Raw genomic sequence first — 46950 nt, forward strand, 5'->3', positions numbered from 1 at the left:
CGATGCCATCTGGATCATCTCGGCCGGCGTCGTCGCCACCGACATCGAGGACGGGCTACTGGCGACGCTGCCGATCGACACCAGCGAAACCAAGGGGCCGGTCGGCCTCACCATGCGCACCGACACGATTCCCTCGCTGCCGCTCTCGATCCTGATGCAGACGATCCGCGAGGCGGCGGGGGCGGTTGCGGCACAAGCATGATCGGCGGGGCGGGTTTACCTGCCCGTGGGGTCAAAACGGCAGCCCTACATAGTTCTCCGCTAGTGCCGTCGCCGCAGCTCGGGAATGGGTGAGATAGTCGAGCTCCGCCTCCTGGATCTTCTGGTCGAAATCGCTCGTGTCCGGGAAGCGGTGCATCGTCTTCGTCATCCACCAGGAGAAGCGCACCGCCTTCCAGACGCGGGCGAGGGCCCGGGCGGAATAGGCGTCGATGCCGGCATTGGAGCGATCCTGGTAGTGCTCAAGCAGGCCTTCGAAGAGATAGTGCACGTCGCTCGCGGCAAGGTTCAGGCCCTTGGCGCCGGTTGGCGGTACGATGTGAGCCGCATCGCCGACGAGGAACAGCCGGTCGAACCGCATCGGTTCGGCGACGAAGGAGCGGAGCGGCGCGATCGATTTCTCGAATGAAGGCCCGGTCACCACGCGTTCGGCATGGTGGGCCGGCAGGCGGCGGCGCAGCTCATCCCAGAAGCGCTGATCGCCCCACTCCTCGATCTTTTCGCCGAGCGAGCACTGGATGTAGTAGCGGCTGCGCTTGTGCGACCGCATGGAGCAGAGCGCGAAGCCGCGCGGGTGGTTGGCGTAGATCAATTCGTGATCGACCGGCGGCACGTCGGCGAGGATACCGAGCCAGCCGAAGGGGTAGACCTTCTCGAAGCTGCGGATAGCCCTTTCCGGAACGGATCGGCGGCTCACTCCGTGGAACCCGTCGCAGCCGGCGATGAAATCGCCGTCGATGCGGTGCGTGGCACCGTCCTTTTCATAGGTGACGTAAGGCGCGTTACCGTCGAAATCATGCGGCGTTACGTTCGCCGCCTCGTAGATCGACAGCACGCCCGCCTCTTCACGATGGTCCATCAGATCATGCGTGAGTTCCGTCTGGCCGTAGATCGTCACCCGCTTGCCGCCGGTCAGTCCGAAGAGGTCGATGCGGTGATCGCGGCCGTCGAAGGCCAACGAGATCCCTTCGTGCGATAATCCTTCGGCATGCATGCGCGCGCCGCATCGCGCCTCGTCCATCAGCCGAACGGTGCCCTCCTCGAGCACGCCGGCGCGCACCCGGCCGAGGATGTGGTCCTTGCTCGCTCGGTCGAGGATGACATTGTCGATCCCCGCCCCCGCGAGCAATTGTCCGAGCAAAAGGCCGGACGGCCCTGAGCCGATGATGACGACCTGGGTACGCATTATGGTCCTCCCTCGACGCGCTGGCCTGATCGGCGCGAGCATGCCTCGTCCGGAGCGGCGTGCGGCCCCCACGTCCTCATCCGCTCCGGGCGGAAAACCGCCGAGCTTTTTCCGCTCTGACAGTGTCCCATGGGGCCTGCCTTAACGGAGCGTCCTAATACCCCGTCGCCGCGCCGGCGCCGATGCGGCTATCGACGGCGCCGTTATAGCGGGCGCCGCTGCCTTCCTCGATCTCGCTCAAGCTTTCGCCGCCAACGAGTATTCCCGTCGCCTGACCCCAAATCGTCCAGTTCTCGTCGATCTGGACATCATGGCCCATTGCCGAGAGCAGCTTCCGCGTGTCGGGCGAGAGCGCATAGGGCTCCATGAACACCTTGTCCGGCAGCCATTGGTGGTGGATGCGCGGAGCGTCGACCGCCTCCTGGATATTCATGCCATGATCGATCACGTTGATGATCGCCTCCAACGTGATGGTGATGATGCGCGCGCCGCCGGGACTGCCGATCACCATGAAGGGCTTGCCGTCCTTGGAGATGATCGTCGGGCTCATAGACGAAAGCGGCGTCTTGCCGGGCGCGATCGCATTCGCCTCGCCCTGCACGAGGCCGTAGAGATTGGGCGCGCCGGGCTTGGCGGTGAAGTCGTCCATCTCGTTGTTGAGCAGGATGCCGGTTCCGGGCGCGACAACGCCGGCGCCGAAGGAGCCGTTTAGCGTATAGGTGACGGCGACGGCGTTGCCCTCGTCGTCGATGATCGAATAGTGAGTCGTCTCCTTACTCTCGCCGAAACCCTTGGGCATCAGCGCCTCCGAGACGCCGGCTTTGAACGGGTCGATTTTTTCGCGGATCTCCTTGGCATAGGCCTTGTCGACGAGCTTGGCGACCGGGTTCTCGACGAAATCGGGGTCGCCGAGCGCCGTGTTGCGATCGACATAGGCGTGGCGCATCGCCTCGATCATCGCATGCACCGTCTCGGCCGAACCGTAGCCGAGATAGGAGATCGGGTAGCCCTCGAGGACATTGAGGATCTCGCAGATGATGACGCCGCCCGAAGACGGAGGCGGCGATGAGACGATGTCATAGCCGCGGTAATTGCACTTGACCGGCTCGAGCTCGCGCACCTGGTACTGCTCAAAATCCTTCTTGGCGAGGATGCCGCCCTTTTCCGCGCTCGCCTTAACGATCGCGTCGGCGATCGCGCCCTTATAGAAGGCGTCCGCCCCCTTCTCGGCGATCATTGCAAGCGAGTTGGCGAGATCGGTCTGGACCAGCCTGTCGCCGGCAGCGAAGGGTTTGCCGTCCGGTTTCAGGAAGATCGCGGCGGCGGCCGGGTCTTTCGCCAGCCGCTCGGTCTCGCCGTCGAAGGAATCGATGTCGCCCTGCTCGAGCACGAAGCCTTCACGCGCAAGCTTGATCGCCGGTTCGATCAGTTCCTTCAGCGGCCGCGTGCCATAGCGGCTGCGGGCGAACTCGAAGCCCATGACCGGCCCGGGCACGCCGACGGCGAGATAGCCTTCAGTGCTCAGGCCTTTGACGAGGTTGCCCTGATCGTCGAGGTACATGCTCTTGGTGGCGGCGAGCGGAGCGCGTTCGCGAAAGTCGAGAAAGGTCGTCTTGCCGTCCTTGAAGCGGATGGTCATGAAGCCGCCACCGCCTATATTGCCCGCCGTCGGATAGACGACCGCAAGCGCATAACCGACCGCGACTGCGGCATCGACCGCGTTGCCGCCCTTCTTCAGGACCTCGACGCCGATATCGGAGGCGAGATGCTGGGCAGTGACGACCATGCCGTGCTCGGCCTTGACCGGCTCCGGCGAGGCCGCCCTTCCCAATTGCGGCGAAACCGCACCGAACGCGAACAACAGGGCAAAGGACAGGCTTTTCAAGGCGAGATGGCGCATGCTCTCCTCCCGGGCTTGCGCAGAGCAGGGCGCTGCCGCGCTTCATTGAACAAGGTCTTCAACCGTGGACTGTAGCATCAAGGAAAGAGGATCACAGTCAACGTGTGAGTTCTCAATCACCGGAATAGCGCTCTTCGCTCCAGGGATCGCCGCGCATGTGATAGCCGTTCCGCTCCCAGAAGCCTGCGACGTCGGCGGCGCGCAGATCGATGCGCCTCAGCCATTTGGCACTCTTCCAAAAATAGAGATGCGGCACGATGAGGCGCATCGGCCCGCCATGGGCTCGCGTGATCGGCTCACCCTCCCAGGTGGTGGCGAGAATCGCATCCTCGGCGGCAAAGTCGGCAAGCGGCAGGTTGGTGGTATAGCCGTCATAGCTTGTCAGCAGGACATATTCCGCCTCCGGCATCGGCATCGCTTGATCAAGGAGATCGCGGGTGGCGACGCCGCGCCACCGGTTGTCGTAGCGCGACCACGTCGTCACGCAATGGATGTCCGAGAGGCTGTCGCTCTGCGGCAGCGCCTGGAAGGCGCTCCAATCCAGCGAGAGAGAGTTTTCGACGAGGCCCGTCACGTCGAGCCGCCAGCTCTCCAGAGTGAGGTGCGGCTGTTGCCCCAGATCCAGGACCGGCCAGTCCTTGACGAGATGCTGCCCGGGCGGAAGCCGGTCCGTTTCGGGACGCGCAATGCGGCCGGTCAGGAACTTGCCCGCCGCCGCCCAGCGCCGCTTGGTGGAGGTCAACTTGGTTTCCGGCGCCTGTTCGTCCTCGGCCATGATGCACCCGTCGCTCTGTTTTAAATTGCTGAACGTGACCTTGGACGGCCGCCGCGTCAAGCAAGCGGTTGGGTCACGTAGGGCTAAGAGGCCGTTTGAAAACGGGGTGGCCGTTCGAGGCGTTCCATGATTCAAGCTTCTGATGTGGACAGCAGCGAATTGCGCCCCCGGATGGCCGCCGGCGTTTAAGGCACCTCAAGCGTCCGTTGTTAGACTAGGTGACGCGTTCTAGATTGGAACGACACTTTGGAGATTGAAACATGGCGCTCAAGCGGATGGACAACGTAGGAATCGTCGTCGAAGACCTCGGAGGGGCGATTGATTTCTTTCGCGAACTCGGCCTCGAGCTCGAAGGGCGGGCCACGATCGAAGGAGAATGGGCCGGACGTGTCACTGGACTGGGCGATCAGCGTGTCGAGATCGCCATGATGCGCACACCGGACGGCCACAGCCGGCTCGAGCTCTCCCGCTTCCTCACGCCGCCTGTCGTCGCAGATCACCGGAGCGCCCCGGTCAACGCCCTGGGCTACCTGCGCGTCATGTTCGCCGTGGACGACGTCGACGAGACGCTTGAAAGGCTCCGCACGCGCGGCGCGCAGCTCGTAGGCGAAGTAGTCCAGTATAAAGACGCGTATCGGCTCTGCTACATCCGTGGGCCTGAAGGGCTTCTCATCGGACTCGCCCAAGAACTCAGCTGAGCGCAATACGAAGACAAATGGCAGAGTGACCAACGTCAGCGAGCGCGTCCGAGGCCGACCCGCCTGTTCGAGGGCCATCCCTCCACGGTCGGCCGCGTTCTCTGCCCGCATCGACGTGTCAGCAGCCATGATCCATGTCGCCATGGGCGGTCTTCTGCTCCAACGTATCAGCCACTGACGTTCTCAAACGGACTCTAAGCCTTTTCAATCAGCTCGGCCGGTGAAGCCCGGTTGACGGTGCCGTCGTGCCGTGACACTATGCTGCAGTGCAGCAATGCTGCGCGCCTCGCTCGTACTATTTCCCTGCTCGATGGAGGATGACCTCTTGCGGCTGGATGGACGCAAACACCCACTCGGGCTCGTATGTCCTCGCCAAGACGCCGTCGGGTATCGCAGGTTGCGCGCCCGATACTGGCCGACCCAACAATTGCCGTCATTCTGGAGTTGATGCGCTTCGCCTTACCCATTTGGGAGGGCGGAAGCGGTCACGGCGAAAACGTCTCTATGAAGGAGAACAGCGGTATGAAGGTTCTGTTTGCCGGCGGGAATGGATACTATCCGGAATTCAGCGGCGGCGTTCAATCGAGCACCCACCACCTCGTCCAGCAATTGCGCGACCGCGGCCACGAAGCAGGCGTTCTGGCCTCCCTTTTCGGCGATGGCTTCTTCGGATTCAAGGCGCGCGTAAAGCTGAAATTGTCCGGGGGCCGCGGCGTCCTCGACAACTTTCCCGGATACCCCGTCGTGCGCGCCTGGCATCCCTGGGAAGCGGCTGCTTTCGCCGTACAGAAGCTCCAGCCCGATGTCGCCGTTGTGCAGTGCCACAAATCCGTGCCGATCGGAAAGGCCCTCCAGGTGCACAACGTGCCGCTGGTCGTCTATCTCAGAAACGTCGAGTTTCACGAGCTCGCCGGGGACCTCAGGGAATTGAACTCCGCCTATTACATCGCGAATTCGGAATTTACCGCCAGAGCCTACAAGCAGAAGTTCGGCATCGACACGGTCGTCATCCCGCCGACGATCAATCCCGAAGCTTACAGGACCCCGACGACACGGGAATATGTAACTTTCATTAACCCCTACAAGGAAAAGGGGTTCGAACTGGCGGTTCAGATCGCCGAACAGTGCCCCGACATTCCTTTCCTGTTCCTCGAAAGCTGGAAGCTCGCCGACGACCACCGGGCGGAGATCGAGAAGATCATCGCGCCACTGAAGAACGTTCGGCTGGAAAGCCGTACGAGCGACATGAAAACGGTGTACGGCCGGACGAAAATCCTGCTTGCGCCGAGCAAATGGGAGGAGGCCTGGGGTCGGGTCGCTTCCGAGGCCCATTGCAGCGGCATTCCGGTGGTCGGTTCAAGCCGCGGCGGATTGCCGGAAGCCATCGGCGAGGGCGGCATCGTTCTCGATTACGATGCGCCGCTCGAAGAATGGACCGGCGCCGTCCGCAGGCTTTGGAGCGATGACGTCGAATATCAGCGGCTGTCCACGGCCGCATCGAAATTTGCCGAGCGCCCGCTGATGCAGCCCGCGCGACAGTTCGCCGCCTTCCTCGAGGTTCTGGAGCGCGCCGCGCAGAGCCGCCCCGCAGCACTCAAGGCATCCTGAGACGGCATGCGCGTCGGTTTTGTCGTCGGTCAGTTTCCGCAGCTCTCGGAAACTTTCGTCATCGGCCAGATGGCCGGCCTGCTGCGCCGTGGTTTCGAGGTCGATGTCGTGTGCAACGGGATCACGGATTATGACTTTCCGGACCGCAAGCAGGAGCCGCTCGCAACCCTTCTTGCGCGAACGCGCGACTGGTGGGGCGCGGCGGCGCACTTCCGGGCGTCCATAGAGCGACTGCCAGCGAAACTGCGCGACAAAGTCTCCACCGTGCTCGACATCTCGTCAGCCGCAAGCCTCAATCGATGCGACGTCATCGTCGCGCATTTCGGGCACAACGGCGCCCGCGCGGCGCGGCTCAAGAAATGGAAGCGGCTAAAGCCGCCGATCGTCACGATCTTCCACGGCTACGACGTCGGCGTCCCCCTGCATGAACGGGGCCTCGGACGCTATAACGATCTGTTCCAGCACGGTGCGCTGAGCCTCACCGTGAACGACCATTTTCGCGACGTTCTGGTGAAGGCCGGGGCACCTGCCGAGAAGGTCGCCGTCCACCATATGGGAATCGACCTCAACAAGATCCCCTACGAGTGGAAATCCTGGCGCGACACGCCGCTGCAATTGATCTCCGTCTGCCGGCTGGCCGAAAAGAAGGGCGTGGAGTTCGCGCTGCGCGCGCTCGGGAAACTGCGTGCCGACGCCCCGGGACTCGCCTGGCACTACACGATCATCGGCGACGGCCCCTTGCGGCAAAGGCTCCAGGCGCTTGCATCCGAACTCGACATTGCCGAGCAGGTCTCCTTTCTGGGTGGTCTTCCTCACCAGGAGGTCAAGCAATGGCTGCACCGCTCGCATGCCTTCGTCCTACCGAGTGTCACCGCCGAGAACGGCGATGTCGAAGGCATACCTGTGGCGCTGATGGAGGCGATGGCGGCCGGATTGACAGTGGTCAGTTCCTACCATTCCGGAATTCCGGAGCTGATCGAAGACGGCAAGACGGGCTTCCTTGCAACCGAACGGGACGTCGACACGCTCGCGGCCCGGCTGCGCTTCATCGCCGAACATCCGAACGAATGCGAGAGCATAGCCCTCGCAGCAAGAAGGAAAGTCGAGGCCGAATTCAACATGGAGCGGCTCGACGACGATTTCGCCGCCATCCTCAGCCGGTTCGCAGAATCGAGGCAGGTCGCTTGAGCGCAGAGAAAATCCAACTCGGCCGCACCGCCCTGCGCGGCGGTCTGGTGACAGGCGGCGCGCAGGCCGTGCGCATGCTGATCCAGTTCATCTCGGTTATCGTCCTTGCCCGCCTGCTGGTGCCGGAGGATTTCGGCCTCGTCGCCTCTGTCAGTCCGATCGTCGCCTTCGTCGGGCTTTTCCAGAATCTTGGGCTGCAGCAGGCCGTAATCCAGCGCAAGGAAATTGCCGAGACGCAGCTCAATCAGGTTTTCTGGATCAGCACGCTCGTCGGGCTCATCTGCACCCTCGTCGTCGTCGCGCTTTCTCCCGCCGCCGCCGTTTTCTACAACGATCCGCGCATGACGGCGATCACGATTGCTGCGGCCGCCCCCTTGCTGCTCGGAAGCCTCGCGGCACTGCCACTCGCCCTTTTGAACCGGCACCTGAAGTTCGGCCAATTGGCTTTGAACGATGTCTATGCGGCTGTCGTGGGGCTCCTTGTCACCGCCGCAGCCGCCTATCTCGGCATGGGCTATTGGTCGCTGGTCATCGGCCCCGCGGCCTCTGCCGCCGTCGCGCTTCTGGCGGCCTGGTGGGCCACACGGTGGATGCCCGGCCGCCCTGATGTCCGGATCGATCGCGACATCATCTCCTTTGGCGCCAATCTCACCGGCTTCAATCTTGTCAATTTCTTCTCGCGCAACCTCGACAATATCCTGATCGGCAAGTTCTCCGGACCGGTCGAGCTCGGCTATTACGACCGCGCCTATAAGCTCCTGCTTTTCCCGTTGCAGAACATAACCCAACCCCTGTCGCGCGTGATGATTCCGCTGATGAGCCGCATCCAGGAGGATAAGGCACGCTTCCGCGACATATACCTGCGGACCAACTGGCTGCTGGCGATGGTCACGATGCCTGGTATCGCGGCGCTGACCTTGGCCGCCCAGCCGACCGTCAGCATCCTCTTCGGCGAGCAATGGCTGCCGGTCGCACCGATTTTCGCTTGGCTCGGGATCGCGAGCCTGATGCAGCCGGTCTCGAGCACAACGGGTTGGCTTTTCATCTGCCAGGGCGATACCAGGACGATGTTTCGCTGGGGCATCTATTCGTCGCTGACGACGGTGCTTTCCTTCTTCGTCGGTCTGCAATGGGGCGCCGTCGGAGTCGCGGCCGCCTATGCAATCAGCGGCTACGTCCTGCGCCTTCCGGTGCTTGCCTGGCTGCTCGGGCGGCTCGGCCCCGTCTCGTCGGTCGATTTCATGCTCGTCCAGGGCCTCTTTCTTCTGTCGGCCCTGGCGGCCTGGGTCAGCTATCGCCTGCTTCCGGACACGCTGACCGGGAACTCGCCCTTCATCGCCCTCGCTTCGGCGATCTGCCTCAACTACGGACTTGCTTTGCTGCTCGCGCTGCTGTTACGCCAGCCGCGCCAGGTCTTGCTCGAGGTCCTGTCGAAGGGAATGGGAGCGATCCGCCGCTGAGCTTGGCAGCAGGGGGCGGATGAGATCCGCCGCCGACATCGCCGAGGCGTGTTCTTCGAGCACGGCCTTGAGGCTCACGGCACGATAGTGGTCGAGATCGCCAACGAAACGGTCGAGCTTGCCAAGCGCCTCGTCGGGTGTGACCGTGTCGATATCGAGCAGGACATCGTCGACGCCGATGCGCTTGGCGACTTCCTTCGTCTTGAATTCGTAGGCGATCGGCAGCACGGGCGTGCCCACGCAGAGTGACATGATCATCATGTGCATCCGCGTCGACACGACAAAATCGAAATCCTTGACGACCGCCATCAACTGTTCCGGCGTGTGGAATGATGCGTCGACGCTCACGTGGCTTGCGATTTCGGGCTCCAGGCCGGAGACGATCGCATTCGCCGTTTTCGAGTCGTCATGCGCATATTCCGGCACGCCCTGGCAGGTGGAAATGAAGGTGATCTTCTTGCCGTAGTCGCGCACGAGCTTCGTCGATATGGCGCGCACCGAGTCGATGTAGCGGTCCATGCCTCCCTGGCCGCCCTGGACGTAGTGCCAGTGCCGCACGGAAATGCCGACGCGGCCGGTCGGCGCCGGCGGGCGGCCGATCGTCAGCAGCGCCTTGATCCGCTCCACGTCAGCAAGCGCAAAGACCGAATCCGCAACGACGTGGCACTTTGAGGGATCGTCGACGAGATCGAGAATATGGTCGCGCGAACGAACGTCGCGCAAGAGGATCAGCGGGCTGCGGGCAAAGACAGGCGGCAAGTTCCGGCGGTTGTACGGCTTTGCGAAGGGTCCGAGCGACTGCGTGAAGAAGATCGTCTTCTTGCCCAGCATCTCCGCAAGCTTGAACTGGTTGATGCGCCGCTCCAGGGAATAGTTTTCGACGAGATAAGTGCCGCCGGTGGTGATCACCATATCCGCGTCCTTGTACATCGCAAGGCTTTTGCGGTCCTCGTCGGTGAAGAAGCGCCTGTCGAGATAGTTGCCGCTGCCGAGATGACGCAAAGCCTGAAACACGGCCTGATTGTACACCTGCTTCAGCGCATTCTTAACGGTGTTGTCGTCGTATTTGTACTTGAAGATCGATTCCGACGGGAGCTTTCGCAGCTCGATGTCGGGATATTGCTCTTTCGGATAGAGCCGCGCGGCGACCTCCGGCTGGCTGTCGAATACCAGGAATTCCAGCTTGTCCTTGAACACCGATTTCAAGATGTGCCGGATCGCGAGCAGAATTGCCGCATCGCCGGTGTTCAAGCAGACGGTATTTTCGACCACAACTTTCATGTTTCGTCGTCCCCGCGTGAAAGTCATTAACACATGGAAGGAATGCCGCCCGGCTTGCCTCTCTCTGAGGTCCGTTCGCGTCCAATGGGCAACCTGCAACAGGGTTCTGTCGCGAAGTTTTGGTGAATTCATGGCCGATGGATCGATTTTGCCGCAACGCAGCATCAGGGCTATCGCTGCTTCGTGCCAAGCGGCCGTCCGTTCGGACGAAACAGCTCTTAATCCTTCACCCCTTGGAGCGCAGCGATCAGTTCCGAGGTGACGCGGGACGGCGGCTTGTTCGGGGGGGAGTGATCAGCAACGTCTTGAACTCGATCCGAGGATCGAAAGGTTTCACGACCAAGCCATTGCCGTCGTAGATACCAGTCGTTTTCGCTTCAGCCTCAACCGTGCGCGCCCAAGCCGTCGGCTGAGGGGCATTTGCTTCGTTCGTCCGGATTTGGGGGAAGGGAGACGTTTTAGGACACGTTTCGTCGCTCGGCGGTGAAATCTGCGCGATTTGTGATGTTACTGTTCCGGCCATCGCTGATGGGTGCATGTCACGGCATAAGACGCAGGGAGGCACATGTCGCAGGAGGGTGGAGGCCGGGTTTTGGTCGCGGAGCGCAACCCCTTGGTGATCGCAGCTCTCCGCGGACTTTTTTCCGAAAATGCCAGGTTTTCCATCGTCGATACGGCGCGGACCTCTGCCGAACTCTGCGAGAAGCTTGCCTCCGTCGAGACGGACTGCGTGCTGCTCAGCTGGCAGCTCGACGATGCCGAGGCACCCGAGGTACTCGCCGACCTCGGCAGGTTCGGGCTCGAGCCTCGGGTCGTTCTCTTTGCCGACACCGACATTCCTTCGGTCGTCAACGAGGCGATCCGGTTCGGTGTCAACGGTCTCTGCTATCAGTTCGAAGATCCTGAAATCCTGTTCGCGACGCTTACCGCCGTGATGAAGGGCCGGATCTGCATTCCCTACACAGTACTCTCGAAAGTCTCGAACACGCCGTTCCAACAGCTCACCTCTCGTGAAAGCGAGCTGCTCGGCATGCTGGCCAATGGTTGGACCAACATTCAAATCGCCGCCAGAACAGGCATTTCCGAGAATACCGTGAAATACCACCTCAAAAATCTGTACGACAAGCTCGAGGTGCGCAACCGCGCCATGGCGGTCGCCCTTTACACCAAGGAGCGGCGGCGCAACCCGGATTGACTACCTGCGGGTAGTCTTTTCCTACCCATTCTTCCCAAGCGACCACCCATCAGGGCCACTCCTGCGCTGCCCGTCGGGCATTCTTTTCTGCCTGAGCGAGTGTTGTGCGGAGATCACCCGAAAGGCAGCTTTGGACCCGAGGAAACGCTGTCCGCGGACGCAGCCATTGGAGGAACGATGTCAGGCTACAATCATCTCTTCATTCCGGGCCCCACCAACATTCCCGAACAGGTTCGCCAGGCGATGAACCTGCCAATGGAAGACATGCGCTCCCCGCGGTTTCCGGAGCTGACATTGCCGCTCTTTGCCGACGTGAGGAAGGTCTTCAAGAACCAGAACGGCCGCGTATTCATCTATCCCTCGTCCGGCACCGGCGCGTGGGAAGCGGCGATGACCAATGTACTCTCCCCCGGCGATCGCGTGCTGATGAGCCGCTTCGGCCAGTTCTCGCATCTCTGGGTCGACATGGCCGAACGCCTCGGGTTTGAGGTCGATTGCCTCGATATGGAATGGGGCACGGGCGTACCGGTCGAGCTCTACGCCGAGCGTCTCGCCGCCGACAAGGCGCACGAGATCCAAGCAGTGTTCGTGACGCACAATGAAACCGCGACGGGCGTCACTTCGGACGTTGCTGCGGTGCGCGCGGCGCTCGACGCCTGCGGCCATCCGGCGCTGCTCTTCGTCGATGGCGTCTCCTCGATCGGATCGATCGATTTCCGCCAGGACGAATGGCGCGTCGATTGCGCCGTATCCGGTTCGCAGAAGGGCTTCATGCTGCCCGCTGGCCTCGGCTTCCTCTCGGTCAGCGAGAGGGCGCTCGAAGCCGCCAAGACCGCGCGCCACATGCGCTGCTACTTCTCCTTCGACGATATGATCAAGGCCAACGACACGGGCTATTTCCCCTACACCCCGCCGACGCAGTTGCTGCGGGGCCTCCGTGCAGCGCTGGATTTGATGTTCGAGGAAGGCCTCGAGAACATCTTCGCCCGCCACCACCACCTTGCCAACGGCGTCCGCGCCGCCGTCTCCGCCTGGGGCCTCAAGCTTTGCGCGACCGAGCCGAAATGGCATTCGGACACCGTCTCGGCGATCCGTCTGCCCGAAGGCGTCGACGGCGCCGAGGTCATCCGCCACGCCTACCGCACCTACAATACCTCGCTCGGCAGCGGCCTCTCCAAAGTTGCCGGCAAGGTGTTCCGCATCGGCCATCTCGGCTCGCTCAATGAAGTGATGGTGCTCGGTGCACTCGGTGCCGCCGAGCTCACGCTGCTCGATTGCGGCGTGAAGATCGAGCCGGGCTCGGGCGTGGGCTCGGCGATCAAGCAGTTCCGCTCCGCCGCCACGGCGTCAACCGCCAAGGCAGCCTGAAAACGAAGGAGAGGAATCTATGAGCCATACGATAAACCATCTCCGCCGGCTGCGCCTGCAGCGCAGCGAACTCGCCGTCCCGGGCTCTAACCCCGAGATGATCGAGAAGGCCGCCAATTCCGACGCCGACTACATCTTCCTCGATATCGAGGACGCCGTTGCCCCGCCGGACAAGGAACGCGCCCGCGCAAATATCGTCGCCGCGCTGAACCAGATCGACTGGCGCGGCAGGGGCAAGACGATCTCGGTTCGCATCAACGGGCTCGACACCCACTACATGTATCGCGACATCGTCGACCTCATGGAGCAGGCGGGCGATCGCATCGATACGCTGCTCGTGCCGAAGGTAGGCGTGCCGGCCGACCTCTACATGGTCGAGGCGATGGTCAATCAGATCGAGATCGCCAAGGGCTACAAGACGCGCGTCGGTCTCGAGGCGCTGATCGAGACGGCGCTCGGCATGGCCAATGTCGAAGCCATCGCCTCCTTCGGCGGACGGCTTGAAGCGCTGCATTTCGGCGTTGCCGACTACGCCGCGAGCCTCAAGGCCCGCACCGTCAATATCGGCGGCCTCAACCCCGACTATCCGGGCGACCAGTGGCATTTCGGCCTGTCGCGGATGACGGTCGCCTGCCGCGCCTACGGTCTGCGCGCCATCGATGGCCCCTTCGGCGATTTCTCCGATCCCGAGGGCTACAAGGCGGCTGCACGCCGTGCTGCGGCCCTCGGCATCGAAGGCAAGTGGGCGATCCATCCGAGCCAGATTGCGCTCGCCAACGAGATCTTCTCTCCGCCGGAGAAAGAGATCGACCGCGCCCGTCGCATCATCGATGCGCTGAAGCTCGCCGAGAGCCAGGGCAAGGGTGCGGCCTCGCTTGACGGCAAGATGATCGACGCCGCCTCGGAACGCATGGCGCGCAACGTGCTCGCCACCCATGAAGCAATCACCGCCGGCCGCCGCTGAAGGGGAGAACCACCATGGACATTCACGAATATCAGGCCAAGGAACTTCTCTCCCGGTATGAGATCGATATCCCGCGCGGCGGCCTCGCCTATAGTCCCGAGCAGGCGGCCTATCGTGCCCGGGAGATCGGCGGCGACCGATGGGTGGTCAAGGCGCAGATCCATTCCGGCGCACGCGGCAAGGCGGGCGGCATCAAGCTCTGCTCGTCCGACCACGAGATCGTCGAGGCCGCCGACTCCATGCTCGGCCGCACGCTCGTCACGCACCAGACCGGGCCGCAGGGCAAACTGGTCAGCCGCCTCTATATCGAAGAGGCGATGGATATCGCACGCGAAATCTATCTCGGCTTCGTGCTCGACCGCAAATCCGAGCGCATCATGATCGTCGCCTCATCTTCGGGTGGCATGGAGATCGAGGAGATCGCCGAGGCGGAGCCCGATTCCATCATCCGCGCGACCGTCGATCCGGGCGTCGGCATGCAGGACTTCCAGGCGCGAGAGATCGCATTCGGGCTCGGCATCGACAATGCCCTGATCGGCCGCGCCACGCAGACGCTGCTCGGCTGCTACCGCGCCTTCGTCGACTATGACGCCTCGATGCTGGAGATCAATCCGCTGGTCGTGACCCGCCGGGGTGACCTCGTGGCGCTCGACGCCAAAATGAGCTTCGACGAGAACGCACTCTTTCGTCGCCCGCATATCTCCGAGATGCGTGACAAGAGCCAGGAGGATCCGCGCGAGACCTACGCGTCCGACCGTGGGCTCTCCTATGTCGGCCTCGACGGTAACATCGGCTGCATCATCAACGGTGCCGGCCTCGCCATGGCGACCATGGACATGATCAAGATCGCCGGCGGCGAGCCCGCGAACTTTCTCGACATCGGCGGCGGCGCCTCGCCCGATCGCGTGGCGAAATCCTTCCGCGCCGTGCTGCACGACAGACAAGTCGAGACGATCCTCGTCAACATCTTCGCTGGCATCAACCGCTGCGACTGGGTGGCGGAAGGCGTGATCAAGGCGTTGCGCGAAGTCGGCGTGCCGGTTCCGCTCGTCGTCCGCCTCTCCGGCACCAACATGGAAGAGGGCCGGCGCATCCTCGCCGAATCCGGCGAAAACATCATCGTCGCGGAAACGCTGGCCGAAGCTGCCGACAAGGCAGTCGCCGCATGGCGGTCGTTCACCGCCGGCAAGGCTGCTTGAGGAGGCCTAAGACATGTCCATTCTGCTCGACAAGAACACCCGCGTCATCGTCCAGGGCTTCACCGGCAAGATCGGCAGCTTCCACGCCGAGGACATGAAGCGCTACGGCACAAACGTGGTTGGCGGCGTCACCCCCGGCAAGGGCGGCCAGACCCATCTCGGCATGCCGGTCTTCAACACGGTGAAAGGCGCCGTGCAGGAAACCGGCGCCGATGCCTCTATCATCTTCGTGCCGCCGCCCTTTGCGGCCGACTCGATCATGGAGGCGGCGGATGCCGGCATCCGGCTCTGCGTCTGCATCACCGACGGCATCCCCTCCCAGGATATGATCAGGGTCAAGCGATACATGCGGCGCTACCGCTTCGAGGACCGCATGACCCTGATCGGCCCGAACTGCGCGGGGATGATCACGCCCGCAGAGGCGATGATGGGCATCATGCCGGGGTCGATCTATCTCCCCGGCCGCATCGGCATTGTCGGCCGGTCCGGCACGCTCGGCTATGAGGCGGCGAGCCAGATGAAGGCGCTTGGCATCGGCGTGTCGACCTCGGTCGGTATCGGCGGCGACCCGGTCAACGGCTCGTCGTTCAAGGACATGCTGGAGCTGTTCGAGCAAGATCCGGACACGGACGCGGTGCTGATGATCGGCGAGATCGGCGGCCCGCAGGAGGCGGAGGCCGCTCTCTGGGCGCGCGACAACATGAAGAAGCCGCTGATCGCCTATATCGCCGGCCTTTCTGCGCCGAAGGGGCGACGCATGGGGCATGCCGGCGCAATCATCTCCGCCTTCGGGGAATCGGCGCAGGAAAAGGTCGAGATCCTAAAGAGCGCCGGGGTCACCATCGTGCCGACTCCCTCGTCCTTCGGCGAGACGGTGGCGGAAGTGCTATCGGCCATGACCAAGGCGGCCTGAATGGAAAAGCCCCGCGTGCTCGTGACCCGGCGCTGGCCTGCAGAAGTGGAGCGCGTGCTCGCCGCGCGCTTCAACACCACATTGAACGAGGAAGACAATCCCCTGACCGAAGCGGAGCTTGCGGCGGCGCTCATCAACTTCGACGCCGTCCTGCCGACGGTCAGCGACCGCCTGCCGTCGGCGATCTTCGACCAGCCAGCGATGCGCACGAAGATCCTCGGCAATTTCGGCGTCGGCTTCAATCATATCGACGTCAGGGCCGCGCAAGCGGCCGGCATCGCAGTCACCAACACGCCGGGCGTGCTGACCGATTGCACGGCCGACATCGCGCTCACGCTGATGCTGATGGCCGCCCGCCGTGCGGGCGAGGGCGAGCGGCAGCTCAGGGCGGGTAAATGGAAGGGCTGGTGCCCGACCCACATGCTGGGCAGCCAGCTGGCCGGAAAGACGCTTGGCATCATCGGCATGGGGCGGATCGGCAAGGCCACCGCCCGCCGTGCCCATTTCGGCTTCGGCATGAAGATCGTCTTTTTCAATCGCTCAGCGGTCGACGACGATGAGACGCGCGCGATGAAAGCTTTGCAGATGAAGACGATCAACGAGGTGCTGGCAGCGAGCGACTTCGTGTCGCTTCACTGCCCCGGCAGCGCCGAGAACCGGCATCTCGTGGATGCACGACGGCTCGCAGTGATGAAGCCGGGCGCCTTCCTGATCAATACGGCCCGGGGTGATGTCGTCGATACGACAGCCCTCGTCGAGGAGCTGAGATCAGGGTCCATCGCCGGCGCCGGTCTCGATGTCTACGAGGGTGAGCCGTCGGTGCCCGCCGGCCTCACGGCTCTGGAAAACGTCGTGCTCCTGCCGCATCTCGGCAGCGCGACGGCCGAGACACGCACGGCAATGGGGATGAAGGTGGTCGAGAATATCACTGCCTTTTTCGACGGCCGCGATCCGCCGGACAGGGTCGCATGAGTGGCTTGGCTGCCCGGTAGCAGCGGCGGCCAAGAGGGTAATTGGGAGGAAGAAAAAATGGAGCCATCACGAGCTAGTCAGATCGATCCGGCCGTATTCTGGCCGGCCATTTTCATCATCTTGGGGTTTGTCGGCTGGGGGACGGTGTTCCCTGAAGACCTGTCCTCGATCTCCAAGGTGGTTCTCGACGCCATCATCTCCGGCTTCGGCTGGGGCTTCGTCGTCTCCTCGGCCGGCTTTCTGGTCTTCGCACTTTTCCTGGCGGTCAGCCGCTTCGGCAAGATTCGGCTTGGACAGGACGACGAGCGACCGGAATTCCGCACCGCCTCGTGGATCTGCATGATGTTCAGCGTCGGCATGGGCATCGGCCTGATGTTCTGGGGCGTCGCCGAGCCTATCTACCATTTCGCCAGCCCTCCGCATGGGCAGGCGGCGCCGAAGAGCCTCGAAGCGGCTCTCCTCGCGATGAAGTACTCCTACTTCCACTGGGCACTTCACCCCTGGGCGATCTATGCGGTGGTTGGCTTGGTCATCGCCTATTTCACCTTTCGCAAAGGAAAGTCGAACCTGATTTCGGCTGCCTTCACGCCGATCCTCGGCGAGGCCGCAAGCGGGCCGATCGGCAAGGCGATCGACGTGCTTGCGCTCATCGCCACGCTGTTCGGAACCGCAACGTCGCTCGGCCTTGGTGCCCAGCAGATCAACAGCGGCATGAACTTCCTCTGGGGAACGGGCGTTTCCAACGTCATCGCGCTGACGATCATCGGCGTCATGACGGTGCTGTTCATTCTCTCGGCGGTGTCCGGCGTGGGCAAGGGGATCCAGTTCCTCTCCAACATGAACATGATCATCGCAATGCTGCTGCTGGCATTCCTGGTGTGCATCGGACCGACGATCTTCATCTTCAACACCTTCACGGAATCGCTGGGCTTCTATCTGAGCGACCTCGTGTCCATGTCGTTGCGCACAGCCGCCTTCAGCGACGGCAACTGGCTCGGAAGCTGGACGATCTTCTACTGGGCCTGGTGGATCTCCTGGGCGCCCTTTGTCGGTGTCTTCATCGCCCGCATCTCGCGCGGCCGCACGATCAGGGAGTTCGTGATCGGCGTGCTCCTCATCCCGAGCGGCGTAACCTTCATCTGGTTCACGATCATGGGCGGCACTGCGCTCCATTCCGAACTCTTCGGTGCCGGCGGGATCGTCGATGCCGTCAACAATCAGGGCGCGGCAGTCTCGCTCTTTGCCCTTCTGGCGCAGTATCCCTTCGCCTGGCTGACGTCGTTGATCGCGATTTTCCTGGTCGCCATCTTCTTCATCTCGGGCGCAGATGCAGGCGCGGTCGTGATGGGAATGCTGTCGTCACGCGGGGCACTGGAGCCAAGGTCTGGCGTTGTCGTTCTTTGGGGCGTGCTTGCCGGCGCCTCCGCGGCGGTGCTTCTCGTCATGGGCGGACTGCAGGGCCTCCAGACCGCGTCGATCATCGCGGCTGCACCGTTCCTGGTGGTGATGGTCGGGCTTTGCATTTCGCTGTGGCATTCCCTCCTCGACGAGCTTGAAGAGGGAAAGGCGCGGCGGCCTCTCCCGACATCAGCCATGCCGGGTACGGTCGACGTTGCCCCGCTTGCGCCTGAGGCAGTGCCGTAAGCTGAAATCACTTGGAGCTATTCCAGGAAAGGTGTGTACGGTTTCCCGTCCGGAATTGCGTAGTTTCAAACAGTTGGATCATTTCACTGTTTGAGGTGATCCAGCTGCACGGCCGGCCCACGGGGGCCGGCCATGCAGCAGGCAAGGAGCCGAGCCACTTACCCGAACCACTGGAAAGCGCGGTAACGATCCATCTTGGGATGCGGCAAAATGTGAATGGTTTGCTTGGCCAGGCGGTTGCACATCAGGACGGGCGAATCGATAAAGGAGCGAAAGCGGAGACCGTTGGGGGGAAAAGTGCCCTATTTGAGCTCTGTTATATGGCGTACGCGCCGCATGCTTGAAGCTTCCCGGTTGAGTGCCACGGCGCGGTCGGTGCGGCGAGAGCGCCTTACCTACCTCTCGCTTCGGAAGCTGAGACGTCTCGAGACAGCGCTGAAGGAAGTTCTGAAAGAGAATGTGCCTGGCGACATAGCCGAATTCGGCATTGCCCTGGGCGGAAGCGCCATCATCCTGTCCAAGAAAGCAACCCGCCATGGACGCCGCTTTCACGGCTTCGATGTTTTTGGAATGATTCCCCCACCTCAATCGGCGAAGGATGGCCAGAAAGCAAGGGACCGTTACAAGACGATCGCGAGCGGAGAATCAAAAGGACTCGGCGGCGAGCTTTACTATGGCTATCGCGACAATCTTTACGATGAAGTCTGCCGCTCCTTCACGAAGTATGGCCTCGCCGTCGATGGGCCGATGGTCAATCTTCATAAGGGACTATTCGAGAAAACCCTCCCGGCGGCAGGCATAGAGAAGATCGCCTTCGCTCACATCGACTGCGACTGGTATGATCCGGTCAGCTATTGCTTGAATGGGCTGGCAGACCGGATAAGTTCGCGCGGGGTCATCGTGATCGATGACTACCACGACTACGAGGGATGCCGAACGGCGACAGACGAGTTCCTGCGGGCGCGTCCCGACTTCGCATTCGAAGATGGAGAAAACGTCGTGCTACGCCGGACCAGACTCAATGGATGAATGCCCGCATCTGGTCTGGAAAGCGGCAGCCCTGGCGAATCAGCCTGACTGTGAACCGCCTGCGAGTGCGCCGGAAATCTTGAACTAGCTCAAAAGCGAAAGGGACAAGCAATGGCCATCGCCAAGAACACGATCTGCCTATGGTACGACAAGGATGCCGAGGCTGCAGCCCGCTTCTACGCCGAGACTTTTCCGAACAGCTCGATCGGTGCCATCTTCCGAGCTCCCAACGATTACCCGTCCGGCAAGGAGGGCGACGTGCTGACGGTCGAATTCACCGTCGCCGGCATCCCGTGTATCGGCCTCAATGGCGGGCCCATGTTCAAACATAGCGAAGCCTTCTCATTCCAGATCGCCACCGACGATCAAGAAGAGACCGACCGCTATTGGAACGCCATCGTCAGCAATGGCGGTCAGGAAAGTGCGTGCGGTTGGTGCAAGGACAAATGGGGCGTCTCGTGGCAAATCACGCCGCGCGTGCTGACGGAGGCGCTGGCTGCCGGCGGCGATGAAGCAAAACGCGCGTTTGTCGCGATGATGGATATGGGGAAGATCGACGTCGCCGCGATCGAGGCGGCTCGGCGCGGCTGACGGCCACGCAAACGTTCGCTCTCTCCACCGAAAGCGAAGCCGAGTCTCAGGTGCCGAATGCGGATTTTTCGGAACAGAGACTCGGCTACTGTACCAGCGGCCGCAGTGCCGCCTGCGTCTCTTTAAGCAACAGCAGGTAGCGCTCCGCCAGTTCAGCGGCCGCGACGTGGGCCGCGGGAGCGCCGATATTGAGCGCGGCAATGACCTGGTTGCGCGCGTTCATCAGCGGCACCGCGATCGAGCATAGCCCGAGCTCGAGTTCCTGATCGATAATCGCATAGCCTTGCGCGCGAACCCGGCTGAGCTCCGTCATCAGTTCCTCCGGATCGGTCTTCGTTTTCGGCGTATTGGCCCTCAGCTCCGAGCGGGCGAGGATGGCGCGCGCTTCCGGCTCGGGAAGCGCGGCCAGCAGGACGCGGCCCATCGAGGCGCAATAGGCGGGAAGGCGCGAGCCCGGCGTCAGGTTGATGGACATCACCCGGCGCTGCGAGGCGCGTGCCACATAGACGATCTCTGTGCCGTCCAGCACAGAGGCGGAGGCGCTCTGGCCGGCCTTTTCCGAAAGCTGGTCGAGATAGGGCTGGACGATCGTCGGCAGCGGCGTCGCCGAAAGATAGGCGTGGCCGAGCCTCAGGATCCTCGGAGTGAGCGTGAAGAACTTGCCGTCGTAGTCGGCATAGCCGAGTTCGGAAAGTGTCAGCAGCGACCGCCGGACCGTCGCCCGGTCGAGTCCGGTGATCTTCGCGGCGTCCGCGATCGAAAGACGCGGCTGCGCCTCGCCGAAGGCTTCGATCACCCGCAAGCCGCGGGCAAAGCCGCTGACGAAATCCGTTTCCCGCATGACATCTCCTGCCGTTTCACCTCCATCGTGTGCGATATACGAACAAAAGTCAAATATCGCACAAAATGTTTGACGGCCCTCGAAACTGCGCGCTTATTACCAGCAGCCGCCGCTGCCGAATGCCGCCGTAAAAGGCCATCGGCAGGCCGGCAATAAAACGAAGGGAGGGCTTTAATGGCTCGTATCGTGTCGCTCGCCCAAGCGGTGGCGGAGAACGTCAGGGATGGCGATACCGTCGCCATGGAAGGATTCACGCATCTGATCCCCTATGCCGCCGGCCATGAGGTGATCCGCCAGGGCAGGAAAGACCTGTTCCTCGTGCGCATGACGCCGGATATCCTCTATGACCAGCTGATCGGCGTTGGTGCGGCGCGCGGCATGAAATTCTCCTGGGGCGGCAATCCCGGCGTCGGCTCGCTGCACCGCTTCCGCGACGCGGTCGAAAATCAATGGCCGCGACCGCTCGAAATCGAGGAGCATTCACATGCGGCGATGGCGAACGCCTACGAGGCGGGCGCTGCGAACCTGCCCTTCGCAACGTTGCGCGGCTATATCGGCGCCGACCTGCCGAAGGTGAACGCCAACATCAGAAGCGTCACCTGCCCCTTCACCGGCGAGGTGCTCGCCGCCGTGCCGGCGATCCGGCCTGACGTGACAATCATCCACGCGCAGCGCGCCGACCGCAAAGGCAATGTGCTGATCGAAGGCATCGTCGGCGTGCAGAAAGAGGCGGTGCTGGCCGCCAAGCGGTCGATCGTAACGGTCGAGGAGATCGTCGACGAACTCGCGCCGCCCTCACCCAATTCCGTCGTGCTGCCGAGCTGGGCGGTGACCGCGGTCGCCCATGTGCCGGGCGGCGCCTTCCCCTCCTATGCGCATGGCCATTATCCGCGCAACAACGCCTTCTACATCCGCTGGGATGAGATTTCCCGTGACCGGGAAACCTTCGCCGCCTGGATCAGGGAGAACGTGCTTGATGCGACGCCGGAAGACTTCGCCCGCCATGCCGCAATAATCGCCGCCAAGGTTGCCTGAGGAGTCGACGATGACGGATTTCACCGCAAACGAAATGATGACGATCGCCGCGGCCCGCGAACTTTCCAACGACGACGTCTGCTTCGTCGGCATCGGCGCGCCCTCTGCCGCCTGCAACGTCGCGCGGCTGACGCATGCGCCGGACATCACGCTGATTTATGAGAGCGGCACCGTCGGCACCAAGCCGGACGTCCTGCCGCTCTCGATCGGCGACGGAGAGCTCTGCGACACGGCGCTCTTCACCGTCTCGGTGCCGGAAATGTTCCGCTACTGGCTGCAGGGCGGCCGCATCACAACGGGCTTCCTCGGCGGCGCGCAGATCGACAAATTCGCGAACCTGAACACGACCGTCGTCGGCCCTTACGAGCATCCCAAGGTCCGCCTGCCGGGCGGCGGCGGCGCGCCGGAGATCGCTTCCAATTGCGGCCGCATCTTCATCACCATGGCGCTGACGAAGCGCGGCTTCGTCGAGAAGCTCCCCTTCGTCACCTCGATGGGGCATGGCGAAGGCGGCAACCACCGCGAGAGGCTCGGCCTGAAGACAAACGGGCCGACCCGCGTCATCACCGATCTCTGCGTTCTCGAGCCGGACCCGGAGACAAAGGAACTGACCGTCGTCTCCACCCACCCCGGCGTCAGCCGCGAGCAAATCATCGAGAATTGCGGCTGGCCGATCAAATTCGCCGAGATCGTCATCGAGACGCCGGCACCGACGGAAACGGAGCTTTCTGTGCTGCGCGACATCAATGCCCGCACCAGGAAGGCCCATGCGAGCACCGGTACGGCAAAGGAGGCCGCCTGATGCGCGAAGCTTACATTTGCGACTATATTCGCACGCCGATCGGCCGCTTCGGCGGCTCGCTTGCCGCCGTGCGCGCCGATGATCTCGGCGCCATCCCGCTGAAGGCGCTGATGGAGCGCAATGGCTCCGTCGACTGGGGTGCGGTCGACGACGTGATCTTCGGCTGTGCCAACCAGGCGGGCGAGGACAACCGCAATGTCGCCCGCATGTCGCTGTTGCTCGCGGGCCTGCCCGTCTCCGTCCCCGGTACGACGATCAACCGGCTCTGCGGCTCCGGCATGGATGCCGTGATCACCGCGGCCCGCGCGATCAGATCCGGCGAGGCGGAGCTGATGATCGGCGGCGGCGTCGAATCTATGTCGCGGGCGCCCTTCGTCCTGCCCAAGGCCGAGAGCGCCTTCTCGCGCCATGCCGAAATCCACGACACGACGATCGGCTGGCGCTTCATTAATCCGCTGATGAAGGCGCAATACGGCGTCGATTCGATGCCGGAGACCGGCGAGAACGTCGCCGAGGCGTATGACGTCTCGCGTGGGGATCAGGACGCCTTTGCCTTACGCAGCCAAGCGAAGGCCGCGGCCGCCCAGGCGAACGGCCGTCTCGCCAAGGAGATAGTTGCGGTCACCATTCCGCAGAAGAGGGGCGAGCCGGTCACAGTTGACCGCGACGAACATCCGCGCGCTACGACCATCGAGGCGCTCGCCAAGCTGAAGGCGCCGTTCCGCGAAGGCGGTACCGTCACCGCCGGCAATGCCTCCGGCGTCAACGACGGTGCGGCGGCGCTGATTATCGCCTCCGAAGAGGCGGCGAAGAAACACGGGCTCAGACCCATTGCCCGCATCCTTGGCGGCGCGACCGCCGGCGTGCCGCCGCGCATCATGGGAATCGGCCCTCTCCCCGCCTCGCAAAAGCTGATGGCGCGGCTCGGCATGACGCAGGACCAGTTCGAAGTCATCGAGCTCAACGAGGCTTTCGCCAGCCAGGGCCTGGCGGTGCTGCGTGAACTCGGGATCGCCGACGACGATCCCCGGGTCAACCGCAATGGCGGCGCGATCGCGCTCGGCCACCCGCTCGGCATGTCCGGCGCCCGCATCACCGGGACTGCGGCGCTGGAACTCGTCGAAACGGGCGGACGCTACTCGCTCTCCACCATGTGCATCGGCGTCGGCCAGGGCATTGCGGTCGCGCTGGAGCGGGTGTAGTTCGGCGAGCCGCGGAGCCAGCAGTGAACGAGAGGTTCTTGCGCCTGGGAAATCAGGCACAGAATGGGTGAGACTTCGATCGCTTTCCACACCTGCGACTGGGGCTTGGGTCAGGCCCCACCCTAGACTAGTGGGGCTGCTCGTCGCCATTCAGGGGGGTTACGGACGCGCCGCCTCGCCCGCCCCCTTGCATTTCAAATAACTCACCACTGCATCCGCAATCATCGTCCGATGCCGCTCGATCGTTTGCGGCTCAGACAGGTCGCGGCGGAATATCGTGCCGAAAGTGTAGCGGTTCGAGACGCGGAAGAAGCAGAAGGCGCTGATCAGCATATGGATGTCGATCGGGTCGGCCTTGCGGCGGAAGGTGCCGTCGGCAAGGCCACGCTCGATGATCGCCTCGATCATCTGGATCACGGAGACGTTCAGGTCGCGGATAGCCTCGGAACGCATCATGTGCGCCGCATGATGGATGTTCTCGATGCTGACCAGGCGGACGAAGTCGGGATTTGCCTCGTCGTGGTCGAAAGTGGTGGCGATCAGCGTTCTGAGCGCTTGTTCGGGCGGGAGATTGGCGAGCTCCAGATCGGCCTCCAGCGTGCGGATCTTGCGATAGGAACGCTCCAGCACGGCGAGGTAGAGCGCCTCCTTGCTACCGAAGTAGTAATAGATCATCCGCTTCGAAGTGCGGGTACGTTCGGCGATCTGATCGACGCGTGCGCCTGCCAGGCCATGCGTCGAAAATTCCTCCGTCGCCACGTCCAGAATGTCTTCCTGGGTTCGCTGCGGATCGTTCTTCCTGCCGTTTGTCTGCCGCTCCGCCATTGCTCGGCGCTGCCCCGCTCTTCCTCAAGCCCTTGCTTCGTCGACCTTATTGCCAGAACGCGCAGCGTCGAACCACGGACCTCCCAGGCGATACATCAAGACATATTCACCTTGCCTTTTCCTTTCAACCTCGGCGGACTTGATTTTCCGAACTAGTTAGTACATTTTGATCTCAGACATGCCGAACGCTGCGGAGGAGCGCGGTTGACGGCGGCCGGGCCGCTTGCCCGGCCGTGAGAAAGCTTGCGAGAGGGGCGCCTGCCGCCCTCACGCTCGCCTGCCGCTGGGAGGAGCGAATGGCCCGCATCATCGATTTCTATTTCTTCGTGCTGAAGGTGACGATCGCCCTTTTGCTTGCCGGCATGGTCGTGCTCGTCTTCGGCAATGTCGTCCTGCGCTACGCCTTCAACCAGGGCATCACGGTTTCCGAGGAGCTGTCGCGGATGTTCTTCGTGTGGCTCACCTTTCTCGGCGCCGTTGTCGCCATGCGCGAACACGGCCATCTCGGCGTCGACTCGCTCATCAAGCGCCTGCCCCCCGCCGGGGCCAAGGCTGCCGTCCTTTGCGGTCATGCGCTGATGCTCTATGCGACCTGGCTCATAATCAGCGGGAGCTGGACGCAGACGCTGATCAACCTGCACGTTGGCGCCCCGGCGACCGGCATCTCCATGGCCTTCTTCTACGGCGCCGGTCTCGCCTTCGGCATTCCGGCTTTCCTGATCCTGCTCGCCGACGCCTTCGCCATTGCAAGTGGCCGCATCGACGTGACGACGGCCGAGCTCGTGCGCGATAGTGAGGATGAGGCGGCGCTCGACGATCTGCCTTCGCCCGCGCCCGGGCAGCTCTCGCCGAAGCATTGAGGAGGCGACGATGACGGTCACCATCTTCTTGGGCGCCCTTCTCGGACCCATGGCTCTCGGCGTGCCGATCGCTTTCGCCCTCATCCTGAGCGGCGTCGCGCTGATGCTCTATCTCGGCCTCTTCGATGCGCAGATCGTGGCGCAGAATGTTCTGAACGGCGCCGACAGCTTTCCGCTGATGGCCGTTCCCTTCTTCCTGCTCGCCGGCGAGGTGATGAACACCGGCGGCCTTTCCCGCCGCATCGTCGCACTCGCCATGGCGATGGTCGGCCATATCCGCGGCGGCCTCGGATTCGTCGCGATCTTCGCGGCCTGCATTCTTTCGAGCCTCTCCGGCTCTGCCGTCGCCGACGCCGCCGCACTCGGCGCACTTCTCTTGCCGATGATGTTGAAGAGCGGCCACGATCCGGCGCGCGCCGGCGGGCTCATCGCCTCCGCATCGATCATCGGTCCGATCATTCCACCGTCGATCGGCTTCATCCTCTATGGCGTGGTCGGCGGCGTCTCGATCACCAAGCTGTTCCTCGCCGGCATCTTTCCCGGCCTGATGATCGCCGCGGCGCTGTCGATCACCTGGCTCATCGTCGCCCGCAAGGAGCAGTTCGAACTGCCGGCGCGGCAGAGCGGCGCGGTGCGGCTCAAGGCCCTCCTCGACAGCCTCTGGGCGCTCCTGCTGCCGGTGATCATCATCGTCGGGTTGAAGTTCGGCGTCTTCACGCCGACCGAGGCCGGCGTGGTCGCGGCCGTCTACTCGCTCTTCGTCTCGATGGTGATCTATCGCGAACTGCCGCCGTCGCAGCTTTTCCACGTCTTCGTCTCGGCCGCGAAGATCACCGCCATCGTGATGTTCCTCGTCGCCTGTGCGGCGGTCTCGGCCTGGCTGATCACCGTCGCCGACGTGCCCGGCGCGCTCGCCGCGCTCGTCGACCCGTTGATGGAGAACCAGACGGCTCTGCTCATCGCGATCATGGTGCTGATCGTCATCGTTGGCACCGCCATGGACATGACGCCGACCATCCTGATCATGACGCCGGTGCTGATGCCCGTCATCAAAGAGGCGGGCATAGACCCGGTCTATTTCGGCGTGCTCTTCATCATCAACAACTCGATCGGCCTCATCACGCCGCCCGTCGGCACGGTTTTGAACGTCATTTGCGGCGTCTCGAAACTCTCGATGGAGGAGCTGATGAAGGGCGTGATGCCCTTCCTTATCGCCGAGCTGATCGTGCTTTTCCTGCTCGTCCTGTTCCCTGAGCTGGTGACCGTTCCGGTCTCCTGGTTCGGACGATGACGGCAAATTCTGACTGCAACACGGCCGGCCCGACACCGGCCCAACCTGGGAGGAAAACAATGTCGAACAGATTGACGAAACTGGCGCTCGGCCTCGCCCTGCCCTTGGCGCTGCTGGTAGCGGGGCCGACATTTGCGGAGGTCCGCGATCAGACGATCAAATTCGCCTCGGCCAACAACAAAGGCCACCCGCAGGTGACCGGCATGGAGAAATTCGCCGAGCTCGTGAAGGAGAAGAGCGGCGGCAAGATCGAGGTGAAGCTCTTCCCGGGCGGTACGCTCGGAGGCGACGTCCAGACCGTTTCGGCGCTGCAGGGCGGCGTCATCGAGATGACGGTTCTGAACGCCGGCATTCTCGCCAGCAACGTCAAGGAATTCGGCGCCGTCGACCTTCCCTTCCTCTTCAACAGCGGCGAGGAGGCCGACAAGGTGATGGACGGCCCCTTCGGCACGAGCTTGATGGAGCGCCTGCCCGACACCGGGCTCGTCGGACTTGCCTATTGGGAGCTCGGCTTCCGCAATTTGACCAACAACCGCCATCCGGTGACGAAGCTCGACGACATCAAGGGCTTGAAGATCCGCACGATCCAGTCGCCGATCCCGGTCGAGCTCTTCAACTCGCTCGGGGCCAATGCGGTGCCCCTCCCCTATACCGAGCTCTACACCGCGCTCGAGACGGGAACGGTCGACGGGCAGGAGAATCCGGCCGCCAATATTTTGAACGCGAAGTTCTACGAGGTGCAGAAATACATGACGCTGACCCGTCACCAGTACAACCCGCAGATCGTGCTGATCTCGAAAAAATTCTGGGACGGACTCAATGACGAGGAAAAGGCGGTCCTGCAGCAGGCAGCGGTCGAAGCCCGCGACTTCCAGCGCAAAGTCTCGCGCGAACAGGATGCCGCAGCGCTCGAGGAAATCCGCAAGACCGGCATGGAAGTAAGCGAGCTCAGCCCCGAAGAGACGCAGAAGCTGCGCGAAGCCGTCAAACCGATGATCGAGAAGTTCAGCGGCGATATCGGCGAGGAGACGGTGCAGGCGCTCTTCAAGGAAATCAGCGCCGTGCGCGGCCAATAACGATCGGCTGCATCTGGCCCGCCTCAGGAAGGCGGGCCAGATGGCCTGAATGAGCGAGCCGGATGGAAGAAGAAACCATGACTGAAACGCTTGTCCGATCCTTGAAAGCCGGCCTGATCGGCGCCGGCATACAGGCTTCGCTGACCCCGGCGATGCATATGGCCGAGGGCGCCGCTCAGGGGCTCACCTACAGCTACGAGCTGATCGATCTCAACCTGCTCGGCGCGAGCGAAAAGGACCTGCCGCGCCTCATTGCCGATGCCGAGCGGCGCGGGCTGGCCGGCCTCAACATCACGCATCCATGCAAGCAAGCAGTCATTCCCTTTCTCGACGAACTTGCGCCCGACGCGCGGCGGCTCGGCGCCGTCAATACCGTCGTGCTCAAGGGCGGGCGGAGATACGGCCACAATACGGATTGTTGGGGATTTGCCGAAGGCTTCCGACGCGGCCTGCCGGACGCCGACCTTTCCTCCGCCGTGCAGCTCGGCGCCGGCGGCGCCGGCGTGGCGACCGCCTACGCAGCACTTTCGCTTGGCTTGCGGCGGCTCGCCGTTTTCGACCGCGAGCCGGAACGGGCGCAGTCGCTCGCAAGCATGCTGTCGCCGCTTTTCCTTGAGGCTGACATCGTGGCCGGCACCGATCTCGCGGCGGAAATGCAGAGAGCGGCAGGCCTCATCCACGCGACGCCCACTGGCATGGCTAAATACCCCGGATTGCCGCTCGGCGCCGAGGTTCTCTTGCCGCGTCACTGGGTGGCTGAGATCGTCTATTTCCCGCTCGAAACGGCGCTCCTCAAGGAAGCCAGGCGGCGCGGCTGCCGCACGCTCGATGGTGGCGGCATGGCCGTGTTCCAGGCGGTCGGCGCCTTTCGGCTGTTCACCGGGCTCGAGCCCGATGCGATGCGGATGCTCAACCATTTCAGGGCGCTCACCGGCTGACGATCTCCGATCGCCGCCAAGAACCGAAGGCAGGACAATGAAAACCTCGATTGCGACAGTCTCCTTGAGCGGCGATCTCGAAACCGGCTAGAACTTGGACCGATCGCACCAATTCGAGCCGGCAATTGCTGCGCCTCCGCCCTAAAGTCGTTCGAGCCGCAGCACCGAGGTGTTGCCGACCCAAGCATCGCGCCATTGATGTGTTGTTTTTTCCACCAAAACTTCGTCGCCGCGTGCACGGTAGACCTCGCCCAGGCCGAACAGTGCCCAGCCATTGTTCGGAGCAAGATCGAGGCTCTCAAGAAAGGCCTTCTCCGCGCCATCAATGTCGCCAACGCGGAGCAGCGCCGCCCCAAGTGATTGCCCAACCGGGTAATACCAGTGGCGCGGTTCCATATATGACAGTTGATCTTCAACTTTCTTGGCATCTGCGAAGGCGCGAGCTGCAGCCGGCCAATCTTCGCGGGCCTGGGCAATACGAGCCGTGAGGACGTGCCTGGCGATAGCCAGTACGTCAGCAGCAGGCATTCCGCCTGCCTCGAGCGCGCTTAAGTCGGAAGATCGTGCGATCTCTTCGATCGCAGCCCTTTCGACCCGAGCAGCGTCGACATCACCGCGGGCAGCCTGGGCCACACCGCGCATATAGTGCCAGGCCGCATCTACAAACGGGAAGGCGCCGGTGGGACGCGCGACCCCCAGTATCGTTTCAGGATCGCTGAACTGGGCATGCGCAAACAGGGGGGCAGCCTTGATCGGCTGAACGAAGGCAGGCGCGGCGCGCGCGAGCTCGTCCGAAACTACCCCAGAGAGCTTCTGCGCCGCTTCGATTGCAGTGGGTCCGTCGCCGGCCATTTGCGCCGAAACCAGCAGGAAGTGGATGTTGTGCGGATAGTAACCCCCTGCATAGAGCCCCTCAGGCGCCACGGCTTCAAAGAACGACTCGTCGGTTGCGACCGCCCGGCGGTTGACCGCAAGCGAATCCGCATAGCGTCCGACGCGGTAGTAGATGTGAGAGGGCATGTGAACGAGATGACCGGCATCGATCTCCATCTTCGCCAGGCGATCGGCGTGCGGCTCCGCCCGCTCGGGCGTGGTTGAAGCCTCGACAGCATGGATGTAGAGATGGATCGCACCAACATGCGCCGGGTTGCGCGCCAGCACCCGCTCAAGCGTCGAGATGATCTCCGCAGTGTTTCCCTTCGGTTTTGCGCCGGCGTCGGTCCAGTAGTCCCAGGGGCTGAGATCCATCAACGCCTCTGCGTAAAGAACGGCAATATCATCGTCATCCGGAAAATTACCGGCGACTTCGGCCATGGCATCTGCATAGGCTTGGTCAAGAACTGCACGTTCGGTGTCTGGGGCATAGCGACGGACCAGGGCGGCGATCAACGCTTGCTCACGCGGAGATGCATTGGGCGCAAGCGTCATGGCTTTCGCCACCGCCGCCAATGCCGCAGCATTCGCATCGGGATCCATCGGTGCGTTGATGTTCGGACCGAGCACGAGCGCCTCGCCCCAGAAACAGATCGCGCAAGACGGATCAAGCTTCTGTGCTTGCTTGAAGCTGCGTACAGCCTCGGCATGGTTGAACCCGAAACTCAGCATCATCCCCTGATCGATATAGGCCTGCGCTTCTTCGCTCGCCGTCGAAGCGGCGGAGCGAGAACCGGTTAGGCTTGGCCAAAGAGGAACTTGCTCACCGCCGGCAAATCGCGCCGGAACTTGGTTGCCACCGAACTGTTTCAGTTCAGTGTTCTTCGCCACGTGGTACTTCGCATCGTGACCAAGTGCCGGAGCAGCGGCGATCAGGATCGCTGCCGACAGGGCACTGGAGAGAAGGTGCGTTTTCATGGTCATCCTCATCTGTTTCTCGATCGGAGGAAACAATGGCATCCGACCGCATCACGCGCCCTTGCGCCGGTTGCGGCCTCTTTCGAAGGAAAGGTGGTCGATTTCGAAACGCGTGACGCCGATGTCCTTGAGGATATGATCCGGCATCTCATGGAGGGCGCAGCCGCGTGCACGGCTGATCCGCCTCCGTTGGCGGATTCTCTCGGCAAGCTGTGCCGCGTAGATCAAGAATGCTGCGCTTCGCGCCGCCGGCAGAAAGGCTGATGGATCAACATTGAACGAGGTCTTAGACATGGTGCTTCCCTTCCCGGTCTAAGTGTCCAGCTGTCGGTACTACACACGCCAGGTTCGTTGGCGACGAATTCAAACGGTTGTTGTCATCGTGTGGTGGCGAAGGTTCGTTGAGCCCGCACGCGCCAACGGTCTCTTGCTGAATACACGGGATGTGCCACTGCGGCAGTTCCGGAGGTAACACGTGGCCCCCTATGCGAACGCGAACGTCTTCCGCATTGGCGCTCGCGTAGAGACGACTCCTCTCGACACGTTGCGTGCTCTCAGGGAAGCCAAAGATCGAACCCTATGTGTCATCGGCATCCGGCGCGATGAACGGCGCGGTTTCGCCCTTCGCGGACTTAACGCTTCTTCCGCGCTCGGGCCCTGAGCACATTCGCGACGCCGCGTTACAGACGCCGGCTTTGCACCAATCTTCCGCGCCCGCGCAGCGGAGGATTGCTCATTTGGTACTTGGTGAGGTCTTGAAGTCAGCCGTCTTGGGCCGGAAAATATCTGGAACGTTCAGGAGGACGCATGACGAAGCATCGCATCTATTCAGTCAGCGTGGCGAGCGTCTATCCCCACTATGTCGCCAAGGCGGAGAAGAAGGGGCGCACGAAGGCAGAGGTCGATGAAATCATCTGTTGGCTGACGGGGTATAGCCAACAGACCCTGGACGATCAGTTGGCGAAGAACACGACGTTCGAGAATTTCTTTGCGCAAGCGCCTCAGATGAATCCCTCCCGATCGTTGATTACAGGAGTGATCTGCGGCGTCCGTGTGGAAGAAATCCAAGAAACTACTATGCGGGAAATCCGCTACCTGGACAAACTGATCGACGAACTCGCAAAAGGGAAAGCGATGGAGAAGATCCTGCGAAAATAATCAGTCGGGTTTGCTCGAGCTCGCGCGAGGCTTGGTGCACGAGCTTGAGCGTATCGCCGAATGTCCGCTCATGCGGCGCGAACCAGACGTGAGCCAAGCGGCGGCCGAACTTGGGCTTGCCAAATCGAGACGATCGACCGCGGCTTTTGGGAGTGGACGAGGTATCCGTCGCCTTGATAGGAAATCGAACCGCAGGTCCGCAGCCTCACGCCCACGCCAATGCGGAAGGGACTGTGACGCTGCACAAATCGGCCGCCAGCCCGTGACGGACGCGCCCTCTAACCAATCACCTCAACAAGTGGTCACCAATCATTGAACATCATTGAACAACTATGGTCTATCAAGGCCGGACTGTTGTTCCTATGACTCTCCCATGTATCGGTGAGGGAGTCTCACCGATACACCATTCTTCGTGGCGCAGCCCGCCGGGGCTCCCCGGGTGAACTGATGGGGTCTTGCGATGTCATTCAAACCGCTGCTTGGCGATGGACGTATCCGGACCCGTGAAGAAGTATCAGCACCGCTGCAAACTGCGTCCTGGCTTGACTCTTCAGTCATATTCGACAGTCGGCGCTGGGCATGCCAAGAGGCAGAACTCGTTTGGACGGCACCTCATCATCTGATCGTGCTGACAGATGGGGGAAGTACGTCCCGGACATCGATCCGGACCGAGGGCAAGACCCTTTATGACGGGCAGGACCGGCCCGGAGTCCTCACTTTCGTTCCCGCCGGCGCAGAACGCGTTGGCTGTTACCGCGACGTCGACCTCTCCTATTCTGCCTTGTGGATTGATCCCGCGCTCGTGCTTCCGGGATTGGAGCGGCTGCGCGACACGCCGGTTCTGGTGAACAGGAGCGACGCGGTCATCGGCACGCTTCTGCGATCGCTTTGTACCGAGATGTCGCTCGACCACGTGCCGGACACCGTCTATGTCGAGCATCTGGTTGCCCTCGTCGCGTTGCGCATGGCCGGCCTGGAAGGCAACCTGCTTCCGGTCGCGAGCCGGGGCCGCCTTGGCCGCCGGACGTTCGAGCGTGTCCGCGATTATATCGACGCCCATATCTCCTCCGATATCTCGCTGAGCGAGGTGGCGGACATTGCCGGCATGCCGCTCGACACCTTCGCACGGCGGTTCAAGGAGACGACCGGACGCCCGCCCTACGCCTATATCCTGGAGGAGCGTGTAAGGCGGGCGGAACTGCTTCTCAGAGATACCAGCATTGCCATAGGCGCTATTGCATTCCGCCTCGGCTTCTCCAGCCAGAGCCATTTCACCACGACGTTCCGTCGCCTCAAGGGCATCACCCCGCGCACCTACCGGCTGCACTTTTCTCCGGAATCCTGACAGCGCCTCCGCTTTTTTGAAAGAAAGCGTCCCCCCGCGCACCCAAATTCCGCACGTCGAAGACAGAAAATTCGGCGGCTCGCGGCAGGATGGAAAACCCCTCCCGGCCCGTGCCGTTGCGACCGGGAGATCATTCATGGCTGAAACGGACTACAGGATCACGCGCCGAGCGGTTCTGGAAGGCGGAGCAGCGACCTGCCTCTTCCTGGCATCCGGCTTACCCGTCGGTGCTGAGAATGCTGGCGCTGCGATGACGGCCGGGCCTGCTACTGCACCGATACCGCGAATACCGATGACCTTCAGGATCAACGCAGTCGAACATGCACTGGAGCTTGACCCGCGCACGACTCTGCTTGATGCCTTGCGAAACCACCTCGGCCTCACCGGTTCGAAAAAAGGCTGCGACCACGGTCAGTGCGGCGCCTGCACAGTTCTCGTGAACGGCCGACGGATCAATTCCTGCCTCTCGCTCGCAGCCCAGCATGAAGGCGACGAGATCACGACGGTCGAAGGGCTTGCCGACCGTGACCGACTGCACCCTGTTCAGGCCGCCTTTGTCGCCCATGATGGCTTCCAGTGCGGCTATTGCACGCCTGGGCAGATCTGTTCGGCGGTGGGAATGCTCGAGGAAGTCAGGGCCGGCTGGCCGAGCCATGCAAGTACCGACCTGGCATTCGGCCCGGCGGCGCTCAGCGACGCGGAAATCCGCGAACGCATGAGCGGCAACATCTGCCGCTGTGCCGCCTATCCCAACATCGTCGCCGCGATCCGCGACGCAGCCGAAGAGGTGTGAGCCCATGCAACCCTTTACCTACGTGCGCGCCAATAGCGTAAACGAGGCGGCCGCCGCGGTGGCGGCCCGGCCGCAAGCGAAGTTCATTAGCGGCGGCACTAATCTTCTCGACCTGATGAAGCTGGAGGTCGAGCGGCCGACACACCTCGTCGATATCAGCCGGTTGCCGCTCGACCGGATCGAGGAGACGCCGGAGGGCGGCCTTCGAATCGGCGCACAGGTCCGCAACAGCGATCTCGCCGCCGAGCCGCGGGTGCGATCGCGCTATCCGATGCTCAGCCAAGCGCTTCTCGCCGGCGCGTCCGGTCAGATCCGCAACAAGGCTTCGACCGCCGGCAATCTCCTCCAGCGCACGCGCTGCTCCTATTTCTATGACCGCAACATGCCTTGCAACAAGCGCGCGCCCGGATCGGGCTGCGCGGCCCTCGGGGGCTTCAACCGGATGCACGCCGTGCTCGGCGCCAGCGACGCCTGCATCGCCGTGCATCCCTCGGATATGGCCGTGGCCATGGCCGCACTCGACGCCGCGGTCGAGACCACCCTGCCCGACGGCACGCAACGTACCATTCCCGTCGGCGATCTCTCCCGGTTGCCGGGCTCGACGCCGCATGTCGAGACGGCTCTCGGCCACGGCGAGATGATCACCGCCGTGATCCTACCGCCCCCGCCTCCTGGCCGGCAGCTCTACCGCAAGGTGCGAGATCGCGCTTCCTACGCCTTTGCGCTCGTCTCGGTCGCGACCATTGTCGAAAAGAGCGGCGACCGCATACAGAGTGCCCGCATCGCGTTGGGCGGCGTCGCACCGAAGCCCTGGCGCCCGATGGAGGCGGAGTACGTGCTTGCGGGGGCGGCCGCCGCCGACGCAGCCTTTACCGAGGCCGCCGAGAGCGCGCTTGCCGGAGCTGTCGGCCGCGGCAGCAATGATTTCAAGATCCCGCTGGCAAAGCGCACGATACGGCAGACGCTCGCCGCGGCTGTCGAAGGTGTATGAGGTGCGATGATGACAGAGACTACAATCCCCGAGAACCGTTCCTCCGAGACCGAGACTGGCCTTGTCGGTCAGCCGATCGCGCGCGTCGACGGGTCCCTGAAAGTCACCGGCCACGCGACCTACGCCTATGAGCACGCCGTGAATGGGGCCGCGTACGGCTACATCCTCGGCGCGGCCATCGCCAAGGGTCGTATCGTCGAGATCGACAGTTCGGAGGCCGAGAAGATGCCGGGCGTGCTGCACATCATGACCCATCGGAACGCACCGGCTCAGCCAGAATTCGGTCCGGCCGTTACCCCCACAGTGCCGGAGGTCTTCACCCGAGCCCGACCCATGCTCAACAGCGACCGCGTTCGCTTCTACGATGAGCCGATTGCGCTCGTCGTCGCCGAAACCTTCGAGACAGCGCGCGCTGCCGCGGGGCTCATCAGGGTGCGCTACGAAGAGGAGCGCGGCGCCTTCGACCTGTCGGCGCGTATCGCCGACGCCTACACGCCCCGGCGCACCAATGCCGGCTTTGAGACGGACAGCGAGATCGGCGACTTCGGAGGCGCTTTCGCGGCCGCTCCGGTCAAGGTCGACGCGACCTACCGGACGCCTTACGAGCATCACAACCCGATGGAGCCGCATGCGACGCTTGCCGTCTGGTCGGGCGACGAGGTGACGATCTACACGTCCGCACAGACGCTTGCCAACTTTCAGGCCGGCCTCGCCAGCACGCTCGGCATTCCGCGAGAGCGTGTTCGCATCGTCAGCCCGTTTATCGGCGGTGGTTTCGGCTCCAAGTTGATCGTCCATGCCGACGGCGTGCTCGCCGCGCTCGCCGCAAGGGTCCTGCGCCGCCCGGTCAAGGTCGCGCTGACGCGGCAGCAGATGTTTGCCAATGCCGGTTATCGGGCGGAGATGGTCCAGCAGGTGCGCCTCGGCGCGGATCGCGACGGGCGACTGACGTCGATCGGTCATGATGTCTGGTCGGCGACCTCCGGCTTCGAGGAGTTCTGTGAGCAGACCGCGGTCTTCACCCGCTCGCTTTATGCCGCGCCGAACCGGTTGACCCGCCACCGCCTCGTCCCCGTCGACCTCAATCGCGGCGAATGGATGCGCTCGCCCGGCGAGGCGCCGGGCATGCTCGCCTTCGAATGTGCAATGGATGAACTCGCCGAACGGCTCGGCCTCGATCCGATAGAGTTGAGGATCCGCAACGAGCCGACTGAGGACCCGGAGCGCGGCGTTCCATTCTCGAGCCGCAATCTGGTCGCCTGCATGCGGGAAGGCGCGCGCCGCTTCGGCTGGGAACGCCGCAAGCCGACGCCGGGCAGCATCCGCGAAGGCCGCAAGCTTATCGGTTACGGCATGGCGGCCGCCATTCGGCCGAATTATATCGGCGCGGGGACGGCCAGAGTGGCGATCGATGCGACCGGCCGCGTCACGGCTCGTCTCGACATGACCGATATCGGAACCGGCACCTACACCATCCTCACCCAGATCGCGGCGGAAAGCTTCGGGGTTCCGACCGCCGCGGTCAAGGTCGAACTCGGCGACAGCCGCTTCCCGCGCACGGCCGGCTCCGGGGGTTCCTGGGGAGCGGCGAGCGCGGGTTCGGCACTGCATCACGCCTGCAACGCGCTTAAGGAGAGAATCATGGAAGCGGCCCGATCCAGCGACCGCTCTCCGCTTCGGGGTGCGAACGACGTCGCACCGATCTTCGTCGGCGGAGAGATCCGGGTCGGCGACCGTTCTGTAGGTTTGGCCGATTTCATCGGCAGAATTGCTCCCGACGGCATGGAGGCCATCGGTACGGTCGCCGCCGCGCGCGACACGGAAAGCTACAGAGCCTACTCCCAGCACTCCTATGGAGCGCACTTCGCGGAAGTCGCGGTCGACAGCGACACGGGCGAGATCCGCACGCGCCGCATGCTGTCGGTGATCGGTGCGGGTCGCATCCTCAACCCTAAGACCGCCCGCTCGCAGATCCTCGGCGGCATGACCTGGGGCATTGGGGCTGCACTGATGGAGGAAACCGTGCTCGATCCCCGCTACGGCCATTTCGTCAATCACGACCTCGCCGAGTATCATGTCCCCGTCAACGGTGACGTTGCAGACATGGAGGTCGTCTTCCTCGAGGAATACGACGACAAAGCTAATCCGCTCGGCGCCAAGGGGCTTGGCGAACTCGGCGTCTGCGGCGCCGGGGCGGCGATCGCCAACGCCGTCTACAACGCGACCGGTGTGCGCGTGCGCGAATTTCCGATCACCCTGGACAAAGTACTCCCGGGCTTGCCGGTGACTGCCATCTAAAGCGCGTCGCATTCAATTCGAGCGCCGGCGATGGGCGACATCACCCAATGCAATAGGAAGAGACATCTCGACCGCTGCTTCACCGCCTATTCCGCGACGGCGCTGCTCTCGGCAAAGGACAGGATCGCCGCGTCGGCGATTTCGGCAAATCGAGCGCTTGGACCTTCGTGGCCGCTGCTTTGCTGGTGGAGCCGCGCACCTTCGATCAAAAGCAGCAGCGTGTCGCAAAGCAACTCGGCGTTTGCGACACGTGCCTTGCGGCAAAGCTCCAATACATGATCGCGCTGTGCATCCTTGAACTTCTTGATAACGGACCGGGCAGGATGATCCTCGTCAGTGAGTTGGACGGCGGCGCTCATCAGTTCGCAATTGCAGTCGTTGGCACCGAGATGATCGGCGATCCGGCGGACCCAATCCCTGAGCTGCGCCAAACCGTCGCCGGGGTGCGCTTCCTCGAGTTCCCGCCAGTAAGCATCCATCTCCATTCCCGCCCGCCGGAGGCACTCGACGATGAGGTCGTCCTTAGAGCTGAAATGGCGATAAAGCGTCATCTTGTTGCTGTCGGCAGCGTCGACGATGGCATCGACGCCAACGCCCCGGACACCATGCTTGCGGAACAATCCGCGGGCAGCATCGACAATGCGATCACGCGGGGAGCGACGTGATGGGCTGTCAGTTGTCATCAGGTTCGGCCGGCCGAATTCGTATCGAAGGCGGTTGCCCCTTGACGCTTTGTAACCGTTCTGTAACATGCGCCAATGTTACCGATCTGTAACATCTCGGCGGCGGGAGATCAAGGAGCGGCCGATCTTCTCTAACGCTTCCGGGCGCGACGGTAACCGCAAGAAATATTTCTAGCACAAATGTCACAATGTCGGTTGGCACGATCGTCAAACGTCTAATTAACGACGGTGCAAATCGCGATTTGCTGGTGCTGGAGCCTTACGATGGGCAAGCTGAACAGGCTGACGGCGGGAAAGCTTCTTGACCGGATGGTCCGCGTGTCGGTGACCGCGGACAAAGTCGGTTTCGGTGCGTTGGGGCCGCCCGCCTCTTCTATCTCTGCTGCGTTTACCCCGGTCGATGACAGGCCGGACCGCAGGGTATTGAACGCTGTCCGTCAGACATTATCGACCGGCGAGGATCGCGGGAGTTCCGGTGTCGTACAAGGATCGATCCGGCCATGATCGAGTTCTTCATTCTCCGGCCGATTTTCGCCTCCGCGATCGCCATCGTCATGACGCTTGCGGGCGTCATTTGCTATTTCCTGCTTCCGGTCTCGCAATTTCCGGACATTACACCGCCGCAGATTGTCGTCGCCGCGAACTATCCGGGTGCCAGCGCTCAGGTGGTCGCCGATACGGTAACCACGCCGCTCGAACAGCAGATCAATGGCGTGCCGGGCATGCTCTACATGTCTTCCACGAGCTCCAATGACGGCTCCTCGAGAATTATCATCTCCTTCGATGTCGGCTACCCAATCGATGTCGCGGCGCTTGATGTGCAGAACCGCGTTTCGCAAGCGGCGTCCTCGCTTCCGGCCCTCGTCAATCAGAGCGGCGTGACGATCGCTAAGCAAATACCGAACTTCACCGTACTGGTGAGCTTGGATTCTCCCGACGATTCCGTCGATTTCGCTTCCGTCAGCAACTATGCCTATCTGCAGATCCTCGATCCTCTCAAGCGCCTGCCGGGCGTCGGTGATGTCCAGCTCTTTGGCGAAAGGCGTTATTCCATGCGCGTCTGGCTCGATCCAGACCGCATGGCCAATCTGGGCATCACCGCCGTCGACGTGCAGAACGTCATCGCCGAGCAGAACGTCCAGGTTGCCGGCGGAAAGATCGGGCAATCTCCGGCGCCGGCGGGCACGCCCTTCGAGATGCAGATCAATGCGGTCGGACGCTTGAGCGACCCTCGGCAATTTGCCGATATAGTGCTGCGCGCGGACCCGGAGACTGGTGCGGCGATCAGACTGCGCGACGTGGCGCGCGTCGAACTGGGCGCGCTGCTCTATTCATCTTCCGTCAGCTTCAACGGCAAGCAGAGCGTCGTTTTGGCGGTGTTCCAGGCACCCGGTTCGAATGCGCTCGATCTCCAGAGCCGGGTCAAGGCCAAGATGGACGAGCTGTCGCAGCGCTTCCCGAAAGGCATCGCCTACCATATGTTCTACGACACCACGCGCTTCGTGTCCGCGGCGATGCAGGATGTCGTGATCACGCTGGTCGAGGCGCTGGCTCTCGTCATTGCCGTTGTCTTCATCTTCCTGCAGAACGTGCGCACGACGATTATCCCGACGATCGCCATTCCGGTGTCATTGATCGCGACGCTTGTCGTCATGTACCTGCTCGGCTTCTCGCTGAACATGCTGAGCCTGCTCGGAATGGTGCTTGCCATCGGCCTGGTCGTCGACGATGCCATCGTCGTCGTCGAGAACGTCGAACGGCAGCTCGAGTCCGGCCTGGCGCCCCTCGCGGCGACGCGCAAAGCGATGCAGGAGGTGACCGGACCGATCATCGCGACGACCGCCGTGCTTCTGGCCGTTTTCGTGCCGGTCGCCTTCATTCCGGGTGTCGCCGGCAGCCTTTACAATCAGTTCGCGCTGACGGTCGCGATATCGGTTGCGTTCTCGGCATTCAATTCGCTGACGCTCAGTCCGGCGCTCAGCGCCGCTTTCCTGCGTCATCGCGGCCCGCCGAAATTCGTCCTCTTCCGCTGGTTCAATACCGGTTTTCACTGGCTCGCGCACAGTTACGCGCGGAGCATTGCCGGGCTCGTTCGGTGGCGTTGGGCTCTCTTCGGGCTCTTCTTGGCCGCCATCGGTTCCACCTACGCCTTGTGGCAGCGCATCCCCTCGACATTCCTGCCCGTCGAAGACCAGGGATATTTTTTCGTGGTCATCCAGCTCCCCGACGGCGCATCGGTAGAACGGACCGAAGCGGTCGCGAGGCAGTCGGAGGAAATACTCCGCGGCACGGCCGGCGTGGACTTCGTCGGCTCGGTCGTCGGCTTCAATTTCCTGAGTTTCGCGAGTCAGTCGAACTCCGCCGTTCAGTTCGCGGTCCTGAAGCCGTGGGACGAGCGGCCCCCTGAGCAGGGGGCGTCGGCGCTGCGCGAAGCGGTGCAGCCGCTCCTGTTACAGATTCCCGACGCCCTCGTGCTCGCCTTCGATCCGCCATCGATACAAGGGCTCGGGGCGACGGGCGGTTTCGAATTCCAGCTCGAGGACCTGGGCGGTCACGGCAGCGTGGCGCTGAACGACGCGACACAAGCTCTGATAGCCGAGGCGCGAAAGCAGCCGGAGATAAACCCGCACCAACTCTTCACCACGTTCAGTACGTCGAGCCCCCAATTCAACTATGATCTCGACCGTGACAAGGCAAAGCTCCTGGGCCTCAACCTGCCGGACATATTCAACACCCTGCAGATCTATTTCGGTTCGCTCTATGTCAACGACTTCAACCTGTTCGGCCGCACTTTCCGCGTCACGTTGCAGGCCGATCAAGGCGCTCGCGCCAATCCCAATGACATTTCCCGGCTCTACGTGCGCAATTCGGCAGGCGACATGGTGCCGCTCGACACACTTGGCTCGCTGAAACCAACCGTCGGTCCCGAAACCATCACCCACTACAACAACTATCCCTCGGCGCTCGTAAACGGCGCGGCGGCGCCGGGCTACAGTTCGAGCCAGGCGGTAGCGGCGATGGAGCGCGCCGCCGCGGCCAGTCTGCCGCGTGAGTTCAGCTTCGAATGGACGGGCATCACCTATCAGGAAATCAGGGCGGGATCGATCGCCGCACTCGTCTTCGCGCTGGCAATCGTCTTCTGCTTCCTAATCCTTGCGGCGCAGTATGAAAGCTGGTCAATGCCGTTCATGGTGCTGCTTTCGGTGCCGCTCGCTCTCCTGGGCGCGCTGCTCGCGTTATGGCTGCGCGCCATGCAGATCGACGTCTATTCGCAGATCGGCTTCGTAATGCTGGTTGGGCTTGCAGCAAAAAACGCTATTCTGATCGTTGAGTTCGCCAAGCGGCGGCGACAGGAAGGCTTGGACATCATCGCCGCTGCCGCCGAGGCAGCCCGCCTGCGGCTACGCCCGATCTTAATGACGGCATTCGCCTTCATTCTCGGCGTTGTCCCGCTGATGTACGCGAAGGGCGCCGGCGCCGCCAGCCGACAGTCGATCGGCACGACGGTGTTTGGTGGCATGCTCATGGCAACCATCCTGACGCTTGTTTTCGTCCCGGTCTTCTATGCTGTCATAGAGCAGTGGCGCGAGGGGCTTGCGGTGAGCGGGGCTGAGGAACGGCAAAAGCCCGAGGCGGCGGAATAGGGACTGGAGCTTGAAATGCGCGGTTTGAAACTTGGTTTTGCCGCAGCGGTCGCGATCGTCGCTCTAGCTGCGGCCTATTCATACACCGGCGGCAAGATCGAGCTCGACGGCGGCGACGCCGGGGCTGCGGTTGCTACAGCACCGCCTGCCATGCCCGTCCCTGTCGCCGCGGTGGTCAGGAAGACGATCCCCATCTACCTCGAATATTCCGCGCGGACGGAGTCGATCCGCAACGTGACGCTCCGGGCCAAGGTCTCCGGCTATCTGCAGTCGCAGGAAGTACCGGATGGCGCCGACGTCAAGCAGGGAGACCTCCTCTACCGGATCGACGCGCGTGATTACGAGGCCGAGCTCGATCAGGCGAAAGCCCAGGTGCAGCGCGACGAGGCGTCGCTTGCCTATCTTCGCTCCAATCTTACGCGTGGCAACGAACTTGCCACGACCGGCTACTTGGCGAAGGATACTTTCGACCAGCGCGAAAGCGCCGTGCGCCAGGCGGAGGCGGCTCTCGCGATGTCGCGGGCGGCGGTGCGCACCGCCGAGATCAACCTCGACTACACGGAAATCCGTGCGCCCTTTGCAGGGCGGCTCGGGCGAAACCTGGCTCCGGAGGGAACGCTGGTAAGCGACACTGCCGGCACGCCAATCAACAACCTCGTGCAACTTTCGCCGCTTTATGTCGAGTTCAATCCGAGCGAAGCTGAGCTCGCGGACATCCAGAAGGCGCGGGCGGCTGGCCCGGTTCAGGCCGAAGTGTTCCTGCCGGGCGATACCGAGCCGCGCTACCGTGGCGATCTCAGCTTCATTAATAATGCGGTCGAGCGCAGTACCGGCACGGTCGTGGCGCGCGCGACGATCGACAACGCCGATCTCACATTGCTGCCCGGTCAATACGTCCGCGTCCGCCTGCACGTCAGGGACGAACCGAACGTGCTGATGGTGCCAGAGACGGCCCTCGGATCGAGCCAACTCGGAAAATATGTCTATGTCGTCGGCAAGGGCAACGTCGTCGAGCACCGGCTGGTCTCCCTCGGCCCGAGCACTGAGGGCCTCGTCGGGCTGTCATCCGGTGTTTCGGAAGGCGATCAGGTGATTGCCGGGAACCTACAGAAGATCTTTCCCGGCGCGCCTGTCAAACCGATGCCGGCGAGCCAGGCGGAAAGAGTCGAAGAAGATTAATGAAGATGGCGCTGGTTCGGAGGTAACGGAGGACCAAGTGGTGCAGGGGCAACTGCATTCCACCACCGCCGGGACCAAACTGATTTCCGGGAGAGAATCGCGCCGAACCTCCGCACCCGCAAGTGAATTCTCCGCATTTTTCGTGGAGAATAATGACCGTGTTTACCGCAAGGGGACATCGCACGAACACCAGCCCCCACGTCCGCGGGCCAACAACCATGTAGGGGTTCCCGCGGATACATTGGCTCGATAAATACGATCGCAATTGCAGGCAACTCATGTTCGGCACTGATTGGTCGATGATGGCCCTAGAAAAGAACTACAACAACTACGTCCCAAGGATGATGGAACAGCTCAGCGCCGCAAAAACCAGCCCCCAGCACCAGGAGAATATTCTCTGGAGAAATGCCGCTCGCTATCCTCGATAGGGCCGGCAAGACGCGCGACCGACTTGCCGCCTATTGCCGTAGTCGCGGGCTTGATTTCCTCCCGGCTGCGCGAGGTCGTTGGAGTTTGAGCGAGCAACCGCTGTTCAGTACAACGTTCGATTCCTGAAGCGCACGTACATTGAGGCGTTTGCCCAAAAACGACGCCAGCACGGGTACACCGAATCCCTTACGCTGCGGATGCGGGTGCCCGCTTCGGACGCCAAAAAAGACGATAATTCCTTTCGCCTTGAGTGGATACGAACCGCCGGCGGGAATGTCCGAGCGGTCAGTGATTGTTCGGCTCCTGCATCCATTGCGGAATGTCTCGCTTGGCATGTAGCACGCGCCACACATCGACATGATCTGCCTGGTCGCGATAGAAAATGAGATAGGGATATCGCTTCAGAGAGACACTCCGTAGGTCAGGCAATCCCAATTCGTATGCATACCGCAACGATCCGGCTTCCGGATGGCTTGCGATCAAAGCGTACGTCGCTTGAAGTGCGTCGATAAATCCGAGGGCGACCTCAGTTCCTGCTTCGCGTGCATAATAGTCAATGGCCGCCTCGACGTCGCTGCGCGCCAACTGCCGCGGGATAATAGTCTTATTATTCACTTGCTGTGCTGACCACGAACTCGATCGCGCAGACTGGTGAAATATTCCGCGTCGACCGCCTCAGTTGGTGCGGACGAGGCTCCGTCAAGCAACAGCCGGCGTAACGCGAGGCGATCCTGATCTCGACGTATCAACTCCCGAATATATTCACTACTTGTCCCATAACCCCGTCCGGCGACTTGCTCATCGACGAAGCTCTTAAGATGGTCCGGCAGGGAAATGTTCATCGTGCCCATGAAAGTGACCATACCGGCTTTGGCAAAAATTGGCAAGACCGCTCGCTTCCCTTCAACCACGAGACCGACGTCGCAATGCCGAATCCGCGGGCATGGCAGTGACGCAGGTTCCAGTCGATACATTATGCGCGTCTTCGCAGCACACAGCGGGAACGTCTCCTGTGCGCTGCCGCGGAGGTTTTCACTGCCGGGCTACTCTCTCGAGCCATTACCGTTGGCGTTCGTCGCGATGCATGGCTAAAAAGTCTCCATGGCGAATGTGTCCAAGGGAGCGGGACCTATACTCGGTCGGTCGCCAGTCGGCAGGTGACGCTGGCACTCGACAATGTCACCGCCGTACTTGCTGAAGCACGTTCTCGGTCTGCTCCCTCCGGCGCGAGCACCGCGGTCGTGTTCAGCGAACGCGAAGTGCTCGTAGTCGAGAGTTCGCATGAGCGCGATCAGCGCTTCGCCCACGCGCCGCTTGGTCCAACGCGGTACCATCGCGTCGCGTCGGCTGGCGCCATAGCCTGATGTGCATCTCGGGAAAGCCGTGGAGCAGAATGAGTGGTCGGCTGGCGCCGCCGATCACGCCGCCGGCATTGATGTCCAAGGTGCGGAAGCCTAGAAAGAAAGATGGGGCCGGGCGAGATCCTGCACGGTAGGCTTCTGACGGACTTGCAGAATCGTGCTGTCGCTCCACGTTGACAGCGCTCCGCTCAGCCATGGTTGGCTGCCATCACGAAGGCCGCAAGTTCTTGTCCGAAGCGCACCGGCTCCTCGTAAAAAGGGCTATGGCCACTGTTGGAGAAGAGCGACAACCGGCTGTTCGCGTGAATCGACTTGATTCGTTCCGACATCACAATACGGACAAGTCGATCGTGGAGGCCATGCGTCAGCAAAATTGGGCCGGAATAGGCCTTGAAGACGGGCTCGAGATCGGATGCCTCTGTCCCGACAAAGCCCTCGTTGACAGCCCGTGCCGTCATGCCATTGACGACTAGCATTCGCCGCATCTCCACGTCTGTCGGCGGCTGATGGAAGCAGGCGTCGAGGAAATCGGCCGTAGCCGCGGTGCGCTCAGCCAGATCGTGAGAGGTAGTGGTGCGGGTGAAGGCTCCGGCCTCTGCAGTGAGAAGATCGGGCGACAGCTTGGTCACCGCATCGACCAGGTTGATGCCGGCAATTGCCGAGCCGCCATGTTTGCGTAGATAGGCACCCGCTACGAAACCGCCGAGAGACCACCCCACCAGCACCGGCCGGCGAAGCTTGGCGCCGGCGATGACGGCGGCGACGTCGTCCGCCCATCGATCGGCCTCGGAATAGGCCTCGAGGGCGCTCGGTTTGTCGGAATCACCATGGCCCCGCAGGTCGAAGCTGATCAGGCGGAAGTCCCTTAACGCGGAATCTGCGAACTGCTTCTCCCAACTCAAGCGGCTCTGACGAAGGCCATGAATGAACAGGACCTCAGGCCGTTGGCTGTCGCCCTGCATCTCCCCGGCCAGCATCACGCCATCCGCCGAGCGGACGACGAAGGGCTCGCGCGCTGCCGCGTGGGCCCCACCCGCGATTGAGCCGGCGACCGCTCTGTCGGCAGGCACGGCTTCCGCCGGAGGCGCCGCATAGGCGGCTTCGACGGTCAGGGCGGCGAGGCCGGCGGCGCCGGCGAGGAAGGTACGTCTAGAGTGTTCCATGCGTGCGGCTCCATGTTGTTTAGCGATCGTTATTCAACTCGCTTGACTTCGCCTGTCAAGGGTTGTTTAGTGATCGTTATGGAGCGTGACACAAAATCGCGGGGCGGGCGGCCCTGGAGCTTTGATCGAGAAAGGGCCGTCGAGGCTGCCATGCGGCTGTTCTGGAGGCACGGCTATGAAGGGGTGTCGATCGGTGATCTGACGAGGGAGATCGGGATCGCGCCTCCGAGCCTCTATGCTGCCTTTGGCAGCAAAGCCGAGCTCTATCGGGAAGCTGTTAGCCGCTATGAGGAGACGCTCGGACGCCTCGATGTGGCGTCCATCAAATCGGCAGCGTCTTTGGCGGAGGCCGTGCGGATATTACTCAGTGGAGCCGTAAGAGCCGTAACCAATCCTCACCTCGAACGAGGCTGCTTAATCTCAAACGGCATGATCGCATGTCACCCGGACCACGCCTCGCTCGCCCGTGACGCGGCCGTGCGGCGTGACGCCATGCGGGACCGAATTGCGGAAGTGCTGCGGCCCTTTGCTGGTGCGGATGAGGTTGGACGTTTGGCGCGCCATCTGGCTGCCGTCATGCAGGGCATTTCGATCCAGGCGCGGGACGGCAGCAAACCAATAGAGCTGCAAGAGATCGTCGACGATGTGGTGGCGGGTGTCGCGGCACGGTTTCGGAAGAATGGGAGAGGACATTGAGCGCTCGGAGCGCGAAACGGCGGGATTGCCGGATTGCAAGAGAATCGCACCCCGCGGGATACATCGGGGCGCATTCCTAAAACTGACACCAGCAGTCGGATCGCGCGAAGCATCTGACACGCATCCGCATCTAGAGGAAATACCTCCTGTATGTGGCTGTGGCCGATCGTTGCTGCCTCCGAAGGTCCAGTCGATACATTATACGATCTTTTGAGCACAGAACGAGAACGTCCCTCGCCCCGCGCCTCTAAGCTCTTGGAGGTAGGGCTGCTCTCGGCCCAGGCTGTGTGAAAACGCCG

41 protein-coding genes and 1 pseudogene are annotated in these 46950 nt (G+C 62.5%); 30 read left to right on the forward strand and 12 right to left on the reverse strand.

Translation table 11 applies throughout. From position 1 onward, the window contains the following. Window positions 1–202, forward strand: a pseudogene (locus AYK65_RS30740) (pca operon transcription factor PcaQ); the annotation flags it as partial. Window positions 203–232: 30 nt separating this feature from the next. On the opposite strand, the gene pobA reads toward AYK65_RS30740, so the two are convergent. The 3 genes from pobA to AYK65_RS30755 all read right to left on the reverse strand — a co-directional run bounded on the left by pobA (window position 233) and on the right by AYK65_RS30755 (window position 4080). Further along, the gene (pobA, locus tag AYK65_RS30745) at window positions 233–1405 is read right to left on the reverse strand and encodes a 4-hydroxybenzoate 3-monooxygenase (RefSeq protein WP_081163154.1); all 1173 of its coding nucleotides are present in this window, start codon (window positions 1403–1405) and stop codon (window positions 233–235) included. 154 nt (window positions 1406–1559) lie between these two features. Further along, window positions 1560–3305 (reverse strand): gamma-glutamyltransferase, encoded by a 1746-nt coding sequence (gene ggt / locus AYK65_RS30750; protein ID WP_026616984.1) that lies wholly within the window; start codon window positions 3303–3305, stop codon window positions 1560–1562. 112 nt (window positions 3306–3417) lie between these two features. After that, window positions 3418–4080: a sulfite oxidase-like oxidoreductase gene (locus AYK65_RS30755; RefSeq protein WP_081163156.1), complete on the reverse strand. Its 663-nt coding sequence runs from the start codon at window positions 4078–4080 to the stop codon at window positions 3418–3420. A 260-nt stretch (window positions 4081–4340) separates the two neighbouring features. On the opposite strand from AYK65_RS30755, the gene AYK65_RS30760 reads away from it, so the two are divergent. From AYK65_RS30760 to AYK65_RS30775, 4 genes are all read left to right on the forward strand, one after another. Next, window positions 4341–4778: a VOC family protein gene (locus AYK65_RS30760; RefSeq protein ID WP_046117282.1), complete on the forward strand. Its 438-nt coding sequence runs from the start codon at window positions 4341–4343 to the stop codon at window positions 4776–4778. A 522-nt stretch (window positions 4779–5300) separates the two neighbouring features. Next, window positions 5301–6386, forward strand: a complete 1086-nt coding sequence (locus AYK65_RS30765) for a glycosyltransferase (RefSeq protein WP_026616980.1) — start codon at window positions 5301–5303, stop codon at window positions 6384–6386. A gap of 6 nt (window positions 6387–6392) precedes the next feature. Next, window positions 6393–7574, forward strand: coding sequence for a glycosyltransferase (locus AYK65_RS30770; RefSeq protein WP_081163157.1), 1182 nt, complete (start codon window positions 6393–6395; stop codon window positions 7572–7574). Beyond that, window positions 7571–9034 (forward strand): lipopolysaccharide biosynthesis protein, encoded by a 1464-nt coding sequence (locus AYK65_RS30775; protein WP_026616978.1) that lies wholly within the window; start codon window positions 7571–7573, stop codon window positions 9032–9034. Before AYK65_RS30770 ends, AYK65_RS30775 begins: the two co-directional genes overlap by 4 nt. Here the strand turns inward: AYK65_RS30775 and AYK65_RS30780 are convergent. Next, a complete protein-coding gene (locus AYK65_RS30780; RefSeq protein WP_046117284.1) occupies window positions 8969–10315 on the reverse strand; it encodes a polysaccharide pyruvyl transferase family protein in 1347 nt (448 codons plus the stop codon). The two genes, AYK65_RS30775 and AYK65_RS30780, sit on opposite strands and share 66 nt — an antisense overlap. Window positions 10316–10880: 565 nt before the next feature. Here AYK65_RS30780 and AYK65_RS30785 point away from each other — a divergent pair. The 9 genes from AYK65_RS30785 to AYK65_RS30825 all read left to right on the forward strand — a co-directional run bounded on the left by AYK65_RS30785 (window position 10881) and on the right by AYK65_RS30825 (window position 20190). Then, entirely contained in the window at window positions 10881–11510 is a 630-nt protein-coding gene (locus AYK65_RS30785; RefSeq protein ID WP_026616976.1) for a response regulator transcription factor, read from the forward strand. 177 nt (window positions 11511–11687) lie between these two features. Beyond that, on the forward strand, window positions 11688–12878 hold the full coding sequence (locus tag AYK65_RS30790; RefSeq protein WP_081163159.1) for an aminotransferase class V-fold PLP-dependent enzyme: 1191 nt from the start codon (window positions 11688–11690) through the stop codon (window positions 12876–12878). Window positions 12879–12897: 19 nt separating this feature from the next. Further along, window positions 12898–13842 (forward strand): HpcH/HpaI aldolase/citrate lyase family protein, encoded by a 945-nt coding sequence (locus tag AYK65_RS30795; protein ID WP_081163160.1) that lies wholly within the window; start codon window positions 12898–12900, stop codon window positions 13840–13842. A gap of 14 nt (window positions 13843–13856) precedes the next feature. Then, window positions 13857–15041: a malate--CoA ligase subunit beta gene (locus AYK65_RS30800; RefSeq protein WP_081163162.1), complete on the forward strand. Its 1185-nt coding sequence runs from the start codon at window positions 13857–13859 to the stop codon at window positions 15039–15041. Between the two features lie 13 nt (window positions 15042–15054). Next, window positions 15055–15954, forward strand: coding sequence for a succinate--CoA ligase subunit alpha (gene sucD, locus AYK65_RS30805; protein WP_026616972.1), 900 nt, complete (start codon window positions 15055–15057; stop codon window positions 15952–15954). Beyond that, a complete protein-coding gene (locus AYK65_RS30810; RefSeq protein WP_081163163.1) occupies window positions 15955–16926 on the forward strand; it encodes a 2-hydroxyacid dehydrogenase in 972 nt (323 codons plus the stop codon). A 57-nt stretch (window positions 16927–16983) separates the two neighbouring features. Beyond that, window positions 16984–18570, forward strand: coding sequence for a BCCT family transporter (locus AYK65_RS30815; protein WP_026616970.1), 1587 nt, complete (start codon window positions 16984–16986; stop codon window positions 18568–18570). A gap of 225 nt (window positions 18571–18795) precedes the next feature. Further along, complete coding sequence (locus tag AYK65_RS30820; RefSeq protein ID WP_172402090.1) at window positions 18796–19599, forward strand: TylF/MycF/NovP-related O-methyltransferase; 804 nt, start codon at window positions 18796–18798, stop codon at window positions 19597–19599. A 117-nt stretch (window positions 19600–19716) separates the two neighbouring features. Then, entirely contained in the window at window positions 19717–20190 is a 474-nt protein-coding gene (locus AYK65_RS30825; protein WP_026616968.1) for a VOC family protein, read from the forward strand. 85 nt (window positions 20191–20275) lie between these two features. Here the strand turns inward: AYK65_RS30825 and AYK65_RS30830 are convergent, their stop codons facing one another. After that, window positions 20276–21031: an IclR family transcriptional regulator gene (locus AYK65_RS30830; RefSeq protein ID WP_046117288.1), complete on the reverse strand. Its 756-nt coding sequence runs from the start codon at window positions 21029–21031 to the stop codon at window positions 20276–20278. A 174-nt stretch (window positions 21032–21205) separates the two neighbouring features. Here AYK65_RS30830 and AYK65_RS30835 point away from each other — a divergent pair, with 174 nt between their 5' ends. From AYK65_RS30835 to pcaF, 3 genes are read left to right on the forward strand one after another with little or no spacing between them, the layout of a single operon-like run. Next, window positions 21206–22066: a CoA transferase subunit A gene (locus tag AYK65_RS30835; RefSeq protein ID WP_026616966.1), complete on the forward strand. Its 861-nt coding sequence runs from the start codon at window positions 21206–21208 to the stop codon at window positions 22064–22066. Between the two features lie 10 nt (window positions 22067–22076). Further along, window positions 22077–22868, forward strand: a complete 792-nt coding sequence (locus AYK65_RS30840; RefSeq protein WP_081163166.1) for a CoA-transferase subunit beta — start codon at window positions 22077–22079, stop codon at window positions 22866–22868. Beyond that, the gene (gene pcaF, locus AYK65_RS30845; RefSeq protein ID WP_081163167.1) at window positions 22868–24070 is read left to right on the forward strand and encodes a 3-oxoadipyl-CoA thiolase; all 1203 of its coding nucleotides are present in this window, start codon (window positions 22868–22870) and stop codon (window positions 24068–24070) included. Before AYK65_RS30840 ends, pcaF begins: the two co-directional genes overlap by 1 nt. A gap of 159 nt (window positions 24071–24229) precedes the next feature. On the opposite strand, the gene AYK65_RS30850 is transcribed toward pcaF, so the two are convergent. Continuing rightward, complete coding sequence (locus AYK65_RS30850) at window positions 24230–24895, reverse strand: TetR/AcrR family transcriptional regulator (RefSeq protein ID WP_026616962.1); 666 nt, start codon at window positions 24893–24895, stop codon at window positions 24230–24232. Between the two features lie 296 nt (window positions 24896–25191). Between AYK65_RS30850 and AYK65_RS30855 the strand changes: the two genes are divergently transcribed. The 4 genes from AYK65_RS30855 to AYK65_RS30870 all read left to right on the forward strand — a co-directional run bounded on the left by AYK65_RS30855 (window position 25192) and on the right by AYK65_RS30870 (window position 29060). Continuing rightward, window positions 25192–25755, forward strand: a complete 564-nt coding sequence (locus AYK65_RS30855) for a TRAP transporter small permease (RefSeq protein WP_081163169.1) — start codon at window positions 25192–25194, stop codon at window positions 25753–25755. Window positions 25756–25765: 10 nt separating this feature from the next. Then, entirely contained in the window at window positions 25766–27046 is a 1281-nt protein-coding gene (locus AYK65_RS30860; RefSeq protein ID WP_081163170.1) for a TRAP transporter large permease subunit, read from the forward strand. A gap of 59 nt (window positions 27047–27105) precedes the next feature. Next, entirely contained in the window at window positions 27106–28122 is a 1017-nt protein-coding gene (locus AYK65_RS30865; RefSeq protein WP_046117292.1) for a TRAP transporter substrate-binding protein, read from the forward strand. 77 nt (window positions 28123–28199) lie between these two features. Then, the gene (locus AYK65_RS30870; RefSeq protein ID WP_046117761.1) at window positions 28200–29060 is read left to right on the forward strand and encodes a shikimate dehydrogenase; all 861 of its coding nucleotides are present in this window, start codon (window positions 28200–28202) and stop codon (window positions 29058–29060) included. Between the two features lie 141 nt (window positions 29061–29201). On the opposite strand, the gene AYK65_RS30875 is transcribed toward AYK65_RS30870, so the two are convergent. Then, window positions 29202–30923 (reverse strand): tetratricopeptide repeat protein, encoded by a 1722-nt coding sequence (locus AYK65_RS30875; protein WP_046117293.1) that lies wholly within the window; start codon window positions 30921–30923, stop codon window positions 29202–29204. Between the two features lie 39 nt (window positions 30924–30962). Continuing rightward, window positions 30963–31205 carry a DUF1127 domain-containing protein gene (locus AYK65_RS30880; protein ID WP_026616956.1) on the reverse strand — a complete coding sequence of 81 codons (243 nt, stop codon included), beginning with the start codon at window positions 31203–31205 and terminating at the stop codon, window positions 30963–30965. Window positions 31206–31718: 513 nt separating this feature from the next. On the opposite strand from AYK65_RS30880, the gene AYK65_RS30885 reads away from it, so the two are divergent. The 5 genes from AYK65_RS30885 to AYK65_RS30905 all read left to right on the forward strand — a co-directional run bounded on the left by AYK65_RS30885 (window position 31719) and on the right by AYK65_RS30905 (window position 37496). Next, complete coding sequence (locus AYK65_RS30885; RefSeq protein ID WP_026616955.1) at window positions 31719–32069, forward strand: DUF2200 domain-containing protein; 351 nt, start codon at window positions 31719–31721, stop codon at window positions 32067–32069. Between the two features lie 625 nt (window positions 32070–32694). Beyond that, entirely contained in the window at window positions 32695–33414 is a 720-nt protein-coding gene (locus AYK65_RS30890) for a helix-turn-helix transcriptional regulator (RefSeq protein ID WP_244560160.1), read from the forward strand. 136 nt (window positions 33415–33550) lie between these two features. Further along, window positions 33551–34207 carry a 2Fe-2S iron-sulfur cluster-binding protein gene (locus tag AYK65_RS30895; protein WP_081163172.1) on the forward strand — a complete coding sequence of 219 codons (657 nt, stop codon included), beginning with the start codon at window positions 33551–33553 and terminating at the stop codon, window positions 34205–34207. A 4-nt stretch (window positions 34208–34211) separates the two neighbouring features. After that, window positions 34212–35198: an FAD binding domain-containing protein gene (locus AYK65_RS30900; protein WP_026616952.1), complete on the forward strand. Its 987-nt coding sequence runs from the start codon at window positions 34212–34214 to the stop codon at window positions 35196–35198. A gap of 9 nt (window positions 35199–35207) precedes the next feature. Then, a complete protein-coding gene (locus AYK65_RS30905; protein WP_081163175.1) occupies window positions 35208–37496 on the forward strand; it encodes a xanthine dehydrogenase family protein molybdopterin-binding subunit in 2289 nt (762 codons plus the stop codon). A gap of 86 nt (window positions 37497–37582) precedes the next feature. Here the strand turns inward: AYK65_RS30905 and AYK65_RS30910 are convergent, their stop codons facing one another. Then, a complete protein-coding gene (locus tag AYK65_RS30910) occupies window positions 37583–38179 on the reverse strand; it encodes a TetR/AcrR family transcriptional regulator (RefSeq protein ID WP_081163177.1) in 597 nt (198 codons plus the stop codon). 264 nt (window positions 38180–38443) lie between these two features. Between AYK65_RS30910 and AYK65_RS30915 the strand changes: the two genes are divergently transcribed. From AYK65_RS30915 to AYK65_RS30925, 3 genes are read left to right on the forward strand one after another with little or no spacing between them, the layout of a single operon-like run. Continuing rightward, window positions 38444–38683 carry a hypothetical protein gene (locus AYK65_RS30915; RefSeq protein WP_046117298.1) on the forward strand — a complete coding sequence of 80 codons (240 nt, stop codon included), beginning with the start codon at window positions 38444–38446 and terminating at the stop codon, window positions 38681–38683. Further along, window positions 38680–41823, forward strand: coding sequence for an efflux RND transporter permease subunit (locus tag AYK65_RS30920; protein WP_046117299.1), 3144 nt, complete (start codon window positions 38680–38682; stop codon window positions 41821–41823). The genes AYK65_RS30915 and AYK65_RS30920 overlap by 4 nt, the downstream gene beginning before the upstream one ends. A gap of 15 nt (window positions 41824–41838) precedes the next feature. Further along, window positions 41839–43002 (forward strand): efflux RND transporter periplasmic adaptor subunit, encoded by a 1164-nt coding sequence (locus AYK65_RS30925; protein WP_026616947.1) that lies wholly within the window; start codon window positions 41839–41841, stop codon window positions 43000–43002. Window positions 43003–43716: 714 nt separating this feature from the next. Here the strand turns inward: AYK65_RS30925 and AYK65_RS30930 are convergent. The 3 genes from AYK65_RS30930 to AYK65_RS30945 all read right to left on the reverse strand — a co-directional run bounded on the left by AYK65_RS30930 (window position 43717) and on the right by AYK65_RS30945 (window position 45955). After that, window positions 43717–44046: a type II toxin-antitoxin system RelE/ParE family toxin gene (locus AYK65_RS30930; RefSeq protein WP_026616946.1), complete on the reverse strand. Its 330-nt coding sequence runs from the start codon at window positions 44044–44046 to the stop codon at window positions 43717–43719. After that, window positions 44043–44318 (reverse strand): type II toxin-antitoxin system ParD family antitoxin, encoded by a 276-nt coding sequence (locus AYK65_RS30935; RefSeq protein ID WP_026616945.1) that lies wholly within the window; start codon window positions 44316–44318, stop codon window positions 44043–44045. Before AYK65_RS30935 ends, AYK65_RS30930 begins: the two co-directional genes overlap by 4 nt. A gap of 662 nt (window positions 44319–44980) precedes the next feature. Then, window positions 44981–45955 (reverse strand): alpha/beta fold hydrolase, encoded by a 975-nt coding sequence (locus tag AYK65_RS30945; RefSeq protein ID WP_081163173.1) that lies wholly within the window; start codon window positions 45953–45955, stop codon window positions 44981–44983. 78 nt (window positions 45956–46033) lie between these two features. On the opposite strand from AYK65_RS30945, the gene AYK65_RS30950 reads away from it, so the two are divergent. Continuing rightward, window positions 46034–46651 (forward strand): TetR family transcriptional regulator, encoded by a 618-nt coding sequence (locus AYK65_RS30950; RefSeq protein WP_046117764.1) that lies wholly within the window; start codon window positions 46034–46036, stop codon window positions 46649–46651. Window positions 46652–46950 lie beyond the last annotated feature (299 nt).

The sequence above is a fragment of the Ensifer aridi genome (assembly GCF_002078505.1).
Lineage (GTDB): Bacteria > Pseudomonadota > Alphaproteobacteria > Rhizobiales > Rhizobiaceae > Sinorhizobium > Sinorhizobium aridi.

Bases quoted from the DNA above. Each gene is read 5' to 3' on its own strand.
- AYK65_RS30770 (WP_081163157.1), top strand. From the start codon at position 6,393: ATGCGCGTCGGTTTTGTCGTCGGTCAGTTTCCGCAGCTCTCGGAAACT.
- AYK65_RS30790 (WP_081163159.1), top strand. From the start codon at position 11,688: ATGTCAGGCTACAATCATCTCTTCATTCCGGGCCCCACCAACATTCCC.
- AYK65_RS30925 (WP_026616947.1), top strand. From the start codon at position 41,839: ATGCGCGGTTTGAAACTTGGTTTTGCCGCAGCGGTCGCGATCGTCGCT.
- pcaF (WP_081163167.1), top strand. From the start codon at position 22,868: ATGCGCGAAGCTTACATTTGCGACTATATTCGCACGCCGATCGGCCGC.
- AYK65_RS30830 (WP_046117288.1), bottom strand. From the start codon at position 21,031: ATGCGGGAAACGGATTTCGTCAGCGGCTTTGCCCGCGGCTTGCGGGTG.
- AYK65_RS30855 (WP_081163169.1), top strand. From the start codon at position 25,192: ATGGCCCGCATCATCGATTTCTATTTCTTCGTGCTGAAGGTGACGATC.
- AYK65_RS30785 (WP_026616976.1), top strand. From the start codon at position 10,881: ATGTCGCAGGAGGGTGGAGGCCGGGTTTTGGTCGCGGAGCGCAACCCC.
- AYK65_RS30850 (WP_026616962.1), bottom strand. From the start codon at position 24,895: ATGGCGGAGCGGCAGACAAACGGCAGGAAGAACGATCCGCAGCGAACC.
- AYK65_RS30795 (WP_081163160.1), top strand. From the start codon at position 12,898: ATGAGCCATACGATAAACCATCTCCGCCGGCTGCGCCTGCAGCGCAGC.
- AYK65_RS30760 (WP_046117282.1), top strand. From the start codon at position 4,341: ATGGCGCTCAAGCGGATGGACAACGTAGGAATCGTCGTCGAAGACCTC.
- AYK65_RS30835 (WP_026616966.1), top strand. From the start codon at position 21,206: ATGGCTCGTATCGTGTCGCTCGCCCAAGCGGTGGCGGAGAACGTCAGG.
- AYK65_RS30880 (WP_026616956.1), bottom strand. From the start codon at position 31,205: ATGTCTAAGACCTCGTTCAATGTTGATCCATCAGCCTTTCTGCCGGCG.
- AYK65_RS30765 (WP_026616980.1), top strand. From the start codon at position 5,301: ATGAAGGTTCTGTTTGCCGGCGGGAATGGATACTATCCGGAATTCAGC.
- ggt (WP_026616984.1), bottom strand. From the start codon at position 3,305: ATGCGCCATCTCGCCTTGAAAAGCCTGTCCTTTGCCCTGTTGTTCGCG.
- AYK65_RS30885 (WP_026616955.1), top strand. From the start codon at position 31,719: ATGACGAAGCATCGCATCTATTCAGTCAGCGTGGCGAGCGTCTATCCC.
- AYK65_RS30895 (WP_081163172.1), top strand. From the start codon at position 33,551: ATGGCTGAAACGGACTACAGGATCACGCGCCGAGCGGTTCTGGAAGGC.
- pobA (WP_081163154.1), bottom strand. From the start codon at position 1,405: ATGCGTACCCAGGTCGTCATCATCGGCTCAGGGCCGTCCGGCCTTTTG.
- AYK65_RS30875 (WP_046117293.1), bottom strand. From the start codon at position 30,923: ATGAGGATGACCATGAAAACGCACCTTCTCTCCAGTGCCCTGTCGGCA.
- AYK65_RS30870 (WP_046117761.1), top strand. From the start codon at position 28,200: ATGACTGAAACGCTTGTCCGATCCTTGAAAGCCGGCCTGATCGGCGCC.
- AYK65_RS30860 (WP_081163170.1), top strand. From the start codon at position 25,766: ATGACGGTCACCATCTTCTTGGGCGCCCTTCTCGGACCCATGGCTCTC.
- AYK65_RS30915 (WP_046117298.1), top strand. From the start codon at position 38,444: ATGGGCAAGCTGAACAGGCTGACGGCGGGAAAGCTTCTTGACCGGATG.
- AYK65_RS30815 (WP_026616970.1), top strand. From the start codon at position 16,984: ATGGAGCCATCACGAGCTAGTCAGATCGATCCGGCCGTATTCTGGCCG.
- AYK65_RS30900 (WP_026616952.1), top strand. From the start codon at position 34,212: ATGCAACCCTTTACCTACGTGCGCGCCAATAGCGTAAACGAGGCGGCC.
- AYK65_RS30755 (WP_081163156.1), bottom strand. From the start codon at position 4,080: ATGGCCGAGGACGAACAGGCGCCGGAAACCAAGTTGACCTCCACCAAG.
- AYK65_RS30905 (WP_081163175.1), top strand. From the start codon at position 35,208: ATGACAGAGACTACAATCCCCGAGAACCGTTCCTCCGAGACCGAGACT.
- AYK65_RS30780 (WP_046117284.1), bottom strand. From the start codon at position 10,315: ATGAAAGTTGTGGTCGAAAATACCGTCTGCTTGAACACCGGCGATGCG.
- AYK65_RS30865 (WP_046117292.1), top strand. From the start codon at position 27,106: ATGTCGAACAGATTGACGAAACTGGCGCTCGGCCTCGCCCTGCCCTTG.
- AYK65_RS30920 (WP_046117299.1), top strand. From the start codon at position 38,680: ATGATCGAGTTCTTCATTCTCCGGCCGATTTTCGCCTCCGCGATCGCC.
- AYK65_RS30810 (WP_081163163.1), top strand. From the start codon at position 15,955: ATGGAAAAGCCCCGCGTGCTCGTGACCCGGCGCTGGCCTGCAGAAGTG.
- AYK65_RS30950 (WP_046117764.1), top strand. From the start codon at position 46,034: ATGGAGCGTGACACAAAATCGCGGGGCGGGCGGCCCTGGAGCTTTGAT.
- AYK65_RS30910 (WP_081163177.1), bottom strand. From the start codon at position 38,179: ATGACAACTGACAGCCCATCACGTCGCTCCCCGCGTGATCGCATTGTC.
- AYK65_RS30800 (WP_081163162.1), top strand. From the start codon at position 13,857: ATGGACATTCACGAATATCAGGCCAAGGAACTTCTCTCCCGGTATGAG.
- sucD (WP_026616972.1), top strand. From the start codon at position 15,055: ATGTCCATTCTGCTCGACAAGAACACCCGCGTCATCGTCCAGGGCTTC.
- AYK65_RS30945 (WP_081163173.1), bottom strand. From the start codon at position 45,955: ATGGAACACTCTAGACGTACCTTCCTCGCCGGCGCCGCCGGCCTCGCC.
- AYK65_RS30840 (WP_081163166.1), top strand. From the start codon at position 22,077: ATGACGGATTTCACCGCAAACGAAATGATGACGATCGCCGCGGCCCGC.